Source organism: Limnospira indica PCC 8005 (genome assembly GCF_000973065.1).
GTDB lineage: Bacteria > Cyanobacteriota > Cyanobacteriia > Cyanobacteriales > Microcoleaceae > Limnospira > Limnospira fusiformis.
Map to the genome: position 1 here is coordinate 1,437,952 of NZ_FO818640.1, position 57,671 is coordinate 1,495,622.

At 45.2% G+C, this 57,671-nt stretch carries 34 protein-coding genes and 12 pseudogenes (2 of these 46 only partly in view); 19 read left to right on the plus strand and 27 right to left on the minus strand.

The window, feature by feature from the left end; translation table 11 throughout:
* Positions 1 to 2,511: the 3' portion of a glycosyltransferase gene (locus XZ46_RS06450; RefSeq protein ID WP_008049198.1), read on the plus strand. It extends 963 nt beyond the left edge of the window; 2,511 of the gene's 3,474 nt are visible here — the last part of the coding sequence; its start codon lies off the left edge, out of view; its stop codon occupies positions 2,509 to 2,511.
* Between the two features lie 821 nt (positions 2,512 to 3,332).
* On the opposite strand, the gene XZ46_RS06455 is transcribed toward XZ46_RS06450, so the two are convergent.
* On the minus strand, positions 3,333 to 4,235 hold the full coding sequence (locus XZ46_RS06455) for an IS630 family transposase (RefSeq protein WP_228116564.1): 903 nt from the start codon (positions 4,233 to 4,235) through the stop codon (positions 3,333 to 3,335).
* A 40-nt stretch (positions 4,236 to 4,275) separates the two neighbouring features.
* Here XZ46_RS06455 and XZ46_RS06460 point away from each other — a divergent pair.
* Positions 4,276 to 5,349: pseudogene (locus XZ46_RS06460) on the plus strand (group II intron reverse transcriptase); the annotation flags it as partial.
* A gap of 1,087 nt (positions 5,350 to 6,436) precedes the next feature.
* On the opposite strand, the gene XZ46_RS35265 reads toward XZ46_RS06460, so the two are convergent.
* Both XZ46_RS35265 and XZ46_RS33950 read right to left on the minus strand, forming a co-directional pair.
* A complete protein-coding gene (locus XZ46_RS35265; RefSeq protein WP_006620936.1) occupies positions 6,437 to 6,610 on the minus strand; it encodes a hypothetical protein in 174 nt (57 codons plus the stop codon).
* A gap of 238 nt (positions 6,611 to 6,848) precedes the next feature.
* The gene (locus XZ46_RS33950) at positions 6,849 to 7,091 is read right to left on the minus strand and encodes a hypothetical protein (RefSeq protein WP_157234526.1); all 243 of its coding nucleotides are present in this window, start codon (positions 7,089 to 7,091) and stop codon (positions 6,849 to 6,851) included.
* Positions 7,092 to 7,224: 133 nt separating this feature from the next.
* Between XZ46_RS33950 and XZ46_RS06470 the strand changes: the two genes are divergently transcribed.
* Positions 7,225 to 9,591 carry a phosphodiester glycosidase family protein gene (locus XZ46_RS06470; protein ID WP_228116498.1) on the plus strand — a complete coding sequence of 789 codons (2,367 nt, stop codon included), beginning with the start codon at positions 7,225 to 7,227 and terminating at the stop codon, positions 9,589 to 9,591.
* 102 nt (positions 9,592 to 9,693) lie between these two features.
* Here the strand turns inward: XZ46_RS06470 and rph are convergent, their stop codons facing one another.
* Positions 9,694 to 10,419 (minus strand): ribonuclease PH, encoded by a 726-nt coding sequence (gene rph / locus XZ46_RS06475; protein WP_008054590.1) that lies wholly within the window; start codon positions 10,417 to 10,419, stop codon positions 9,694 to 9,696.
* 416 nt (positions 10,420 to 10,835) lie between these two features.
* On the opposite strand from rph, the gene XZ46_RS06480 reads away from it, so the two are divergent.
* The 4 genes from XZ46_RS06480 (at position 10,836) to XZ46_RS06495 (ending at position 15,815) form a co-directional block, all read left to right on the plus strand.
* Complete coding sequence (locus XZ46_RS06480; protein WP_006620931.1) at positions 10,836 to 11,597, plus strand: Uma2 family endonuclease; 762 nt, start codon at positions 10,836 to 10,838, stop codon at positions 11,595 to 11,597.
* A gap of 41 nt (positions 11,598 to 11,638) precedes the next feature.
* Positions 11,639 to 14,065, plus strand: a complete 2,427-nt coding sequence (locus XZ46_RS06485) for a zinc metalloprotease HtpX (RefSeq protein WP_048894964.1) — start codon at positions 11,639 to 11,641, stop codon at positions 14,063 to 14,065.
* A 641-nt stretch (positions 14,066 to 14,706) separates the two neighbouring features.
* Positions 14,707 to 15,231 carry an RNA recognition motif domain-containing protein gene (locus tag XZ46_RS06490; protein WP_006620927.1) on the plus strand — a complete coding sequence of 175 codons (525 nt, stop codon included), beginning with the start codon at positions 14,707 to 14,709 and terminating at the stop codon, positions 15,229 to 15,231.
* A gap of 182 nt (positions 15,232 to 15,413) precedes the next feature.
* On the plus strand, positions 15,414 to 15,815 hold the full coding sequence (locus tag XZ46_RS06495) for a hypothetical protein (protein ID WP_008049203.1): 402 nt from the start codon (positions 15,414 to 15,416) through the stop codon (positions 15,813 to 15,815).
* Positions 15,816 to 15,820: 5 nt separating this feature from the next.
* Here the strand turns inward: XZ46_RS06495 and XZ46_RS06500 are convergent, their stop codons facing one another.
* A complete protein-coding gene (locus XZ46_RS06500) occupies positions 15,821 to 16,519 on the minus strand; it encodes a potassium channel family protein (RefSeq protein ID WP_006668113.1) in 699 nt (232 codons plus the stop codon).
* A gap of 81 nt (positions 16,520 to 16,600) precedes the next feature.
* Positions 16,601 to 17,935 (minus strand): TrkH family potassium uptake protein, encoded by a 1,335-nt coding sequence (locus tag XZ46_RS06505; RefSeq protein WP_006668112.1) that lies wholly within the window; start codon positions 17,933 to 17,935, stop codon positions 16,601 to 16,603.
* 335 nt (positions 17,936 to 18,270) lie between these two features.
* Between XZ46_RS06505 and XZ46_RS06510 the strand changes: the two genes are divergently transcribed.
* The 3 genes from XZ46_RS06510 to XZ46_RS06520 all read left to right on the plus strand — a co-directional run bounded on the left by XZ46_RS06510 (position 18,271) and on the right by XZ46_RS06520 (position 23,679).
* Positions 18,271 to 22,254, plus strand: a complete 3,984-nt coding sequence (locus XZ46_RS06510) for a magnesium chelatase subunit H (RefSeq protein ID WP_008049206.1) — start codon at positions 18,271 to 18,273, stop codon at positions 22,252 to 22,254.
* Positions 22,255 to 22,499: 245 nt separating this feature from the next.
* Positions 22,500 to 22,796 carry an HU family DNA-binding protein gene (locus XZ46_RS06515; RefSeq protein ID WP_006620921.1) on the plus strand — a complete coding sequence of 99 codons (297 nt, stop codon included), beginning with the start codon at positions 22,500 to 22,502 and terminating at the stop codon, positions 22,794 to 22,796.
* A gap of 199 nt (positions 22,797 to 22,995) precedes the next feature.
* A complete protein-coding gene (locus tag XZ46_RS06520) occupies positions 22,996 to 23,679 on the plus strand; it encodes a class I SAM-dependent methyltransferase (RefSeq protein ID WP_006620919.1) in 684 nt (227 codons plus the stop codon).
* Between the two features lie 248 nt (positions 23,680 to 23,927).
* Here the strand turns inward: XZ46_RS06520 and XZ46_RS06525 are convergent, their stop codons facing one another.
* On the minus strand, positions 23,928 to 26,219 hold the full coding sequence (locus XZ46_RS06525) for a ribonuclease R family protein (protein WP_048894965.1): 2,292 nt from the start codon (positions 26,217 to 26,219) through the stop codon (positions 23,928 to 23,930).
* Positions 26,220 to 26,509: 290 nt separating this feature from the next.
* Between XZ46_RS06525 and XZ46_RS06530 the strand changes: the two genes are divergently transcribed.
* The gene (locus XZ46_RS06530; protein WP_228116499.1) at positions 26,510 to 27,256 is read left to right on the plus strand and encodes a slr1353 family protein; all 747 of its coding nucleotides are present in this window, start codon (positions 26,510 to 26,512) and stop codon (positions 27,254 to 27,256) included.
* Positions 27,257 to 27,570: 314 nt separating this feature from the next.
* On the opposite strand, the gene clpP is transcribed toward XZ46_RS06530, so the two are convergent.
* The 9 genes and pseudogenes from clpP to XZ46_RS28505 all read right to left on the minus strand — a co-directional run.
* Positions 27,571 to 28,173, minus strand: a complete 603-nt coding sequence (gene clpP, locus XZ46_RS06535) for an ATP-dependent Clp endopeptidase proteolytic subunit ClpP (protein WP_006668109.1) — start codon at positions 28,171 to 28,173, stop codon at positions 27,571 to 27,573.
* 58 nt (positions 28,174 to 28,231) lie between these two features.
* Entirely contained in the window at positions 28,232 to 29,368 is a 1,137-nt protein-coding gene (locus tag XZ46_RS06540; protein ID WP_006620914.1) for an acyltransferase family protein, read from the minus strand.
* Positions 29,369 to 29,391: 23 nt separating this feature from the next.
* Positions 29,392 to 32,388 (minus strand): FAD-binding and (Fe-S)-binding domain-containing protein, encoded by a 2,997-nt coding sequence (locus XZ46_RS06545; protein WP_008049209.1) that lies wholly within the window; start codon positions 32,386 to 32,388, stop codon positions 29,392 to 29,394.
* 15 nt (positions 32,389 to 32,403) lie between these two features.
* On the minus strand, positions 32,404 to 33,765 hold the full coding sequence (locus XZ46_RS06550) for a hypothetical protein (protein WP_048894966.1): 1,362 nt from the start codon (positions 33,763 to 33,765) through the stop codon (positions 32,404 to 32,406).
* A 78-nt stretch (positions 33,766 to 33,843) separates the two neighbouring features.
* Positions 33,844 to 35,247, minus strand: coding sequence for a hypothetical protein (locus XZ46_RS06555; RefSeq protein ID WP_008049211.1), 1,404 nt, complete (start codon positions 35,245 to 35,247; stop codon positions 33,844 to 33,846).
* Positions 35,248 to 35,335: 88 nt separating this feature from the next.
* On the minus strand, positions 35,336 to 35,500 hold the full coding sequence (locus tag XZ46_RS35270; RefSeq protein WP_006617091.1) for a DUF5989 family protein: 165 nt from the start codon (positions 35,498 to 35,500) through the stop codon (positions 35,336 to 35,338).
* Positions 35,500 to 35,994, minus strand: a complete 495-nt coding sequence (locus tag XZ46_RS06560) for an SxtJ family membrane protein (protein ID WP_006620909.1) — start codon at positions 35,992 to 35,994, stop codon at positions 35,500 to 35,502. Before XZ46_RS06560 ends, XZ46_RS35270 begins: the two co-directional genes overlap by 1 nt.
* Before the next feature lie 16 nt (positions 35,995 to 36,010).
* On the minus strand, positions 36,011 to 37,948 hold the full coding sequence (locus tag XZ46_RS06565; protein ID WP_006620908.1) for a carbamoyltransferase family protein: 1,938 nt from the start codon (positions 37,946 to 37,948) through the stop codon (positions 36,011 to 36,013).
* 321 nt (positions 37,949 to 38,269) lie between these two features.
* Positions 38,270 to 38,576: pseudogene (locus tag XZ46_RS28505) on the minus strand (RNA-guided endonuclease IscB); the annotation flags it as partial.
* Between the two features lie 58 nt (positions 38,577 to 38,634).
* On the opposite strand from XZ46_RS28505, the pseudogene XZ46_RS28510 reads away from it, so the two are divergent.
* A pseudogene (locus XZ46_RS28510) lies at positions 38,635 to 38,868 on the plus strand (IS630 transposase-related protein); the annotation flags it as partial.
* Here XZ46_RS28510 and XZ46_RS36340 read toward each other — a convergent pair.
* The 3 genes and pseudogenes from XZ46_RS36340 to XZ46_RS31920 all read right to left on the minus strand — a co-directional run.
* Positions 38,869 to 39,238 (minus strand): annotated as a pseudogene (locus XZ46_RS36340) (HNH endonuclease); the annotation flags it as partial.
* Between the two features lie 19 nt (positions 39,239 to 39,257).
* Positions 39,258 to 40,151 carry an IS630 family transposase gene (locus XZ46_RS06575; RefSeq protein ID WP_048894967.1) on the minus strand — a complete coding sequence of 298 codons (894 nt, stop codon included), beginning with the start codon at positions 40,149 to 40,151 and terminating at the stop codon, positions 39,258 to 39,260.
* Between the two features lie 764 nt (positions 40,152 to 40,915).
* A protein-coding gene (locus XZ46_RS31920; protein ID WP_048895136.1) for an IS630-like element ISAtsp1 family transposase occupies positions 40,916 to 41,792 on the minus strand; the annotation gives its coding sequence in 2 pieces (ribosomal slippage) (positions 40,916 to 41,461 and positions 41,463 to 41,792; 876 coding nt in all).
* A 1,612-nt stretch (positions 41,793 to 43,404) separates the two neighbouring features.
* On the opposite strand from XZ46_RS31920, the gene XZ46_RS31930 reads away from it, so the two are divergent.
* From XZ46_RS31930 to XZ46_RS06605, 3 genes and pseudogenes are all read left to right on the plus strand, one after another.
* A protein-coding gene (locus XZ46_RS31930; protein WP_157883429.1) for an IS630 family transposase occupies positions 43,405 to 44,281 on the plus strand; the annotation gives its coding sequence in 2 pieces (ribosomal slippage) (positions 43,405 to 43,734 and positions 43,736 to 44,281; 876 coding nt in all).
* Positions 44,282 to 44,363: 82 nt separating this feature from the next.
* Positions 44,364 to 45,240, plus strand: a protein-coding gene (locus tag XZ46_RS06600) for an IS630-like element ISAtsp1 family transposase (RefSeq protein ID WP_249432976.1) whose coding sequence is annotated in 2 segments (ribosomal slippage) — positions 44,364 to 45,176 and positions 45,178 to 45,240 — 876 coding nt in all. Because the reading frame shifts where the segments join, the coding sequence is not laid out codon by codon here.
* Positions 45,241 to 45,359: 119 nt separating this feature from the next.
* Positions 45,360 to 45,605 (plus strand): annotated as a pseudogene (locus tag XZ46_RS06605) (zinc ribbon domain-containing protein); the annotation flags it as partial.
* 204 nt (positions 45,606 to 45,809) lie between these two features.
* Here XZ46_RS06605 and hpf read toward each other — a convergent pair.
* The 4 genes and pseudogenes from hpf to XZ46_RS06625 all read right to left on the minus strand — a co-directional run.
* Complete coding sequence (gene hpf / locus XZ46_RS06610) at positions 45,810 to 46,448, minus strand: ribosome hibernation-promoting factor, HPF/YfiA family (RefSeq protein WP_006620899.1); 639 nt, start codon at positions 46,446 to 46,448, stop codon at positions 45,810 to 45,812.
* A 346-nt stretch (positions 46,449 to 46,794) separates the two neighbouring features.
* Positions 46,795 to 46,866 (minus strand): annotated as a pseudogene (locus XZ46_RS38230) (HNH endonuclease); the annotation flags it as partial.
* Positions 46,867 to 47,138: 272 nt separating this feature from the next.
* A pseudogene (ltrA, locus tag XZ46_RS37790) lies at positions 47,139 to 48,949 on the minus strand (group II intron reverse transcriptase/maturase).
* 1,014 nt (positions 48,950 to 49,963) lie between these two features.
* Positions 49,964 to 50,827: pseudogene (locus tag XZ46_RS06625) on the minus strand (IS630 family transposase); the annotation flags it as partial.
* 376 nt (positions 50,828 to 51,203) lie between these two features.
* On the opposite strand from XZ46_RS06625, the gene XZ46_RS35810 reads away from it, so the two are divergent.
* On the plus strand, positions 51,204 to 51,383 hold the full coding sequence (locus tag XZ46_RS35810; protein WP_006668098.1) for a hypothetical protein: 180 nt from the start codon (positions 51,204 to 51,206) through the stop codon (positions 51,381 to 51,383).
* A gap of 425 nt (positions 51,384 to 51,808) precedes the next feature.
* Here XZ46_RS35810 and XZ46_RS31945 read toward each other — a convergent pair.
* Positions 51,809 to 52,685, minus strand: a protein-coding gene (locus XZ46_RS31945; RefSeq protein WP_157883430.1) for an IS630-like element ISAtsp1 family transposase whose coding sequence is annotated in 2 segments (ribosomal slippage) — positions 51,809 to 52,354 and positions 52,356 to 52,685 — 876 coding nt in all. Because the reading frame shifts where the segments join, the coding sequence is not laid out codon by codon here.
* Between the two features lie 395 nt (positions 52,686 to 53,080).
* Positions 53,081 to 53,272 (minus strand): annotated as a pseudogene (locus tag XZ46_RS33980) (IS4 family transposase); the annotation flags it as partial.
* A gap of 55 nt (positions 53,273 to 53,327) precedes the next feature.
* On the opposite strand from XZ46_RS33980, the gene XZ46_RS31950 reads away from it, so the two are divergent.
* A protein-coding gene (locus XZ46_RS31950; RefSeq protein WP_108614679.1) for an IS630-like element ISAtsp1 family transposase occupies positions 53,328 to 54,204 on the plus strand; the annotation gives its coding sequence in 2 pieces (ribosomal slippage) (positions 53,328 to 53,657 and positions 53,659 to 54,204; 876 coding nt in all).
* Position 54,205: 1 nt separating this feature from the next.
* Here the strand turns inward: XZ46_RS31950 and XZ46_RS06655 are convergent.
* Positions 54,206 to 54,640 (minus strand): annotated as a pseudogene (locus XZ46_RS06655) (transposase); the annotation flags it as partial.
* A 55-nt stretch (positions 54,641 to 54,695) separates the two neighbouring features.
* Here XZ46_RS06655 and XZ46_RS31955 point away from each other — a divergent pair.
* A pseudogene (locus XZ46_RS31955) lies at positions 54,696 to 55,707 on the plus strand (IS630-like element ISAtsp4 family transposase).
* 76 nt (positions 55,708 to 55,783) lie between these two features.
* Here the strand turns inward: XZ46_RS31955 and XZ46_RS06670 are convergent.
* Positions 55,784 to 56,257 (minus strand): annotated as a pseudogene (locus XZ46_RS06670) (IS4-like element ISAtsp3 family transposase); the annotation flags it as partial.
* A gap of 1,103 nt (positions 56,258 to 57,360) precedes the next feature.
* Here XZ46_RS06670 and lipB point away from each other — a divergent pair.
* Positions 57,361 to 57,671: the 5' end (the start) of a lipoyl(octanoyl) transferase LipB gene (lipB, locus tag XZ46_RS06675; protein ID WP_008049224.1), read on the plus strand. The gene runs 406 nt beyond the window's last position; the window shows 311 of its 717 coding nt (coding positions 1–311); its start codon is at positions 57,361 to 57,363; its stop codon lies off the right edge, out of view.

A 57,671-nucleotide genomic window follows, 5' to 3' on the forward strand; every position in this document is an offset into this window, starting at 1 on the left:
CTCTTAGAAACCCTCCCCAAAACCACCCCTAAAGTTAGTGTAATTATTCCCGCTTATAATTGCGATCGCTATATTGAACTGTGTGTCCGAAGCGCCCTAGAACAAACCTATACAGACTATGAAATCATCGTAATTGATGACGGTTCCACCGACAACACCCGGCAGGTTCTCGAACCATATTTAGACGTAATTTCCTATCACTATCAACCCAACCAGGGGGCTGCCAAAGCCAGAAATTATGGTTGTAGTTTAGCGCGGGGAGAATTTCTCGCTTTTTTAGATGGCGATGACTTTTTTGTTCCCGAAAAACTCGCCGAACAAGTTGCCCATTTCCAGAAAAATCCCTCCATTGATTTAATCCAAAGTGGCTGGATGGTGGTTGACCAAAATTCGCAAATATTAGCCAAAGTTACACCCTGGGAAAATGCCCCAGTCTTGAACTTAGAAACCTGGGTTTTATATAAATGTGTCCGTCCTAGCGCCTTAATTATGCGGCGTGAATGGTGGGAAAAAGTGGGAGGATTTGATCATCGCCATCCCCCCACAGAAGACCTAGATTTTGTCCTGCGGTTATCTTTAATGGGGTGTCGCACCGTTTGGCTGAAAAAAATGCACGCCTGCTACCGCCAACATGATTCTAATTTGATGTCTGGAGGGGAAAAAGTAATCCGCAATACGGAAGCCTTAATGAATGAGTTTTTCCGCCGCCCGGAATTACCCATATCTATCCGGAAACTGGAAAGAAAAGAACGCTATGAGCGCTGGATATGGTTAGCATGGAGAATGTATCGAGATGGCTACCCTAAATTGATGGCAGAATGTTTACAAAATTCCTTAGAATATAGTGATGTTTCCCCGGTGGATACTTTACTACACTGGACAAATGCCTTTCAGAATATCTCACAAGAGTATGGAGAAAAGTTTTTAATTGAGCAACTGATTAAGATCCCAGAATGGCAAGAGATTTATACATTATTTATCGGCGGTTCAAGGTTCCGCAAAAAATCACAGTTAAATTTATCGAAATCGGCTTTAATGAATCAACACATTATTTTAATCAATACAGATGATCCGGGTATTGGCGGACTGGCACAATATGATCATCTAATTATGTGTGAATTGGCTAAAATTGGTTATCAAGTCACAGCAGTTAGACCAAAACATACTAGCCCTTTGGTGGAACAAGAGGGGAGTTTGGGAGTGCAACAGTTTTGGCTAGATTACAGTACGAGTTCAGATTTGGCTAGAGTGTTGAGAAATTGCCAAGATTACGAAAAATTGTATTCTCAACTGAAGCCGGATTTTATTATCTTTAGTGATGGCTGGCCCTATTCCCATTTTGCGGCTAAACAGGTGGCTATTGAACAAAAAATTCCCTATGCGATCGCCCTAGGTTTAGCCATGAGTGAACACGCCGATTTTTCCATGGGTGATGATATCCCATATCGAGAAGCTGTGCGCTATCAATATGGTTTGGCGCGGGTGGTAAATGTGGCGGCGCGGGAACATTTAAACATTCTCCATCAGGATTTTAAATTACCTGAAAATAAAGGCAATGTGGTTTATTATGGCCGATCGCCAAAATACTTTAACCCCCCCGACCCAGAAGCGCGAAAACGGTTGCGCCAGGAAATTAGCCTTCCCGAAGATGCAGTAATGTGCTTTACTTCAGCCCGACTCGCCCCAATTAAAGGTCACCGTCATCAACTAGAAGCGATCGCCCACTTGAAAAATTCCCCGATTTGGTCAAAACTATATCTGGTATGGGCGGGAACCGGAAAGGGTAGCGATCGTGATGTAGAACCCGAACTTAGGGAAATGGCACAACAGCTAGGGGTAGCCGAAAAGGTGATTTTCCTAGGTCAACGCTGGGATGTTCCCGACTGGCTAGATGCCTGTGACATCTTTGTGTTAACCTCCTATTCAGAAGCCGCCCCCTCCTTCGCCATTATGGAAGCTATGGCTAAGGGTTTACCTATTGTCGCTTCCGCCGCCGGTGGCATTCCTGAAGGTTTAGGCGGAACCGGGAAACTGTTACCTAACCCGAATGTTGACCCAGCAGCTACGGCGCGGGAACTCGCCCACACTCTCGAAGAATGGGCCGTTAATCCTCAACTCCGACAAGCTATGGGACAGGCGAGTAAACTGAGAGCCGAACAACTATTTCGGGAAGAACGGATGCTTAGGGAAACCATAAACATCCTTCATCCGGCTATATCAGCCCCCATAAGCGATGAATTTGCCCAGTGTGAGGAGGTGATAAAAGGGGTACAAAACCTCAGCCACAGGCTTCGCTATCGATCGCAAACGTGGCAAGCATGGCACGCCTACACCACCGGGGACACAGCCGCAGCGGTTGAACATCTCCAACGGTCTCTCAAATATTCTCCTTTCCAATTCACCACTCAAACTATCCTAGACTGGGTTAATGATTTCGTGCGCTTATACTCTCTAAAAGGCGATCGCTTAGATGCGCTTTCCTTTGCTAAATTGATAATGGATAATTATTAATTGTAGCGGCGGGTTTTGCCGTCAATTATCAATTCCCCACCCAGGTTTTGGTAAACCCGCCCCACCGTTTTCCCTGAGAAACCCGGTTTCTTGACTACGATATGGGTGGTGCGTCAGATGAACCAAATTGGCCGTTAACCCGATATGTTATCCCTCTGACGCACCCTACCAGGGTGATAATTATTAATTATTAATTATTAATTATTCATTGTAGGGGCGGGTTTTGCCGTCAATTATCAATTCCCCACCCAGGTTTTGATAAACCCGCCCCACCGTTTCCCCTGAGAAACCCGGTTTCTTGACTACGATATGGGTGGTGCGTCAGATGAACCAAATTGGCCGTTAACCCGATATGTTATCCCTCTGACGCACCCTACCAGGGTGATAATTATTAATTATTAATTATTAATTATTCATTGTAGGGGCGGGTTTTGCCGTCAATTATCAATTCCCCACCCAGGTTTTGATAAACCCGCCCCACCGTTTCCCCTGAGAAACCCGGTTTCTTGACTACGATATGGGTGGTGCGTCAGATGAACCAAATTGGCCGTTAACCCGATATGTTATCCCTCTGACGCACCCTACCAGGGTGATAATTATTAATTATTAATTATTAATTATTCATTGTAGGGGCGGGTTTTGCCGTCAATTATCAATTCCCCACCCAGGTTTTGGTAAACCCGCCCCACCGTTTTCCCTGAGAAACCCGGTTTCTTGACTACGATATGGGTGGTGCGTCAGATGAACCAAATTGGCCGTTAACCCGATATGTTATCCCTCTGACGCACCCTACCAGGGTGATATAGCACTAGTCAATACGGTTAGGACGCAGCCTTGAGAACAGAATCCATGGCATCATGGAGAGAATCAAACTGCTCAATACAATGGCGAATGCGGGCTTTCAACCACGACCAACATTTCTCTATCTTGTTGAGGTCTGGCGAATAAGGCGGAAGATAGAGTAAACGGCATTGAGCTGCCTCCACCAGTTCAGCAATCCGCCCCCCTTTATGAAACGTTGCATTGTCCAATACTAGAGTCTGACCTGGCTTCAATGTTGGAATTAAGATAAACTCCAACCACAACTCAAACACTGTCCGATTACAACAACCCTCAAAGGTAAAGAGAGCTAAGAGTTGTTGATGACACCATGCCGCCATATAGCTCACCCTGCCCTGCCTCTTCCCTGATTTGAGGGCATGGAAGCGTTGTCCTTCCTCGCAGTAACCATAAGGATAATCCGAGTCTTGACTATTCATGGCAGCTTCATCGAGGTAAACTAACCCTTCCGGCTCCATCTTTTCAATATGAGCAATAAACTCCTCTCGCTGTTGCTCATCACGTTCTTGGTAGCCGTAAGTTTTTTTTCTGGTGAAGCCAATTTTCTTCAAGGCTCTGGATATGGATGGTGCGAGGAGAGATGTCGTCATCCCAAAGTTGAGCCATCTGAGCGGAGGTTTGGTTTGATCGCCATGCTCTTGGGCAAAAGCCTTGAATTTGTGCCAGTCGGTAATTTGGTGGTTATGACCAGGTGGGCGATTAGGTTTAGGGAGGAAGTCTCCGGTGTGTTCTTTTCTTTGGAGCCAGAGATTGATAGTGTTCCGGCTGAGATGGAAAAATTGACTGGCTTTGGTTTTGGACATACCGTATAGTTCAATTGCATTGATAACTTTTTGTCTAAGGTCGTAACTGTAGGGGGCTGGCCTTTTGGGTCTTCTGTAGATATCCTTGCTATTATACGTCCTAACTACTCTGTCTTTTGCTATAAGTCCAATACTCGCCAACATTGCACTGTTGGGAATGGTTAGGTTAATTGAAACAATGTATCCCAAGAAAGCTAATGCTAATAGAGTGCAAGCCTCGTTAGTAAGATACGCCGATGATTTCGTAGTAATATCACCTTCACTCGATATCATTGAACCGTGTAAAAATGCTATTTTTGAATGGTTAAAACCTGTAGGATTGGAAATTAAACCTGAAAAGACTAGAGTGTGTCATACACTTAACCCCATACAATACGAGGGCAGAACAGAAGAAGCAGGTTTTGATTTATTAGGATTTAATATCAGGCAATACCCTGTAGGAAAATATAAATCGGGAAAAACAGGTGGGACAGCGAGCCGATTAATCGGTCACAAAACCCACATAAAACCCAGTAAGAAAGCAGTTCAAGCCCATACAGAAGTGATTAAGGGTGTGATAAAACAGCATAAGACCGCACCCCAGTCTGCCCTGATTAGCAGGCTAAACCCGATTATTCGGGGGTGGGAAAATTACTACTCAGGAGTAGTTTCATCCGAGACATTCAGCAAGCTAGATGACATAATTTGGCAAATGTTAAGGGCATGGAAAGTATCAAGATGCGGAAAGGCAAACATCGAAAAACTGAGGAATTATTTGAGACCGGGAACGGTCATACTCAGTAATGGGAAAGAAAGACATGAAACCTGGTTATTTAGAACTAAAGATGGACTTCAGTTATGGAAACATAACTGGACTCCAATTGTCAGACACACCCTGATCAAACCTGAAGCAACACCATACGACGGAAATTGGACTTACTGGTCAAACAGAAAAGGACAAGCAATCGGAACGCCAAATAGGGTAGCAAAACTACTCAAAAAGCAAAAAGGCAAGTGTACCTGGTGCGGGCAATATTTGACCCCATATGACTTAGTTGAAGTAGACCACATTGTACCTCGAAACCTCGGTGGAAAGGATGAATACAACAACCTTCAGCTATTACACCGCCACTGTCATGATGATAAAACGGCGTTAGATAACGTCAATGCTGTATCTTTAACAATGGAGGTGCGAAACGTTCAGGCACGCGCATAGGGTGGCAATACCCGAAATAACTGCCCGGTGGGACTTCCACCCCTTGGTGGAATATAGGGAGTCGCTTCCCTGACCATCCCATAACTGTTTATATGTCCCGACGCTTGGAGAAATCTAAGCAAGGCAGGGAACTCTGGGTCAAGACAGAACGTTAGAACGGAGGAAGTTGTGAGCCTCCTATTATAGCGCGAAGTTGAGAGTAACGGCGGTAGCCACCCCCAGTTTTAGGAATCATAACCCGTCAGATTGAAGCGGGGAATGGAAGGCGTGAAGTAGAACCTACTACCAGATGCGACCACTGCCAACCATCCATGACTAAGGAAATCTGAATGTTCCGACTTGAACCACCGTCATAAAGAGGTAGCGAAACAGGTTGACACGCTGCGCTCAAAAGAGCAAGGGGAAAAGTAGGGGTTTCTCTTTACTACCTACACAGACCTTTGAAATTACCCCGGTGGACAGGACAAGTCTAAAGATGGAATGCCCGTATAAACGGAACGTTTAAACCCCTTTTAGGCTCTCGGCAGGATGTACCTGTGGAGTAGTGAAAAGTGTAAGCGTATACCTTTAAGGGGAAAGGATGTGGCTGAAAGCTAATGCCTAACTGTAATGGTTAGGATATGCCCACTAGCCACGGTGTGGATATAGAGACCGCGACAATTAAGAGTTTGATGACGAGTGCGAGTTTAAAGACTACGAGGTTGTATATAGCTCCTAAAGTTGAGGTTACAAAGCGGGGGGTCGTAGCCCTGTTCCTACTGAAAAATAGGGTATCTACATCAGGAGCCGTGTGCTGGGAAACTCGCAAGCACGATTTGGAATTGGAGTTGGGGAAGGTGACTTCTCTTTCGACCATAACCAGTCTGCGCGTGCGTCACATCAGGAAGTTTTTCGTGTCTATGCCAATTATCTGGATGTGGAAGCACCACTAGAGCCGTATGAGGTGAGGTGAAAGTCTCAAGTACGGTTTTGAATGGGAGGGGGAGATGGTGACATCTCTCTCGACCCCTAATTACTACCATAACTGGAAGAATATTTCCGGAAATCTCCTGAAATTACTTGTTAATCCCCCTCTAATCAGAAACACTCATTCCCGAAACCACTGACAATAGAGTTTTCCTTGGTCATCAGTGCGCCAATGGCCAACGAGTTTGCCTTTTTCGGTGAGAGCTTTAGTGTGACTGCGTTCTGGTCTAATCTCGTTGAAAGTCCGGGACTGTTGAGGGATTTTAACTGGGGTTTTATGAAGAGTTTGTAACATGGTCTTTACCTCTGTTGATTATAGATTTTATTTACCTCTACTACCATTACATTATAACCGATGAAATTTAAACGACAAGTCTACGGCTGCACACCTTGGCAGGAAGGGACAGCAGATAATTTTCACAAGTAAAAATTCATAATTTTCTACCCGACCAACTACCATTGATAAAGCCAGCGTTACCCCAGGGTTAATCGGAGAAGTTTGGTTTCTTGATGGGACTGTGTTGAATAAAAAATCAAGCGTATAGCCATGGTGAATAAAATATATCATGATAGGCGATCGCCAGAAATTTGTCAAGGGGGTTGGGGCAAAAAGGCGGCGACGCGGCGTTGAATAAAAAATCAAGCGTATAGCCATGGTGAGTAAACAAGACAGTGATAGGCGATCGCCAGAAATTTGTCAAGGGGTTAGGGCAAAAAGGCGGCGACGCGGCGTTGAATAAAAAATCAATAATTGATGGTATAGGAGAAATTGGCAATTGTAAAGTTTTGTTAAGCTAGTGTAGGGTTTCACCCATCAGGGGTTATACTACATACCATAGTAGATGCACCCTGATTCAAGCGCCCATCACACTTTATGAGTGTGGGCGTTTTTTTTTGGGAGTGGGAGTGGTGAAGGAATTAAAATATGGGGTTAAGGTTTCACCTTTGCGATCGCAATATTTTATGAACAACACAGTCGCCTCATTTACCGATATCAGCCAACACTGTGCTTATCCGTTTATCCAAGGTCTGCAACGCCAAGGGGTTGTGAGTGGGTTTAAAGATAGAACCTTCCGCCCCGACCAAACGATGACCAGGGCTGAGTTTGCCTCCATTGTCCAAGCGGCCTTTTCCCTAGTACCCCAACGGGAGTATGTACCGTTTACAGATGTTCCCGCCGATTTTTGGGCGGCTGAAGCGATCCGCAATACGTTTAGATCCAGATTTATCAGTGGTTTTCCTGATGGTCGGTTTCTTGCTGGGGAGAACATTTCCCGGTTGCACGTTTTACTGGCTTTAGTGTCGGGCTTACAGATGCAGGCGGGAGCATCTGTGTCTTTAACTGCTATATATAAGGATGGGGGAAATATTCCCAACTACGCCCAACAGGCGATCGCCACAGCGACGCAAAACGGCTTAGTAGTAAACGCGCCTACCATTGATATTTTGAACCCTAACCGTCCCGCCACGAGGGGAGAGGTGGCGGCTTGCATTTACCAGGCGCGAGTATTTCTGAACCAAAGCCCTATAGTAGCTTCCCCGTATATTGTGGAACTTGCTAACCCCGGAGTAATTCGGCGGGGGACTCACCTATCAGTAAATGGTCGGACTTGGCGCGCGGCTTGGGGTCAGTGGAGTTCGGGAATTTGCACTTATACGGGAGTTAGCGACAAAGGGGCGATATTGGTTTTAGGTATGGAGTTACTGAATACTGATGATGTTAACGTTCAGCCTGTTAAGTGGTTTTCAACTATTGGCAAATCTTACCGCATGAAAACTCAACTAGACCGGGAATATCGCTATCTGAATTTGGACGATATCGCCCCGGTAGGGAATTGGGAAATGGTGATTGATAACCAAACTTTACGCATATTCTCTGTACCTACTAAAGTTGAGGATATTACCGTTAATGAAAACGATGATATTTGCCGGATTGAAATACAACTAAGTCAAGCTACCCCTTGGGAACTTTACGAACAAAGTCGAGAATGGGAAGTGGTGTTAGATGCGATCGCTGCTGCATCTCTAGCCAATCGGTTTCCGGAAACGGCAACCACACCCCCTAAATCTGGTAATCAAGAACAACAAAATGAGGGGGAAACTAGCGGCAGTTCTGAGAAACCATCACCCATTGTCGTTCGCATTTCAGCCACTCAAACCGTGATTAAGGGAACTTTACCTGATGGGTATAGAGTCCGCACCCAAACCCTTCATAATCGCGATAGATTGGTAATTGAACTGCGGCGAGATGCTTTAGTGGAACAGAGTATTTTGGTTTATCCAGGACTGCGATCGCGACAGCAATATTTAACTTTAGAAGGGGATAAATTTCCGGCAGTCTGGTTAACGATAACTCCTCGGTCGGGGTTGTCAATCGCCCCGATATGGACCGAAACCAATCAGATGCGGGGGACTAACTCTTTCTTAGCTATTACCAAAACTTGGTCAAGTTTGGGGGGGATTAATGGCGGATATTTTAACCGTAATAACTTATTACCTTTGGGGGTTATTCGTAAGGATAATAAGTGGTTTTCTGGGCCAATACTTAATCGGGGTGCTATGGCTTGGGATAATAATGGAAGAGTGAGAATGGGGCGATTAAAGTTAGTAGAAACTCTGGTGAGTTCTACGGGACAACGCTTTGAGGTAGACCTGCTAAATACTGGATATGTGAAGGCGGGAATTGCTCGTTATACTTCCGAATGGGGAGCAAATTATTTACCTCTAACTCTTAATGAAATTGTGGTGGTAGTTTCGGGAGACCAAGTAACTCGACAAATTGAACTACCTGATGATCAAACTCCCACAGCTATCCCCACTAATGGTTATCTGCTGGTTTTCCGTTCTTTTCGGAGTGCTGTTAGTGCTTTTGGGGTCGGTTCTCGGTTAACAATTACGGCGACAACTACTCCCTCTGAGTTTATAGATTTTCCTCATATTATGGGTGGCGGACCTCTGTTGGTGCAAAATCGCAATATTGTGGTTAATGCAGAGGCGGAAGGGTTTAATTATTGGTTTGGTCAACAGTTGGCTATCCGCAGCGCTGTGGGTGTGACAGCGACGGGAGAAGTGCTTATGATGACTGTTCATAACCGGGTGAATGGGGCGGGACCTAGTTTAACAGAAATGGCAAAATTGATGCAGCAATTAGGGGCGATCGATGCTATAAATTTGGATGGTGGCAGTTCTACCAGTTTGGTGCTGGGTGGGCATTTACTTAATCGCACCCCTGATACAGCCGCCAGGGTTCACAATGGTTTGGGAATATTTATTTAGATTCATCAGGTCAGTCGGGACGGGTTGATTAATGGGGCTGTGGGGATAATTAATTCACAGGATAACCCGCCCCTAAATCAGCTTTGATGATTAATCATTTAATTAATCAGTTAGCCCTAAAACCTGCCTTTGTAATTGACAGAGTTCTGTAATGCCTTTTTCGGCATAGTCTAAGATTTGGTTTAACTGATTTCGGTTCAAACTTTCTGCTTCTGCAGTTCCCTGAAGTTCAATAATTCCCAGGTCATCGCGCATGACCACATTAAAGTCGATATCGGCTGCTACGTCTTCCTGGTAATTGAGATCAAGTAAGGGTTCCCCGTGCATCATTCCCACAGAAATGGCGGCGATCTGATGAATAATAGGCGATCGCTTTAACTGTCCCTGTTTTACCATTTTATTAAAAGCATGAGCCAGGGCGACAAACCCCCCAGTAATCGAGGTGGTGCGGGTTCCTGCGTCCGCCTGTAACACATCAGCATCTACCGTAACAGTTATTTCCCCCATAGCCTGTAAATCTACCGCCGCGCGTAAGCTACGACCAATCAGGCGTTGAATTTCCTGGGTTCTACCTGAGAGTTTCATCAATTCCCGGGGTTGACGTTGGGGAGTCGCCCCCGGAAGCATCCGATATTCTGCGGTTAACCAACCTTTTCCGGTATCCTGCAAAAATCGGGGTACTCCCGGTTGAATTGTTACCGTACAAAGCACTTGGGTATTGCCGGATTTTGCTAGGACTGAGGCAGCCGCAAATTGAGTATAATCTAGCTCAAACTGTACAGGGCGCAGTTGGTGGGGCTGTCTACCGTCGGGACGTTGCCAAGACATCATTTATTTGATCAGTTTAATGTGGTTAACTGAGGTTATTTAAGGATATTTTCCGAAATTTGTCCGGGTGGTTGATCTCCGTTTATATCCGATAAACAACCCCTAGGCTGACAGTATTTTAATATGGGAGTGCCACATTAATACAAGATCTCATCAGCCTGAGTATAATTTCGGGTGTATCATCAATGAGCGATCGCCCAACGACTCGACTAAGCAGTAGTATCGCCCATCCCAGAGTATCACCTATATCTAACACTAGAATCCAATCCCTAGACTCTTTTCCGACCATCCCAATATTGATGTTACGTTTTTTACTGATAATTGACTACCCCGGTCATCCAGTTTGGGAAGATTGATTAATATCTCGAAAAATGCTACAATCTTAGGAAGTCGCGAATATATGGGAATAATCGATTATGGTACAACAAGTTATACCCGAAACCCAACCGACAGTTATTTATCCTGAAAGTGACGGTCAACCCATGTCTGATAACACGCAACAATTTCGCTGGATTGTGATTATCAAAGAAAACCTGGAAATATTGTTTTCCGGGGATGAAAATATCTTTGTGGCGGGTGATTTACTGTGGTATCCAGTGGAAGGAAATAATAAAATCCGTACTGCGCCAGATGTCATGGTAGCTTGTGGTCGTCCCAAGGGGGATAGAGGCTCATATCGACAATGGGAAGAGGATAATATCGCGCCGCAGGTAGTATTTGAAATTCTTTCGCCGGGAAATACATCGAAAAAAATGGCGGAAAAACTACTATTTTATCAACGCTATGGCGTAGACGAATATTATCTATATGACCCGCAGTCACAAGAGATAACTGGTTTTTTGCGGTCAGAAAATTGGCTAGAATCGATTGAAAACATGAAAGGTTGGGTTAGTCCTCGGTTACAAATTAGGTTTGAGTTAACAGAAACTGGGCTAGAAATTTATCGACCAGATGGGGAGAAATTTTTAACACCAGTGGAATTAGATAAGTTACGACAGCAGGAACGTGAAAGGGCTGAACAGGCTGAACTTGAGTTACAACAGGAACGTCAACGCTATGAACAGGAACGCATGAAAGCGCAACAGACGGAAATTGAGTTACAGGAGGAACGTCAACGCTATGAACGATTGATAGAGTTATTGAAGCAGCAGGGAATTGATCCACCACAGATGTTGTAAATTGGGATACTCTAAAGGGGAGGCTGATTGAGGATAGGCTGATGTCATCTACCGATCGCAGTAAGGAAGAACTAAACCCCGACTTAAATTCCCTAGAGTTGGGGTTAGCAGCGATTAAACAGAAACAATACCAACAGGCGATCGCACTTTTAGAACCCATCGCCGACTCTCAACCCCATACGAAAGTCGGATTCAAAGCCCAAATTGGCTTGGTGAAAGCATACGATCGCAGCGGACAAAGCGATCGCGCCATTTCTCTATGTCAAACACTCACACTAGAGACCCCAGAAAAAATCAGAACTTGGGCTAGTAATCAACTCCAGCAACTCCAAAGTCGCCAGCCTAACCCCTCAGTCCCCCCTACCGTAGCGACAGGATTTGTTCCCTTCGACCCCAACTTACAACCGCCCAAAGTTCAATCAACCACCCCTAAAGCCAAACCAAAACCAAAACCCATCCCCCCATTAAACAAACCGCCAATTGAGATCAAATCAGACCAACCGCAGAAACAACAGCCCCAAGTAATCAGCAATTCTCTCCCAGAGAGTCCCCCAGAGGAAGCGCAAACCTGGACCACCCCGACGGAAACTGAGACAGTTTCACATTCCCATCAATGGAAAGAAGCGGAAAGGGCGACCAAGTGGCGAAAAATAGGGAAACTGAAAGTCACCCGATTAAGGATCGAACAATTCCTAACCGTATTTATCCTGCTGTGGATAAGTCCTCGCATTGTGGAATTTCTGTTCAGAAACGCCAATAATATCCTGATATCCCTACCCGTGGTGCGACCCATTCAATGGCTATACCGCAATCCTAACCAATGGCTGTACTGGGTTTTAGGGTTATTATTTATAGTCTCCCCCTGGCTATGGGATGGATTGCTGAAATTATGTTACGGTCAAGAAACCCTCCCCCGGACGAAATTATTAGCATTATCTCCAGAAGCCAATCGCATCCTACAAAACTACTGTAAAGCGCGAAATTGGAAATTTCCGGCGCTGCGAGTGTTACCAACCGCTACCCCGATCGCCATGACATTAGGATGCTGGCCAAGATTTGTGCGAATTGTGGTTAGCCAGGGTTTACTCGATACCCTAACCCCTGACGAAATAGCTACCATTTACGCGCGAGAAATCGCGAGTGTGGGAAATTGGGATTTTCTGGTGATGTCGTTTATTACCCTATTAGTGCAAATTCCCTACTTGATTTATCAATACTCAGCTATCGGCGCGCAATGGTGTTTTGAGCGAGTTAGGTCTGAACCCCCATTAATTCCTGATGTAGCCCTATCTATATTAAAACCAGCGACCTACATTCTGCGGGTGATAGCTTTCCCGGTTTCGGTATTGGCTTATGGAGTTTATCAGATTCTCCGGTTTCCGGCTTTGTGGATTTCGAGGCGGCGGGTTTATTATAGCGATCGCATCTGTTGTAATTTAACCGGAAATCCCAATGGTTTGACCAGGGCGCTGCTAAAAATGGCTATTGGTATCTCACAGACCACACCCCAGTTAGACAATACTACCTTTTTATTAGAAGGGTTGGACTTATTAACCCCGATCGCTCCTACCCAGGGGATGACTCTGGGTAGTGTATTGGTTAGTTCCCCGCCAAGTCCACTGATCGGGTTGAACCAAGGCTGGGACATTGAATCCCTATTAACGTGGGATCTGAGAAATCCCCATCGCTACTGGTTACAGATTAGCAATTCTCATCCCCTATTAGGCGATCGCCTACTGATTCTCAACAGTTATGGCAAATTTTGGCAAATAGAAACTCAGTTAAACCTTGAAGTTAAGTCCCTGTCTGATTCGCGAGGCGATCGCGCTAAACTTTTAATGCAAGCCGCCCCTTATTTAGGATTACCCACGGGATTAGCGATCGGGTTGCTAATCTGGCTATTAGGGGCAATTTTCGGCAAGCTAGGGATTTGGCAACTAGAATGGTTATATGGGGATCGGGCGATTCTGTGGGGTTGTGTTCCCATTGGTGTCAGTTTAGGTATATTTTGGAGAAATAATCAATTTTTCCCCGACATCAAACCCGCGGCCATCATTCACAATCCTAATCTCCGCGATCTATATTGTAATCCCGACAGTATCCCCATTGACAGTAAACCCATTTGCATAGAAGGTCAGCTAATCGGACGGTCGGGAATTAGTAATATCATGGGTCAAGAACTGATCTTAAAAACCGCCAGCGGTATAGTTCCCCTCCACTATATCCCCCAGTGGACACCCCTGGCCAACTTCTGGCAAAAATCCATCCATCCCTCTGATTTGATTGGTAATTCGGTTAAAATAACTGGATGGTGGCGACGGGGGGCTACTCCCTGGATTGATATAGAAAAACTGGAAAATGTGGCAGATCGTAGCCGTATCTATGGCGGACATCCCTTGTGGTCAGTCATTCTAGCCGGATCACTGGCTTTTGGGGGAGCGAGTATCATTTCTAGCGGTAGACTTTAAATACACCTACCATTAGAATTTCTAATGTATCAAGTTTGCATTTTGTCCCAAACAATGTTACATTTGTTAACATCGTGAATATAGGCGATATCTGTGATATCTTGAAAGATGGTCTGTTGCTGCTGTGGTCTTAGCAATGGCAAAAGTCTATGTAGATCATCAGTGGTGGCAGTGATCTGACTGCAAAGATTGCCAAACAAGTTAGTCGTTCCATAAAATTTGTGATTTTGTTTCGCCAAAACATACTAAACTTAAAGAAGCATTTAACAGGTTTGAAGTTGAATTACTTTGACATTAGTTACTGCGATCGCAGCTATAGAAACCTTAAACTTAAAACATATTGACAAAAGTGATAGGAACAGCTATAGCAGATATTTTTGAAGCATGACTCAAATTTCACTCGACCGTTCAAATCAATCTCAATCTTTTGGATATTTGAGGCTGCTCATCTCAGCCAGCCAGGAAACTCATTTATATATTGAAGCCAATGATCATACTCAGTGAGTTCAGGCTGGAAGTAACACCAAGTGGTCTTTTTTGTCAAGTCAAGGCTGAGTTTAATTATGATTTATTAACGTGATCTGAACTCAACAAGATTTTTCAACTCAAATATCAAATTTTTCCTACTGGAGGTATCACTAATGTCCGTTAGATTGTATGTTGGAAACTTACCCAAAGAACTCGATCGCAAAGAATTGCAAGCTGTATTTGCAGAGGAAGGCGATACGATTTCAGCGAAAGTGATAACCGACCGCAAGACTGGAAAATGTCGCGGTTTCGGGTTTGTCACCGTCCAAAGCGATGATTTAGCCGATCAAATCGTTGAGAAGTACAACGGCTTTATGTTCGGGGAAAATGCGCTAAAAATTGAAAGGGCGCAACCTCGTAAGAAAAACAAGCCAGAGTCTGAAGAGGGTCGTAGTTCTGATGGTGGAGAGGCTACAGCTACGGCTACGCCTGGTGTTGTTGCTGCTAACCAGTCTCCCACTTCTAGCCCAAGTTCTGCACCTACAAAAAGTGGTGGTGGTAAGAAGAAAAAATCTAATCGGAATCAACAAGGTTCTGCTAACGCCAACTCTAGCAGCACTCCCGATTCCATTCAGCCAGATCCCCGCTGGGCGAATGAATTAGAAAAGCTAAAACAGATGCTATCTGCTCAAGCCTAAGTCTCCGGTTGAGGCTTCGGTTTTTGCATATTTGGTCAACCATCCCAGACTGTAAATTTCTCAATTATGATCAGTTCTGGGATGTTGGTTGGTGTGGCTGATCTGGTTGGTATCTTGATCGCCTATTGGGTAACAAATCAATTAGGATTGCTATATTCAGCAATTTTGATAGGATGATCATGATGTACGAGCCGCCATATTTTCTGTTAGCTGCTGGCTTATGGGTTGGTATTATCTGCTGTGTTCCCTTTGTGGCGACCCTCAAGCAACTGGTCAACGACTGGAAAATTAATAAATCTAGTCGTGCGATCGCCCAATTACGGGGATTTAGGATGCTCGCTCCCTATTTAGCTTGCGCGGTAGGGATCTGTGTTTTCCTCGCTTCCTGTTTGCAGATATTTGCCATTTCTAGCCGTGTAGCTTACGCCTTATCCGTTCCCGTCACCGTAATGATGGCGGGTTCGGTATGGTTTCAGTTCACCCGTGTATTAGATCAATTAGAGCAACGAGGATCTCAGGGAATTGATTTAGATGATCTGAGTTTAGGGAAAATCATTCCTCAGTCTAATCCTGGTAGGGAATAGTTACCCTAAATCGGAAGTCGGTTAATATCCTGGTTTGACCCCAAAACCACCATAATAGTCCCCTTCTTTAAACGTTTGTTAGGTAGGGGATTGATTTCTAGTGTTTGATTTTCCGTGCGTATAGCCAATAGGTTCAAACCGTATTTGCTACGGAGTTCTAATTGAGCGATAGTTTTAGTATCAAAATCATCAGGAACCACCATTTCGACGATACTATGATCAGGGTCTAGTTCAAACTGATCCACGAGTCTAGGCTTCGTGAGTAGTCGCGCCAACTCCTGTCCCATTTGTCTTTCGGGGAACACAACTAGATCCGCCCCCACTTTTTTTAACAATTTGACATGGGTTTCCGAGGAAGCCTTAGCCACGACATTCGCTACCCCGGCTTCTTTGAGGTTAAGGGTGGTGGTAATACTTTCGGCGAGGAAACTCCCCACGGCGACAATTACGGTGTCTAGTTCAAATATTCCCGCCTCTCGTAAAGCTGACATTTCGGTTGAGTCTAATTGTAAAGCATGGGTAGCAATGCGATCGGTTAAAGCCGCATTGACCCTTTTTTCGTCATTATCAACGGCGAGAACTTCATAGCCTGAAGCATTGAGAGTCGAACAAACAGCCTGTCCAAAGCGACCCAAGCCAATGACTGCAAATTGTTGTTTTTCGGCGCGTAAATTCCGAAAAAAGTTAAGAGATGAAAGATTCATGATGTCCTAACAATCCTATGAAATAGATAATAATCTGTTGATTTTACCATTGCTAGAGTTTACCTGGTAGATAATCAATAGTTAACCCACCAATAGGTTTTCTTCTGGATAATCAATTGATGAAGGTTGAGGATCACCCAAAACCGCAGACATTAGCAATAATACTCCCACCCGACCAATATACATGGTGGCAATAATAATTAATCTACTGAGCATCGAAAAATCTCCAGTGATGCCAGTAGACAGACCTACGGTTCCAAAGGCTGAGACAATTTCAAAAAAGATGCTACCAAATCCTAATTCTGGTTGCATAATCACAATTAATAATGTGGCTACACAAACCACAGTAATGGAACCGACCAAAACTCCGACGGCTTTTAAAATCAAAGGGGAGGGAATTTTGCGCTGATAACATAAGACTTCATCTCGACCTTGTAGGGCTGCCTTGGTGCAGTTTACCAATATTCTTGATGTAGTGGTTTTTAAGCCGCCTCCTGTACTTCCTGGACTAGCACCAATAAACATTAGGATCATAGTAATCAAAATTCCTGAATATGTCATATCTCCTATAGATATGGTGTTAAATCCAGCGGTTCTGCTGGTGACAGATTGAAACCAGGCGGCTTGCATTTTGCCGAATATGGTTAAACTCTGCAAGGTTTGAGGATTATTAAATTCGGTGATAAAAAAGAGGAAAAACCCGGAAAATAGCAGAATTATAGTGGTACTGGTGACAACTTTAAAGTGTAGAGAAAAATCCCGACGCATTGGTTCTTTATTTAATGTAGTTTTAATCCACAAAAAAAGTTCCATGATTACTTGATATCCTAAACCACCAAAAATAATTAAAATACTCATTGTTATATTGACGATGGGAGAGGATACATAATCAACTAAGCTCTCTTCCAATAAGCTAAATCCGGCATTATTAAAGCCATTTACACTATGAAATATAGCCAGCCACAGACTATTTTTTAAGCCATAATCCGGAAGAAAAACAATCATTAATAAGATAACTCCGGCAATTTGAAATAAGGCCATAGTCGCTATAATAGATCTGAGCAGTGGCATGACTCCAGCGATTCCGGCGGTATCCAAAGATTTTTGGAGTGCTAATTTATCTCGGAGCCCAAATTTTCTGCCAATTAATAGCAGAAGTATGGTGTTGGCGGTCATGTACCCCAAGGCTCCAATTTCCACTAAGCTAACTAAACAAAAATGCCCCCAAAATGAATAAAATTCGCTAACATCAACAACTGATAAACCCGTGACACAGACGGCAGAAGTGGCGAGAAATAGTGCGGTAATAGGATTGCCAAAACTACTGTGATAAATGGTATCATCCATCCATAAGAAGAATGTGCCGATCGCAATTACTGCTAAGAAGCCGAGACAAATAGTTCTTGGTACAGTCATAAGAGGTGTCAAACTTTATATAGAAAACTTTATCCTAGATCATAAAATTTAACACTTGTGTATATAATCAAGACTGTTAACTGGGCAATTTATAAATTTTTGTTGCAAATATTGGCCAAAATTTTGTCGAATTGTGTCAAAAAGTGGCTTCCACTAACCACTTTGGCTCATTTTATGGTAATAATACTCAATGGTGAAGTCATCAGGGTTGTCTCCTAGCGGGACGGCATCCCATGTAGGACGTTGCCAAATGTTGACCGGATCGATCGCTGATCCACAATAGTCTACCTATCCAGACAGCTTTAGAGCAGAACACCGAGGAACGAACACTAAATATGTTTACCTACGTCAAGCCTACCGTTAGACACATTAAACCGGATTCCCTCAACGGACGATCGCTTCTAAAAGTCGTCTATATTGTGCTAGAGGCCCAGTACCAGAGCGCTTTGTCAGCAGCAGTGCGGGCCATAAATGAAAAAAATCCGAACTTGGCGATCGAGATCAGTGGTTATCTGATCGAGGAACTGCGAGACCCGGAAAACTACGAAAACCTTAAAAAAGACCTAGCCGAGGCTAATGTTTTCATCGCCTCATTAATCTTTATCGAAGATTTGGCTGATAAAGTGGTGGAAGCCGTAGCCCCATACCGCGATCGCTTAGATGTGGCGGTGGTGTTTCCTTCCATGCCACAGGTAATGCGCCTTAATAAAATGGGCAGCTTCTCTATGGCACAACTGGGACAAAGCAAAAGCGCGATCGCCCAGTTCATGAAAAAACGGAAGGAAAAATCTGGCTCCTCCTTCCAGGACGGAATGCTGAAACTTCTGCAAACCCTCCCCAAAGTCCTGAAATATATGCCTATTGATAAGGCTCAGGACGCGCGGAACTTTATGCTGAGTTTCCAATATTGGCTGGGTGGTTCTCCAGAAAACCTGGAAAACTTCCTGCTTATGTTGGCAGAGAAATATGTTTTTAAGGGCCAAGAAAAACTGCACTTTGCGGAACCCGTGACGTATCCCGATATGGGAATTTGGCATCCCCTGGCCCCTAAAATGTTCGAGGATGTCAATGATTATCTGAGTTGGTATAACGGGCGCGAAGATATCCCAGAGGACACCAAGGACCCCCTAGCGCCCTGTGTGGGCTTGGTGCTGCAACGCACCCACCTAGTCACGGGAGACGATGCCCATTATGTGGCTATGGTGCAGGAACTGGAAGCTATGGGGGCGCGAGTGGTGGCAGTATTTGCGGGAGGTCTGGATTTTTCCAAACCTGTAGATACCTACTTCTGGGATACGCCACCGAAAGGCATTCCGGCTCAACCTCTGGTTGATATCGTGGTTTCCCTGACGGGGTTCGCATTGGTGGGAGGTCCGGCTCGCCAAGACCACCCGAAAGCGATCGACTCCCTAAAACGGCTCAACCGTCCCTATATGGTAGCCTTGCCCCTGGTATTCCAAACTACGGAAGAATGGGAAGAAAGTGAATTGGGATTGCATCCTATTCAAGTGGCGCTACAAATTGCTATCCCGGAATTGGATGGGGCTATTGAGCCGATTATTGTGTCAGGACGCGACGGAGCGACGGGAAAGGCGATCGCCCTCCAAGACCGCATCGAAGCTATCTGTCAGCGGGCGCTCAAATGGGCTAACCTGCGGAAAAAACCAAAACTTGATAAAAAAGTCGCGATTACTATTTTCAGTTTCCCGCCGGATAAAGGGAATGTCGGAACCGCCGCCTATTTGGACGTATTCGGTTCCATCTATGAGGTGATGAAAGCGTTAAAAAATAACGGTTATGATATCCCGGAAATCCCAGAGTCTCCGGGCGCTTTAATGCAGCAGGTTATCCATGATGCTACTGCTCAATATCAAAGCCCAGAACTGAATATCGCCTATAAAATGTCGGTAGAACAGTATGAACGACTCACCCCCTACTCGGAACGTCTCCACGAAAACTGGGGACCACCTCCGGGACACCTGAACACGGATGGGGAAAATCTGTTAGTTTACGGAAAATCCTTCGGAAATCTGTTTATCGGGGTACAACCGACCTTCGGCTATGAAGGCGACCCCATGCGTTTGCTGTTCTCCCGGTCGGCGAGTCCTCACCACGGCTTCGCGGCTTACTATACCTACCTAGAACAGGTTTGGGGCGCAGATGCTGTGCTGCACTTTGGGACCCATGGTTCCCTAGAATTTATGCCGGGAAAACAGATGGGAATGTCTGGGGAATGCTACCCGGATAACCTGATTGGGACTATTCCTAATCTGTACTATTACGCGGCTAATAACCCCAGTGAGGCGACTATTGCTAAACGCCGTAGCTATGCGGAAACTATCTCTTATCTGACTCCGGCGGCGGAAAATGCGGGACTCTATAAGGGTCTCCAAGAACTTAACGAATTGATTGGGTCTTACCAAACTCTGAAAGATAGTGGTCGCGGGGTGCAAATTGTTAGCACCATTATCGAAAAATCCCGTATGGTGAACTTGGATCAGGATATCGCCCTGCCGGAACAAGACCCAGCAGAACTTACCCAGGAAGAACGCGATCATGTGGTGGGACGGGTTTATCAGAAACTCATGGAAATTGAGTCTCGCCTGCTTCCCTGTGGGTTGCACGTTATTGGTAAGCCTCCGAGTGCGGAAGAGGCGATCGCTACTTTGGTTAATATTGCCAGCTTAGACCGGGAAGAAGAAGGGATACTCAGTCTGCCTCGGATTATCGCTAATAGCATTAATCGGGATATTGAGGAACTCTACCGCAACAGTAACCAAGGCATTCTCGCGGACGTTGACCAATTGCAGCACATCACAAATGCTACCCGTGCGGCGATCGCTGCTTTAGTTCAAGAACAAACCGACGCAGAAGGCCGTGTCTCCAAAATCTCGCAACTCAACTTCTTTAACATGGGGAAAAAAGAACCCTGGTTGCAAGCCTTACACGACTTGGGCTATACCCAGATTGACCCGGAACCCATGAAACCCCTGTTTGAGTATCTGGAATTTTGCTTGAAACAGGTTTGCGCCGATAACGAATTGGGAGCCTTGCTCCGTGCTTTGGAAGGAGAATATATCCTTCCCGGACCTGGCGGCGACCCCATTCGCAACCCCGACGTTCTCCCCACTGGGAAGAATATGCACGCCCTGGACCCTCAGTCTATCCCGACTGTCGCGGCAGTTAAATCGGCTCAAATCGTGGTAGACCGACTCCTAGAACGGCAAAAAATGGAAAATGGGGGTCAATACCCAGAAACTATCGCGGTTGTCCTGTGGGGAACTGATAATATCAAAACCTACGGGGAATCCTTGGCCCAGGTTATGTGGATGGTTGGAGCCAAACCCGTTCCTGATGCTTTGGGTCGGGTCAACAAGTTGGAGTTAATCCCCCTGGAAGAATTGGGCCGCCCTCGCATTGATGTGGTGATTAACTGTTCGGGAGTGTTCCGCGACCTGTTCATCAACCAAATGAATCTGCTCGACAAAGCGGTTAAAATGGCAGCGGAAGCGGATGAACCCCTGGAAATGAACTTTGTTCGCAAACACGCCCTACAACAAGCCGCAGAGCTAGGTATCAACATCCGACAGGCTGCTACCCGTGTTTTCTCCAATGCTTCTGGTTCTTATGCAGCTAACGTTAACTTAGCTGTGGAAAATAGCACCTGGGAAAGTGAGGCAGAATTGCAGGAAATGTATCTAAACCGCAAGTCTTTTGCCTTCAATTCGGATAATCCGGGGATGATGGATGATAACCGTCAGATTTTTGAGGCTTCCCTGAAAACTGCTGATGCTACATTCCAAAACTTGGATTCTTCGGAAATTAGCTTAACTGACGTTTCCCACTATTTCGACTCTGACCCGACCAAAACTATCGCCAGCTTGCGGAAAGACGGGAAAAAACCGGCTTCCTATATCGCGGATACCACGACGGCTAACGCTCAAGTTCGGACTCTCTCGGAAACTGTGCGCCTAGACGCACGGACGAAGATGCTCAACCCTAAATGGTACGAGGGGATGCTTTCTCATGGTTATGAGGGGGTGCGAGAGTTGTCTAAGCGTCTGGTTAATACCATGGGATGGAGTGCTACTGCTGGGGCTGTGGATAATTGGGTTTATGAGGAAACTAACGAAACCTTTATCAAGGACGAGGCTATGCAGCAACGTCTGATGAATCTTAACCCCCATTCTTTCCGTAAAATGGTCACAACTCTGCTGGAGGTGAATGGTCGCGGGTATTGGGAAACTAGCGAAGAAAATCTCGATCGCCTGCGGGAGTTATACCAGGAGGTTGAAGACCGCATTGAGGGGATTGAGTAATCTCGCCTTGGGTGATTGTCAAATTGCCCTGACTGCTGTTGTATGCTGTATCCTGAGCCTGTAAATCCTATTCTGTAGTATTTTCGGGCTCAGGCCCCCCTCAAAAAGGATTCCCAGGGTGCCGAAGGCGTGAAACTTAGCGCGAATTTTAAGGTTTATACTTGTCAATTTCTGATAAGTCTGAACTGCAAAGCGCGATCATCAGGGCAAAATCACCCACTGAAAATGATTCTGGAGGTATTTCGATGAATAAAGAGCAGTTGGTTCAGGAAACATCTATCAAGGCTGGCGTTACCAAAAAACAAGCGGATGCCATTATTTCGGCTATCTGTGAGTGCATTATGGATGCTGTGGCTGAGGGGGAAAAAGTCACTCTAGTGGGCTTTGGTTCTTTTGAGGCTCGCCACCGCAAGGCTCGTGAGGGTCGTAACCCTAGCACGGGACAACCCATGACCATTCCTGCTACTACTGTTCCAGCTTTCTCGGCTGGGAAAGCCTTTAAGGAACGGGTGGCTAACGAAAGTAACGAAAACGTGGCATAGACTTGCTGACAGGGGCGATCGGCAATTTTCAGCCTCACCCCTGTTTTTTTGTGGCATTTTCTCAACCGCGACGGCTACCCCCTATCAGTACAACACCATCACCTAACCGGGAGAGGCGATCGCATTTTTTACCACTAGCATATATGGCGATTCTCTATGGGTTGCCATGATTTAGGAGTTTTGGGAACTGGGCAAAATTATGGGATTTACCGTTAATCAAGTGATTCCTTGGGGACGCAGTTTTGATGAGTATTTGCAAATGTTTGCTCTGAGTGAGGATGATTTGCACTGCTCTTATTTGGACTGTGCTGGGGGTCCGGCGAGTTTTAATGCAGTGATGACCCGCCGAGGTTATTCTGTGGTTTCCTGTGACCCTCTTTATCGGTTTTCCACTGCCCAAATTAGCGATCGTATTCAATTCGTTTTGCCTATAGTAATCCAACAGGTAGAAGCTAACCGGGAAGACTACATCTGGCATCAAATAAAATCCCCAGAACACCTCGCACAGGTCCGTAAAGAGGCGATGAATGAGTTTTTGGCTGATTTTGACCAAGGACGACAAACCGGGCGTTATATCGACGCAGAACTGCCGCATTTGCCTTTTGCTGACCGTCAGTTTGACCGAGCTTTATCGGCTCATTTTCTATTTTCCTATAGCGATCGTCTTTCCGAAAAGTTCCACCGAGATGCTATCCTGGAATTATGCCGGGTAGCCAGTATTGTTCTTCTATTTCCCCTAGTTAGTATTGGGGGAGAGACTCCCGAATTTTTCCCAAGATTAATTGAGCAATTAACAGCTTTAAAATATTCCGTAGAAATTCAATCAGTCCCCTACCATTTCCAAAAAGGGGGTAATCTGATGATGAAAATAATTTCCCGTTGACATGATTCTATAGCAGCAATTCTGATGGTGTGTAGCCTCCATAATTATTGGGTGATTATCGAAATTTTCCCGTCCTACTCCCCTAGGAAAATAGTCAAAAAACCCGGTTTTTTAGCCTAATCAAAGCTCAATAAAAACCGGGTTCCACTGGGTAGAGTCTGATGGTGCGTAGGGCCGATAATTATCGGGTTATTATCGGAATTTTGCGGTTATACTCCCCCTAGGGAAATGGGGAAGCTACCAGATAGCTAAAAACTATCGTCATGGTCATCAATAGCTTCACTACCGCCACCAACAGCAACCAAATCAATCTGTTGACGGTAGTAGTCTACGCTCTTAACCTGAACTTCCACATTATCGCCAAGACGGTACTGATTGCGGTTTTTGCGACCGACTAAGGTTTGCTGACGGGAACGGTATTCGTACCAGTCATCTTTCAGAGAAGACACATGAACTAACCCTTCGACCCTGAGAGTTGAACCACCAGGAGACTCTAGTTCAATCTCGACAAAAAAGCCATAGGACTGAACCCCAGTAATTAAACCGATAAAAGTTTGACCGGTGCGTTCTTTCATAAACCCAGTTTTTTTGAGTCCCTCTAGGTCTTCCTCAGCATCAGCGGCGACGCTTTCCCTTTCGCTGAGATGAACGACGAGTTGAGCAAACTGGGTTTCGAGATCATGTTGTAACTCTGAAGGTAAGACATTCCAGGAAATTTTGCCCTCTGATGAGGAATGATGGAGGTTAACTGGTTCTTTGGAACGAGTGGAACGGCGATCGCGTCCCTCTTCAAATACCGCTTTGAGAACCCGACAAATTTGCAGGTCACAATAGCGAGAAATGGGTGAGGTACAGTGAGTATAGGCGGGTAATGCCAAGCCAAAATGCAGTTTAGGAACGGTACTATAAACAGTAGGTTTGAGACTATCTTCAAGTAGATAAGTTAATACCCGTTCGGCACGAGTATTTTTCAGAGCTTGGGTAAATACTTGAAAATCTTGGGGTTGAATTTCGGATTCATCATCAAGCTCTAGTTCAAGGCCATGATGAATAGACAACTTGATCAATTCAGCGACATCAGCGGGGTCTGGGGCGGCTTGAACGCGATAGATAGCAGGAACCCCAAGGGATTGCAGGTGGCAAGCAACTACCTGATTAGCTAAAATCATCAACTCAGATACCATAGCCTGAGAGACTAATTTAGTGCCAGAAATCATGGGTCCGAGTTCCCCTTCGTCATTAAAATGACAATGGGTATCAGGAAGATTGAGTTCAAAACCACCGCGCAACTCCCGCATTTGTCGAATGGCGCGACTGACTTCTAGGAGGTCTTCTATAATCTTATCTTCGGAAGATTCGCCATCAAGAATACTTTGGGCTTCCTGATAAGTTATTTGTCGGTCAACGCGGACGATACTGGGCTGAATTTCATATTCTAGGATTTTTCCGGTAGGACCTAGTTCAATCATGATGGACAAAGCCAGGCGATCTTCTCCTGGTATCAGAGAAATGCGATCGCAACTGAGGGGAGCGGGAACAATAGGAATATATTTATCGGCTAAGTAAATGCCGATACCCCGCCGCCTGGCTTCGCGATCTAAGGAGGTGTCTGGTTGAATATAATGGGAGCTATCTGCGATATGAACCGCTAATTTCCAGTTCCCCGATTCGGTTTCTTTCAAGCTGAGGGCGTGATCAATTGTATATTGACAGGGTTCGTCTTCTGGCTTGAAGACTGAAAATTCAGGATTTCCCAAATCGGGGCTAAAGGAAAGAGTCGGCTCGTCGCGCAGATCAAGTCGATTTTCCAAGTCGCTATTTTTGAGAGTAGCACTAGCTGCTAGGAGGATTTCGGTTTCCTGTAGTACACTTTTGGGAAAGGACCGGGGTAAATCATGTTTACAACAAACAATATCCAGGTCTTCTGCTTCCTCAGCATCAGAACCCAGAACTTGTACCACCCTACCCACAGGGCGATGAATACCCAGAGGATAGCGCACTACTTCGACATGAACCAGGTGATCGACAGCATCAACGAGTTCCTCTGGGGGGTTGACCAGATTCATTTCAAATAGCAATCGGTCATCTAGGGGGACGGCGCGATATCCTTTTTTGGTTTCTTTGACGCGAGCGAGTACGGAGGGGTTAGCTCGCTCTAGGATTAGATAAACTTCTCCTTCGGGGGAACGACGACGGGAGCCTTCTTTAATAATTCTCACCAGGACGCGATCGCCATTCCAGGCGGTACTCAAGTGACTTTCCCGGATGTAGACATCCTCGGCACTTTCCGCGTCTTGAATCGCAAAGCAGAAGCCTTTGCTGGAACATCGCAATTTGGCTTCTACAATACTCTCCTGTTCTATACGACGATAGCGGCCCTTATCTTTTTCCAAAAGGCCAATCCGCTCTAAAGCATCAATGGCGATCTGAAATTTTCGCAGACTCTCTTCATCAGAGGTCAGTTTTTTTTCGAGAGCCTTGGGGGCTACAGATTTATCCTCTGTAAAGTTGGCTAACAGTGTAGCGATTGAAAATTCCATGTAGCGATTTTCCTTCGTGATGTCGATGGGGATAGGTAGTTCTAACGCCACTTCTGCCTTTGTTAGTTTCAGCCACTTTTCCAGGACTCACTTTTTCCCACCATGCCAACCAATCACCCCTGAGAGACAGTGATACAATTTTAGTTGAGAGCGATCGGCAACCTTACAGAAAATGCTAAGGGTGGGATGTACAACGATGCCCCACAGGTGGAAAAGTGTTTTCTGGGGCAGAGGAGCTGCGTCGGAGACCACATTCTAACCAATTATATCCTATAAGTTTACTGAAGATTATGTTCACTCAATTTAGAAGCCGCTATCCCACAGGGGGACTTATCTCTGAGTTAATTGCTATTGAGAACAATCAATATATTGTTCGGGTATCGGTACAGGTGGCCGGGGTAACTCTGGCATCGGGACTAGGTATGGCTGAAACTGTGGAGTTGGCTGAGGATAGGGCCAGAGAGCGATCGCTACAGTGTTTGGGGTTACACAAAATCGGGGATAATTTACCCAAGGCTGATTTACCTAATATGGAAGACAGTTTACCGAGTCCCGTTGTTTATAATCTATCAAATCAGTCGGCTGTGGACTCACCCACCACTGGCGCGGAAACTCTGGGGCTTGACTCCATGGCTATGCCTTCTGATGAGTGGCTATCTGCTACCTATATGAAGCCTAAAACCGGGTCTCCATCTTTACCTGATGCCACAACTACCCAAAACCCAGCCCAAACCAAAGCCCGAGGCGCTTCTCTGCCCCATTTGCCCTCCGATGAACTAGAAACCCCCGAAAATACGATTATTCATGAGCCAGAACCGCCATCAGTGACACTTTCCCAAGGGACTCGTTATAATACTGCTTACCATGTTGATGATATGTCTGACGATATTGCCAAAACAGATATTGAGTTGCGAAGATTAGGTTGGACAGCGGAACAGGGTTCTACACATCTACTAAAAACCTACGGAAAGCGATCGCGTCGCCATTTAACTCCTGAAGAACTGCTAGACTTTTTACACTATTTACAATCTATTTAGCATTTTTGATAGTTCCCAACAACCCCCAACCCCAAAGGGGGGTTTATTAGTCTTCTTGTTAGCATAGGTAATTGACAGCGCCACCCCAAAGGGCGGGTTGATGACTCTTCTGCTGACCAGAGGTAATTGACAGCAGAACCCCAGAGGGCGGGTTGATGACTCTTTTGCTGACCAGAGGTAATTAACAGCAGAACCCGCCCCTACAATTATTAATTATCAATTATCAATTATTCATTATTAATTATTAATTGCCTAACCCGCCCCTACATTAAATCCCAGAGGGAGAGGGGCTTGGGACTGTGCGATCGCCTATGTTAACTATCAACGGGATTAGATGCAGAAGGACGGCGACTAATGACTTGATCGATGAGGCCGTAATTAACCGCATCTTCGGCGGACATAAAGAAATCCCTTTCTGTGTCTTCTTCGATACGGGACAGGGGTTGTTCTGTGTGTTTAGCGAGATTTTCGTTAAGTTGCCGTTTCAGATACAGAATTTCTCTGGCCTGAATTTCAATATCGGTAGCTTGTCCTTGTGCGCCTCCGAGGGGTTGGTGAATCATAATCCGGGAATGGGGGAGGCTGTAACGCTTTCCTTTAGCCCCGGCGCTGAGGAGAAATGCCCCCATACTGGCTGCTAGTCCCAGACAGACGGTGCAGACATCAGGACGAATATGGTTCATGGTGTCAAAGATGCCCAATCCCGCATTAACCCCGCCTCCTGGGGAGTTGATGTATAGATAAATGTCTTTTTCGGGGTCTTCTGCGTCTAAAAATAGCAGTTGGGCCACAATTAAGTTAGCAACATCTGAGTTAACTTGGGTTCCTAGAAACACGATGCGATCGCGCAGGAGTCGGGAGTAAATATCAAAGGCGCGTTCACCACGGCCTGATTGTTCGATGACGGTTGGAATCATAACGTGCTGCTAAGACTGTTAATAGATACTGTAGATATATTGTAGCGATTTTCTGTGCCTAGACTTTCAGAAACCACCGACGATTATACATAATATAGGCGATCGCCCACCAAAATATGACTGTGGCTACAGCATACATCAGCGATCCATTGAGTGGCCCCGCCCAGGATACAAATATATTTTCATAGATCCAGGTTTTCAGATTAGGGCTAACGGGTCCGCTACCTACCGGGATGCGTATTAAGATCCTGGCGAGTAAGCCGGAAGCCACAAATAGAAATATGGCGTTAACTCCCATAATTTCCAAAGGTTTCCCCCACCGTCGCCAGTTTTTTACTTCTATGACCCCATAACAGAAGGCTAATAATAGCAGTCCCCAGCCAGCGGTCACTAATACAAATGAACTGGTCCACAGTGCCTTATTAATGGGAAACCATACCCCCCACAAATAGCCGACCACCAGGCTACTGAGGGCAAACATTACTAGGTTAATGACGGTGAAACTGTTTCGGGGTTGGGATTTTAGCCATTCTCCGGTAAGATAGCCGAGGATTACGGTAACTGTAGCGGGTGCGGTGCTAAATAATCCTTCTGGGTCGTAGGGACCGCCTCGCCACAAGTGATGGGAACCTAAAATTGTTTGGTCTATGAATGCGCCTAAGTTGCCTTCTGGTGACAGGTTTCCTGGGCCATAGCTGGGGACGGGAATTATGGTCATGGCTACCCAGTAACCTATGAGGGTGAGAATGGAAATTAGCCACAATTGCCGTCGCGACAGGTTTAAAATGGCGATCGCAGTTAGTCCATAGGCGATCGCTATTCGTTGTAATACTCCCATGATTCGGATATTGGCTAGGTCATAGTGGGGAAAACCATTTAGGAATAAGCCTAACAGAAATAGTAGTAGACATCGCCGCCCTATTCGACTATAAACTGATGGGGGTACTTTCTCGCCCGGTAAACGATGTTCTCGGGCAAATTTGGACAGAGAAAAGGCGATCGCTACTCCCATAATTAATAGGAAACTGGGGAAAACTACATCGGTGGGGGTGCAGCCATCCCATTCGGCGTGTTGCAATACCGGATACATATAACCCCAGCTTCCGGGGTTATTCACCAGTATCATGGCGGCGATCGCTATACCTCTAAATACATCAAGGGATATTAAGCGCATTTTAGTATTTTTCCAGGTCATCAATTTCCACAATACCTCTGAGTTTACAGTAATTTTAGTAATGCTTGGATGGGATGATTGGGGGTAAAATGACTAAATCTGTGAATTTGCGATCGACAAGAATAACCTGTGACTAAGATTTGATTGGGATTATCTATGGTTGAGATAATTCGCCCCCAACTACTATTATAAATGTCCTGGGATTGCTGATAGTGTTCGGCTTCATGACCATATATTCCCGCCATTCCGCAACAGCTTGTATTGACGATATTTAATTCTAATCCCATAGTAGTAAATAGCTGCTGCCATTGTTTTTGAGAGGTTAAAACCGCAGTTTTTTCCTGGCAATGTCCGAACAGAAAATAAGGCTGACTGGCGCTGAGTTTCGGTAAGCGATCGCTATTTTGGCTCAGAAACTCTTGCAGTAAGTCAATGGTTGGTAAGGCTGGACTAAAATTGAGTATTTTCGGGTATTCATCCCGATAGGTTAAAACTATACTAGGTTCAATACCAATTAGGGGAATTTCTAGGGATTTTAATTGTTGCAACCATTCGCAGTTTTGGGAAGCGATCGCTTTAAACTCTCGTAAAAATCCTTTTACATGAGTGGGTTTACCACTGGGAAAAAAATCGGGTATATATACATTATATCCTAATTTGTGCAGAAAATCATAGATTGCTAATACCAGGGAAGATTCATAAAAACTGGTAAAAGCATCCTGTAGCAAAATCACACTACATTCCTTTTCAGACCCACTTAAATTTTGCAGCCTATCCAGATTAAATTTGGGGTGGTGGCGCGTCCGTAAACCTTCCTTGAGGGTGGGATGACTCACTACCGGAGGATCGACTATATTTAACAGAGTTTTAGTCGCCGCTTTTGATAGAGGATTTTGGCTTAATATATGAGCTATTATCGGATGCACAGATTGCCACTTTGACAGCGTTTCAATATGGGCGATTAGATAATCTCTAAATGGTCGCAAATATCGAGTATGATAAAGATACAAAAACTTAGATTTTATGTCCGGGATATTCACATGAATCGGACATTGACTAGCGCAGGCTTTACAGGATAAACAGCCATTCATAGCCCCATAAACTTCCTGGGAATAATCATAATCTCCCCGCCATTGTTTGAGGGTATTCCAGAGGCGCATGATTAAAGTTGTCGGGGTTTCCGTAATTTCATCACCATGATTTTCTAGGAGTCTTAGCCACTCCCGCAATAAACTCGATCGCCCTTTTGGGGAATGAATGCGATCGCGAGTTACCCGATAGGAAGGACACATCACATCATCAGGATCGAAGTTAAAACAAGCGCCATTACCATTACAATTAAACGCCCCTTCATATTCACTAATTTTACTAGGATTAACTTGGCGGTCAAATTCTCCCCGCATAGGTGAATCTAATTTAACTACTGTATCTAAACTATCTATCGGCGTGACAATTTTACCCGGATTTAGTCTATTTTGGGGGTCAAATAGAGTTTTCACTTCTCGGAAAACTTGATATAATTCATCACCCAAAAACTCCCGTGTATATTCACTCCTAAAACCTTTACCATGTTCTCCCCAAAATACTCCCCCATATTGACGCACTAAAGCTACAACGCGATCGGATAATTTGCGGACTAATTCTGCATCTGCGGGAATCTTCAAATCCAAAGCTGGACGCAAATGCAAACAACCAACATCTACATGACCATACATCCCATAAATCAGATGATATTCTGCTAATAAACCCCGCAATTCTCCAATATACTTAGCTAGATGCACTGGGGGAACCACAGTATCCTCTATAAAAGGTATCGGTTTACGATTTCCCCGTTGATTTCCCAGGAGTCCCGCCCCTTTACTACGCAGTTTCCAGAGATTGATAATTTCCTGATTATCTCTCGCCAAATAATAACCACTTATACCCTGATTACCCCCTTGAATTTTCGCAATAATTGAGTCTATTTTGGGTTGAATATCAGCCTCGCTTTCTCCCACAAATTCCACTAGATTGATAGTCCCAGAAGACGGGATAAAATCCTTAACTGCATCATAGATTTCATCCTGTTTAGCCAAATTAAGAATCGTCTCATCAATAGTTTCGATCGCCCCTGGTTCCGAGGCTAATAAATCCATAGCCCCTTCTAAAGCATAATTAAAACTTTCATAATGAATAACCAGTAATTTTTTAGCCTGGGGAATTGGCGTAAGTTTAAGTTTGGCTTCCGTGATAATTCCTAAAGTACCTTCCGCACCTGCTAATAAGTAATTAAGGTTAAAAGTTTGTTTGTCCTCAGAATAGACTTTAGCCAAGTTATAGCCAGTCATAAATCGGGTAAGTTGAGGAAATACCTGATTGATTTTATCTTGGTTATCCGTGAGAAGGTCATCCAGACAATTATAAATATTTCCTACTCTCCCCCCTTGCTTTTTAAGGCGGTTTAATGCTATAGTATCTATAGGGAAGGATAGGCTTTCCGTCCCATCTGGTAACACCCAGGTTAACTCTAAAATGTGTTGACTGGTTCGCCCATAAATTCGCGACCCCTTACCACAAGCATCAGTGTTAATCATTCCCCCAATAGTCGCCCGATTACTAGGCGCTACTGAGGGCGCAAAAAAGACACCATGAGGCTGTAAACATGAGTTAAGTTGGTCTAAAACTACTCCCGGCTGAACGCGGACCCATCCCTCCTCTAAATTGATTTCTAAGATGTTATTCATAAACTTAGAACAATCGATAATAATTCCCCTAGATAAGGATTGACCATTAGTTCCGGTTCCCCCTCCCCGTGGAGAAAAGGTGATATTTTGATAGGGAGTTTGACTAGCCAGTTTCAACAGAATCACTAAATCATGATGGTTTCTGGGGTAAACTACTCCCTGGGGAAGTATCTGATAAATACTATTATCAGTGGCGGTTACTAAACGAGTAGCAAAATCTCCCTTAACCTCTCCAGAAAAATCAGTTTTTTCTAACTGATTCAAGAATCCCCAATAATCGGAATTGATAGTATTTTCTGGCTGTAAATTAGGAATCATCAATCCTCCTTTATGCTAGTCAGTGAGAGGTTCATTAGCCAAGTTAAGATTTGGTGGATTTAGGCGTTGATTAAGTATATTTTTAATACTTTCCGCCACATAACTCGAAAGGATATGTTCACCAGCCGGGGTATAGTGACAACAGTTATCAATGTACATCATTTCTGGCGCAGCATCAAAAATATTCACCCCATTAAAAATAGTCACCCCCGCCGCCTCCAAGTCAGCAATTCGATTTAATAGCAGAGGATAACCTGCTACAATAGGCTGGCGGTAAGGGGTATTATCAGTAAATGCGATCGCTTTTTCTTCGCTGCTAAAAACCCTATTAGTGACATGATATTGGTTAGGTTGCAGAATATGGAAATAGGGAATATTTTTCGCAGATAAAATATGATTAATCACCGTAGAAGTTCTCACCCATGTATCAGTAATTTTAGCCAAGGCTTTCTCTTCCGGTAAAACTGACTCTTGAGTATAAAATAAAAATACGCTGCCTTCTCCCCCGTCATGATCAGGAATTTGTTGATATCTTTGAAATCGTTCAACCTCCTGGTAATAATCTTTAATTAATCCCTGGATAGCCAGATTATTGATAGTATAACAAGAAGCCATCCGACAATTTTTTAAGTTAGAAGCAACCTGATTAATTCGGGGTTTAGCTTGCTTAATTTTAAGTATACTTTCTAAGGCTTGGGTAGATAAACTATTATTGGCTAAATTAGTTAAAGGTTGTATGTGGGATGCACTTGGCATTGTTAATTCCAGTTTTTTTTCATTATTAACACTAGATAAAGCCAGTTCATTAAACCCATCAATATTAATCACCATATCAAACACCTGACCCACAGACAGCAGATAATTCAAAATCAAAAGCTGTTGTGGCTGTTTATAGCCTCCCGTAGCAAAGGATAAAATAATTAGTTCTTTATTTTCTAAACCGGGCACTTCTCGAATTTTGGTCTCTAAAATTCCATTTTGAATCTCATAGATAGAATAGTTAGAAGCTACTGACCCCCCAAATACTCCCACGATAAATTGATTTTCGTTAGTTTTGACAAAGGGATAATTATATGGAGAAATAAAGCCATAGTTATTATATTTGAACCCCGGACGAAAATCAGGACCTGGTTTAGGTGCATATCCGAAATAGGGATGTAGTCTTTCTACGATAGAAATTTCCATCCTCATACCTTCTAGGTTCAAACCCATTTCTTCAATGCTGCTTGGTCGTTGACGAGTATAAAATAACTGGTTATGGCGGACTAAATAAAAACCCAGGGAACCCAATTCTACAAAAAACCCTAACAACAATAGGTTAATTAAGATAATTTTGCCAACTTCTTTAATTTGCTTGCGATTAAATTTGTGTTTCATTATCATAGATTAATAGGAGGTGATAATCATCGAAACTGTCAAACATTAGCAACTCATATATAAGTTATAGCCGAATACTTAGGGGGTTATTGACTGGAGACGGTTAACAATGGAATTGCCAATATATTCAGTAAAGATTTCTTGACCTCTGGGTGTATAGTGACAACAACTGTCTCTATATACCGTTTCTGGTTTGGTGTCAAAAACTGTCACAGCATTGATAACATTAACACCAAAATTTGGCAAATCTTTCCCTCTAGCAAGTAACCGAGGATAGCCTTGTATAACTCCTTCTATATACGGGTTATCATCAAAAATGGCAATTTCTTCGGCGGTGAAAGTTCTTTGGGTGGGATGATACTGATTAGGCTGTATTACATGAAAATAAGGGATATTTTTATTTGCTAAAGTTTGATGAATCATTTGGGAAGAGTTAAACCAGATATCTACCATTTTATCAAAGGCTATGTCATCTGGTAAAACCTGGGGATTTTGGGGTATGGAAATTAAACTATTAGCTAAATCATCTTCATTTTGTCGTAACTCAATCTGCATTGTATCTAAGGCGGATACCTGGCTTTGATATCTTCTAGTTAGTTGATTAACTTGATAGGAATTCCAAGCATAACAGGAGGCGAGTTTACAGTTTTCTAAACGCTGAATTTGACGGACTAATTTTTCCCTGGTTTCGTTCATTTCCGCCAAAGCTAAAACCACGGGAATATTAGTATTAGCCAAGGCGGTTAGGGGTTGAATGTGTTGGAAACTCGGCATGGAAACTGGGACGGATGCTTGATTATTTAATGGTGGTAATGCGACTTCATTAAAACCATCAATATTAACCACTAGGTCTAATTCCTGACCAATGGATAAAAAGTAGTTGAGAATTAATAACTGTTGAGGTTGTTTATAACCCCCATGAGCAAAGTTTAAGATAATAAATTCTTTATTTGCTAGTTCGGGAACTGTTCTGAGTTGTTGAATTAAAGTATTTGATAATTCCTTGTGAGTGACTTCATAGTTGGCAAAATCAACGGCTACAGAACCGCCAAAGATACCAATAATAAACTGATTATCATTCAGTCTGATAAAGGGGTAATCGTGGAGAGAAAAAAATCCGTAGTTATTCACCCGCAAGCCAAAGGGATTATCCGCAAATAAGCCGGGTTTTAATACATAGCCAAAAAAGGGGTGAAAACGCTCGACTATAGCATTTTTATCATCATTGTTTCCGGTAGGTTGTTCCCTCACCCCTATCTGTTCTAGAAGTTGATTTGTGGCGGTTTTATCACGATTATGAGTATAAATAAACCGCTGTTCTGTGACTAGGTAAAACAGGAGAGGTACGACTTCTAAGATGAGTAAAATTAGGGCTAAATTAATGCCCACAATTCCGAGCAACTCTCGACTAACCACCCCCCGTTTAGCGGATTTTTCCTCAATGGGGGTTGATGGTCGTTTAAATAATGGCAGATTTTTCATATAATCCAGGTCAGGAAAATCAAGAAATTAGGGGGTTAGAAAATTATTCTTTCCCCCAATTGCCAACAATTTCGACGCTAATACAGTATCAAAATAAAGTATAAATGAAAGGTGCGATCGCTGACCCTTGACTAAGGACAATCAGAGCCCCCAATAACACCATAGTAATAATCAACGGTAGCAGCCAATATTTTTTGCGCTCCCGCAGAAAACCCCACAAATCTTTCAGAAAATCTAATGTTGCTTCAAACACTAGAAAGGACGCTCCATACTTACTCTTGAACGGACTTGACTGGGAACCCGGTAGGTTGATACGTTAGGATCTAGATCTCGTCTCATGGCATCAGAGCCAAATAAACGCTTAATCGCCCCCATCGGTGCAATCATAACGTAAAACACAGCCCCCAAAATAATTCGGGTATTAATCCCAGCCAAAACCAAACCTATCCGCATCCAAGTATAATAAATCGGATTGAGAGTTGACGGAGACAGGAAAGACCAAACCCAGAGAATAGTGGCTACGACCCAGGGCCAAGCTGGGGGCGGCCAGTGGCGGAAAATTAATGGTAGCAGTAAGCCGAACAAGCCAGCACAAATTGCACCTGTTGTCAAGCCAAATTCCCGCAAGCCTTTTCGATCAAGTTTGGGGATATCGTGATCAGTCATAGTGGATTTTTGCAACCAATTATATAACAGAGAACTGAGAACCGGGAAAAACAGCGATCCTGGGGGGAGAGAAGCCACCATAAGTGGCTCCTAGGGATTAATCTAACTCAAACTCATTTTTCCAGGAATCATCTTTTGACCAGGGAGTTTGTGCAGTTTTGGCGAGTAGATAATTTTCCAAAACGAGATAATCCATCTCGGTCCGCATAAAGCAGCGGTAGGCATCTTCGGGGGTGCAAACAATAGGTTCACCCCGCACATTAAAAGAGGTATTAACGAGTAGACCGCAGCCTGTAAGTTTTTCAAAATGACTAATTAGACTGTGATAGCGGGGGTTAGTTTCTGGGTGTACAGTTTGAATGCGTGCGGAATAATCGACATGGGTAATAGCGGGAATTTCGGACCGGGGAATATTGAGCTTTTCAATCCCAAAAAGTTTTTCTTGTTCGGGGGTCATAGGAATCCGGCGAGACTCCTTAACGGGAGCCACCATCAACATATAAGGACTGTGGGTATTGTGTTCAAAATAATCAGCGACACGCTCTGCTAACACGGAAGGCGCAAAGGGTCGGAAAGACTCCCTATATTTAATTTTCAGATTCATGACGGACTGCATTTTAGTGTTACGAGGGTCGCCAATAATTGACCTACCTCCCAAAGCACGCGGCCCAAATTCCATCCGACCTTGGAACCAGCCGACGACATGACCATTAGCTAAAATTTCGGCTAACCTAGGCATCAATTCAACATCTGCCAAATACATATATTTAGCATCAATGGAATTGAGATAATCCTGAATCTCGGAATTGCTAAAAGAGGGACCCAAATAGGAGCCTTTCATCATATCAGCGGGGGCGGTGCTAGGAATAACCCGAGGGGTTATCGTGGCGACTGCTGTTTCGGTGGCTCCGGCGGCTTCGAGTTCGATTTCGTTCTCTATAGCGGCTGACTGCCTCACCTGGCGGGGTTGTTCACAATATTGATACCAAACAGCCAAAGCTGCCCCTAATGCACCTCCTGCGTCTCCTGCTGCGGGCTGTATCCAAATATCCTTAAAGGGACCTTCTCGCAACAGGCGACCATTAGCTACACAGTTGAGGGCGACTCCCCCGGCTAAACACAGATAATCAACATTGAGTTCTTTTTGTACGGTCCGAGCTAGACGCAGCACTACTTCTTCTGTGACTACCTGAATGGAAGCGGCGATATCCATTTCCCGTTGGGTGAGTTGGCCTTCGGCTTTCCGAGGGGGTCCGTCAAACAACTGGTCAAACTTCTTGTTGGTCATGGTTAACCCGGTGGCATAGTTGAAATACTTCATATTCAACCGGAATGTGCCATCATCCTTGAGGTCGATTAAATGGGTTAAAATCCGATCAACATAGCGAGGTTGACCATAGGGCGCTAACCCCATGAGTTTATATTCGCCAGAGTTGACTTTAAAGCCGGTGTAGTAGGTGAAGGCTGAGTACAGTAAACCGAGAGAGTGGGGAAAGTCGATTTCCCACAGGGGGGTCAGGTTATTACCGTCGCCTAACCATACGGAAGTGGTGGCCCATTCCCCTACACCGTCTAAACACATGACGGCTGCTTTCTGGAAGGGACTGGGAAAAAAGGCTGAGGCGGCGTGGGATTGGTGATGTTCGGTAAACATGAGGGGGGGGAGTTTGGCTTTTTTGACCCCCATGATGGCTGAAAGTTCTTTTTTTAATACGGTTTTCAGATAAAGTTTTTCTTTTAACCAAATTGGCATGGCAGCCAGAAAAGACCGAAACCCACGGGGAGCATAGCTGATGTAGGTTTCTAGCAGGCGCTCGAATTTGACTAGGGGTTTATCATAGAAAATGATGCGATCGACATCGAATAGGGTGATATTTGCTTCCTGAAGACAGTAGCGAATGGCGTTGTGGGGAAATCTGGCATCGTGTTTTTTGCGCGAAAACCTCTCCTCTTGGGCGGCGGCGATAATTTCTCCATCCCGCACGAGAGCGGCTGCACTGTCATGATAGTAAGCCGAGATTCCAAGTATGTTCATTCATATTTCCTCACAGAATGGAATTAAGGTTTTTGGGGTTAGTTGTGGGTCAACGGTTAAAATATCCACAGATTATAGCGAATTCCTGGTCAAGGTTAACGCGAATGGGAAAATTTAATTGCATAAGGGCTGGTAGTCATTAGGGTAAGGGGGTTAGCCGAAACTGGCGATCGCCAACAGACTACCACTGATTCGGTTAAACTCGCACTTGTTCCTGTAGTTGTACCCGAATTTAACGTAGACCTCTCGGGAGCGTGGAAGCGCCGTGTCTTTAGACCGGGGAGGAAACGCGACACGGGGACTTTAGTCCCCGTCAGTCTTTCAAGCATAGGTGTAACCATCCTTTCTGTGAATTGGTTGGCAGTATTTATGGCTGATGCCTGCCACTCTGACCGAGGCAGTGGTAATATCGAAACTGCCGGAAGCACGGCAGAGAACCCGTCCTAACATAGGAGCCAATTTTCTTCCCTGCCGTGACAGTGGCAGTAACGATATCGCCAGTCTGAAAGCCTTTGTGAATTTGTCTCCTTGAGCGGTGACGAGTTGGGAATCCGTACTTATCCGTCCCGCACATCTGACGGGTTCCATGCCCCTTCGCTAAAATCAGCAACGGTTTGGAAGTATAGCACAAGACAGAAAACTTAGGACGTATAATGGAGAGGACGAGATGACTAAGAAGACCAAAAATGCCAGCCCCCTATAGTTACGACCTCAGACAAAAAGTTATTGATGCTATTGAACTAGACGGTATGCCCAAAACAGAAGCCAGTCAAGTTTTCCATGTCAGCAGGAACACCATTAATCTCTGGCTGCAAAGAAAAGCACAGACCGGAGACTTCCTCCCTAAACCTCATCACCGACCTGGCAATAACCACAAAATTACCGACTGGCAGAAATTCAAGGCTTTTGCCCAAGAGCATAAGAACTTCGAGTGATTCGACTTGTCCAACACAGGCAGCATCAATCCAATGAGCTTTAGGTAGGTTGAGCCGAATTCGATTGAACTTAGTTTGTCCGCCCGTTCCTGTGGTTACTGGGAGTCCTGTTGCTTTCAAAGCATTGAACAATGCCCATCGAGTTGAATTGACCGCTGCTGCATCTTTAAGGGGTGATTTTGCCTGCCTGAGAAGACGACTCAGTAAATCAGGCTGGCCCGATAAAAAATCTCGAATGTCCCCATTGCCTTTGGCTTGATTGCATGAGTGGCAAGCCATCGTCAGGTTAGAAACCCCGGTCAGAGCCAGCCTTAGACCGGGGCTGGATATGCTCAATTTCAAGCGCTACATTTTTATAGCATTAGTCAAGGTGGTTAGGACGCGGCTTGGAGAACGGAATCCATGGCATCATGGAGAGAATCAAACTGCTCAATACAATGGCGAATGCGGGCTTTCAACCACGACCAACATTTCTCTATCTTGTTGAGGTCTGGCGAATAAGGCGGAAGATAGAGTAAACGGCATTGAGCCGCCTCCACCAGTTCAGCAATCCGCCCCCCTTTATGAAACGTTGCATTGTCCAGTACTAGAGTTTGACCTGGCTTCAATGTTGGAATTAAGATGAACTCCAACCACAACTCAAACACTGTCCGATTACAACAACCCTCAAAGCTAAAGGGGGCTAAGAGTTGTTGATGACACCATGCCGCCATATAGCTCACCCTGCCCTGCCTCTTCCCGGATTTGAGGGCATGGAAGCGTTGTCCTTCCTCACAGTAACCATAAGGATAATCCGAGTCTTGACTATTGATGCCAGCTTCATCGAGGTAAACCAACTCTTCCGGCTCCATATGTTGAATCTGAGCAATAAACGCCTCTCGCTGTTGCTCATCACGTTCTTGGTAGCCGTAAGTTTTTTTTCTGGTGAAGCCAATTTTCTTCAAGGCTCTGGATATGGTGCGAGGAGAGATGTCGTCATCCCAAAGTTCAGCCATCTGAGCGGAGGTTTGATCGCCATGCTCTTGGGCAAAAGCCTTGAATTTGTGCCAGTCGGTAATTTGGTGGTTATGACCAGGTGGGCGATTAGGTTTAGGGAGGAAGTCTCCGGTGTGTTCTTTTCTTTGCAGCCAGAGATTGATAGTGTTCCGGCTGAGATGGAAAAATTGACTGGCTTTAGTTTTGGACATACCGTATAGTTCAATTGCATTGATAACTTTTTGTCTAAGGTCGTAACTGTAGGGGGCTGGCCTTTTGGGTCTTCTGTAGATATCCTTGCTATTATACGTCCTAACTTTTCTGTCTTTTCCTATAATTCTCCCGGATGTGTGAAACGTTCAGACGCAAATAGGCTGCAATGCTGAAATAACCGTCTGGTAGGGACTTCAACCCCCCGGCTGAATATAAGGATACTCTCCTGACCATCCCTATAACTTTTTATATGTCCCGACATTTTGTATAGGGTTATACAAAATAAGGCTGGGAACCCAAGGTCAAAACACTCTGTAACAATTATTAATATTTCTTAACAATTAGAGGGACGGGAAACCGAACCAAAAAAGAAACCGGGAAACCGAACAAGGAATAGACGGAATCAGAGATGAGGGTAACGGCGATAGCCACCCCCAACTTCAGGAATCACACCCCGTCAGATTGAAGCGGGGAACGGAAGGCGTGAGGGAAAACCTATTCCCAATAATACGACCACTGCCAACCATCCATGATTAAGGAGACTGAATGTCCGGCTTGAACCATCGTAAGAATTGAGTAGCGAAACAGGTTGATACGCTGCGCTCAAAAGAGCAAGGGAAAAAGTAGGTGGCTATTCTAACTACCTACACAGACCTTTAAAGTACCCCGGTGGACAGGACAAATCTAAAGATGAAATGCCCATATAAACGGAACGTTATAACCCCTTTCAGGCTCTGACAATCTGGTCGAGGTAGTCAGTAGTGATAAGTGTAAGCGCAAGGTGCGAGACGTTCGGGTATGAAATAGGGCTGAAATGCCCGAAATATAGCATTAGTCAAGGTGGTTAGGACGCAGCTTTGAGAACGGAATCCATGGCATCATGGAGAGAATCAAACTGCTCAATGCAGTGGCGAATACGGGCTTTCAGCCACGACCAACATTTCTCTATCTTGTTGAGGTCTGGCGAATAAGGTGGTAGATAGAGTAAACGGCATTGAGCTGCCTCCACCAGTTCAGCAATCCGTCCCCCTTTATGAAACGTTGCATTGTCCAATACTAGAGTCTGACCTGGCTTCAATGTTGGAATTAAGATGAACTCCAACCACAACTCAAACACTGTCCGATTACAACAACCCTCAAAGCTAAAGGGAGCTAAGAGTTGTTGATGACACCATGCGGCTATCATACTTACCCTGCCCTGCCTCTTCCCTGATTTGAGTGCATGGAAGCGTTTTCCTTCCTCGCAGTAACCATAAGGGTAATCCGAGTCCTGACTATTCATGCCGGCTTCATCGAGGTAGACCACTTCTTCCGGCTCCATCTGTTCAATCTGAGCCATAAACTCCTCTCGCTGTTGCTCATCACGTTCTTGGTAGCCGTAAGTTTTTTTTTCTGGTGAAGCCAATTTTCTTCAAGGCTCTGGATATGGTGCGAGGAGAGATGTCGTCATCCCAAAGTTCAGCCATTTGAGCTGCTGTTTTGTCGCCATGCTCTTGGGCAAAAGCCTTGAATTTTTCCCAGTCGGTAATTTTGTGGTTATTGCCAGGTCGGTGATGAGGTTTAGGGAGGAAGTCTCCGGTCTGTGCTTTTCTTTGCAGCCAGAGATTAATGGTGTTCCTGCTGACATGGAAAACTTGACTGGCTTCTGTTTTGGGCATACCGTCTAGTTCAATGGCATCAATAACTTTTTGTCTGAGGTCGTAACTATAGGGGGCTGGCATTTTTGGTCTTCTTAGTCATCTCGTCCTCTCCATTATACGTCCTAAGTGTTCTGTCTTGTGCTATAACTACCCGGTGAGGATTCCAGTCCAGCTCCGAATCTGGATATAAGGAGACCTCTCCTGACCATCCTCATAACTGGTTATATGTCCCGACGCTTAGGGAACTAAGCAAGGCAGGGAACTCAAGGTCATAAACGAACTGAGAAATCAGGGAGTAGAGAGTAACGGCGATAGCCACCCCCAGTTTTGGAAATCATAACTCCAGGATTGAAGCGGGGAACGGAAGGCGTGAGGTAGAACCTACTACCAAGACGCGACCACTGCCAACCATCTATGATTAGGAAGACCGAATGTCCGACTTGAACCATCGTAATACACTAGCAGCGAAATAGGTTGACACGCTGCGCTCAAAAGGGCAAGGGGAAAAGTAGGGGGTTCGTGCGACTACCTACACAGACCTTTAAAAGTACCCCGGCGGAGAGGACAAATCTAACGATGGAATGCCCATATAATCGGAACGTTGTAACCCCTCTAATGCTCTGCCTATAAACCAGTGAGTAATGCTATTCACAAGGCAGTAGTGAAAAATGTAAGCGCATGGTGCGAGACGTTCGGGTATGAAATAGGGCTGAAATGCCCGAAATAACTACCCGGTGAGGATTCCAGCTCCGAATCTGGATATAAGGAGACCTCTCCTGACCATCCTCATAACTGGTTATATGTCCCGACGCTTAGGGAACTAAGCAAGGCAGGGAACTCAAGGTCATAAACGAACTGAGAAATCAGGGAGTAGAGAGTAACGGCGATAGCCACCCCCAGTTTTGGAAATCATAACTCCAGGATTGAAGCGGGGAACGGAAGGCGTGAGGTAGAACCTACTACCAAGACGCGACCACTGCCAACCATCTATGATTAGGAAGACCGAATGTCCGACTTGAACCATCGTAATACACTAGCAGCGAAATAGGTTGACACGCTGCGCTCAAAAGGGCAAGGGGAAAAGTAGGGGGTTCGTGCGACTACCTATACAGACCTTTAAAAGTACCCCGGCGGAGAGGACAAATCTAACGATGGAATGCCCATATAATCGGAACGTTGTAACCCCTCTAATGCTCTGCCTATAAACCAGTGAGTAATGCTATTCACAAGGCAGTAGTGAAAAATGTAAGCGCATGCTTAGAGGGTGAAGGATGTGACCAGAAGCTAAAGCCCAATTGTCATGGTTGGGATATGCCCACAGGTCACGGTGGGGATATAGATACTGCGGTCAGTAAGAGTATAATGGCGAGGACGAGTTTAAAGACTACGTGGTGCATATAGCTCTGAACATCGAAGTAGAAAGCAGGTCTCTTGATTCTGCTCCTTTGACAAATAGGGTATCCACACCAGGAGCCGTGTGATGGGAAACTATCAAGCACGGTTCTGAATGGGAGTTCGGGAAGGTGACTTCACTCTCGACCCCTAACCCTTTAAGGGGAAGGGATGTGACTGAAAGCTAATGCCTAACTGTAATGGTTAGGATATGCCCACTAGTCACGGTGTGGATATATAGCACCAGACAGGAAAGTTAGGACGTATAATGGAGAGGACGAGATGACTAAGAAGACCAAAAATGCCAGCCCCCTATAGTTACGACCTCAGACAAAAAGTTATTGATGCAATTGAACTAGACGGTATGCCCAAAACAGAAGCCAGTCAAGTTTTCCATGTCAGCCGGAACACCATTAATCTCTGGCTCCAAAGAAAAGCACAGACCGGAGACTTCCTCCCTAAACCTAATCACCCACCTGGCAATAACCACAAAATTACCGACTGGCATAAATTCAAGGCTTTTGCCCAAGAGCATGGCCACAAAACCTCCGCTCAAATGGCTGAACTTTGGGATGACGACATCTCTCCTCGCACCATATCCAGAGTCTTGAAGAAAATTGGCTTCACCAGAAAAAAAAACTTACGGCTACCAAGAACGTGATGAGCAACAGCGAGAGGAGTTTATGGCTCAGATTGAACAGATGGAGCCACAAGAAGTGGTCTACCTCGATGAAGCCGGCATGAATAGTCAGGACTCGGATTACCCTTATGGTTACTGCGAGGAAGGAAAACGCTTCCATGCCCTCAAATCAGGGAAGAGGCAGGGCAGGGTGAGCTATATAGCCGCATGGTGTCATCAACAACTCTTAGCCCCCTTTAGCTTTGAGGGTTGTTGTAATCGGACAGTGTTTGAGTTGTGGTTGGAGTTCATCTTAATTCCAACACTGAAGCCAGGTCAGACTCTAGTGCTAGACAATGCAACGTTTCATAAAGGGGGACGGATTTCTGAGCTAGTGGAGGCGGCTCAATGCCGTTTGCTCTATCTACCACCTTATTCGCCAGACCTCAACAAGATAGAGAAATGTTGGTCGTGGTTGAAAGCCCGCATTCGCCATTGTATTGAGCAGTTTGATTCTCTCCATGATGCCATGGATTCCGTTCTCAAAACTGCGTCCTAACTACCTTGACTAATGCTAATAGCACAAGACAGAATACTTAGGACGTATAATGGAGAGGACGAGATGACTAAGAAGACCAAAAATGCCAGCCCCCTATAGTTACGACCTCAGACAAAAAGTTATTGATGCCATTGAACTAGACGGTATGCCCAAAACAGAAGCCAGTCAAGTTTTCCATGTCAGCCGGAACACCATTAATCTCTGGCTGCAAAGAAAAGCACAGACCGGAGACTTCCTCCCTAAACCTCATCACCGACCTGGCAATAACCACAAAATTACCGACTGGCAAAAATTCAAGGCTTTTGCCCAAGAGCATGGCGACAAAACCTCCGCTCAAATGGCTGAACTTTGGGATGACGACATCTCTCCTCGCACCATATCCAGAGCCTTGAAGAAAATTGGCTTCACCAGAAAAAAAACTTACGGCTACCAAGAACGTGATGAGCAACAGCGAGAGGAGTTTATGGCTCAGATTGAACAGATGGAGCCGGAAGAAGTGGTCTACCTCGATGAAGCCGGCATGAATAGTCAGGACTCGGATTACCCTTATGGTTACTGCGAGGAAGGAAAACGCTTCCATGCACTCAAATCAGGGAAGAGGCAGGGCAGGGTAAGTATGATAGCCGCATGGTGTCATCAACAACTCTTAGCTCCCTTTAGCTTTGAGGGTTATTGTCATCGGACAGTGTTTGAGTTGTGGTTGGAGTTCATCTTAATTCCAACATTGAAGCCAGGTCAGACTCTAGTATTGGACAATGCAACGTTTCATAAAGGGGGACGGATTGCTGAACTGGTGGAGGCAGCTCAATGCCGTTTACTCTATCTTCCGCCTTATTCGCCAGACCTCAACAAGATAGAGAAATGTTGGTCGTGGCTGAAAGCCCGTATTCGCCACTGCACGTGAGCAGTTTGATTCTCTCCATGATGCCATGGATTCCGTTCTCAAAGCTGCGTCCTAACCACCTTGACTAATACTATATCTGGATGTGACGCACCCTACGAGCCGTGTGAGGTGAAAGTCTCAAGCACGGTTTTGCATGGGAGGGGGAGATGGTGACATCTCTCTCGACCCCTACTATGGGTGTGCTGGAAGCGTGGCGTGTATTTTGCCAAGGTTGAAGCAGCAGGCACCAGTCAAGAGTGCCCTCAATGCTCAACAGCGGTCAAGAAAGACCTCAGTATCCGGGTTCATAAATGTCCTGAGTGCGGCTACATCACCAATCGCGACGTGGCCGCCGCCCAAGTCATTCGGAACCGAGGGATTGCAGCGGCAGGGCTTACCGTCAAGAAGCTCGGTGAGGGTAAAGTCGTTGGACTCCCGTAGAACTGCGAATCCCCGCGCCTTTAGGCCGGGGAGTGTCAATCTTTTATCCAAGGGTGGGTTGATTAATCCCAACTAACTAAGGGCCTGATTCCTCAAACCAAGCCCTCGCGCCGCCTAACTCCCCGGTGACAGGCGCGACAGGCGAAACCCGCCACTAACCCTAATGGGAGTGTCAACTATATTATGTGGCTTCACCTACCTACTTTAAGGAGAGGTCGAAGCCCGTTCTGTCAATTCCGCACCAGTTTGACCATTACTGGTCGGAACGCTACCATTGCGGGGTTGGATGACTCCATAACCACCATGATGCGATCGCTGATAGATTACATTAATCTCATCAGTTTCAGCATTACGGAACATATAAAAATCATGATCAATAAGCTGCAACTGTTCTAATGCTTCTTGAATGCTCATTGGAGGCATGGCAAAATATTTCGTCCGCACCACTTCTTCTGGAAGTTTCACAGTGCGATCGCCAATTAAATCATCAACAATGGGCTTCTGTGCAACCACTTCACCAGTCTTAGGAAGCTGATATTGTTTCGCCATGCGTTTTTCTTTGTACTTACGCAATTGACGAGCAATTTTATCTGCTACTAGGTCAATACTGGCATAGAGATTTTCACTGCTTTCTTGAGCACGAATAACTGTGCCATTGGCATAAATCGTGACTTCAGCAGTTTGTCTTGGATTTATCCGAGGGTTCCGAGCCACAGATAAATGGACATCCACTTCGTTTGTCAATTGCTGAAAGTGACTAACAGCTTTGGCAATTTTCTGTTGTACATACTCGTGAATAGCATCGGTAATTTCAAGATTTTTACCCTGGATAACAAGCTTCATACAGCTCCCTCCCGATCATAGTGTGGGCTTAACTTCACCTTAACATTTTGCATTTCAGAAATGTAATTTCTTTAAAATCCTTTGCATCTCTTGACAATTCTTGATGGGTCAATTCACAGATCATCCTATTCAATCATCCATGATTGTCCAGAATATAACTGGCCGACCTATCACCTGGTTTTTCAGTCGTTCCACAGCGGTAGACTCCGGTTAAGAATTACTTTGATGATGCCCTTTGGTTCCCCCAAAATAAGGAAATTGTCGCAACTTAGTAGTGTCGAGAGAGAAGTCACCTTCTCCCCCTCCCATACAAAACCGTACGTGATAGTTTCCCATCATACGGCTCCTAGTCTGATTGCTCCATTGTTAGGGATACAGCGTTGGCATTGTCAAGTGCCGTCTTATCATCGTGACAGTAAAATCCTTTGCATCTCTTGACAATTCTTGATGGGTCAATTCACAGATCATCCTATTCAATCATCCATGATTGTCCAGAATATAACTGGCCGACCTATCACCTGGTTTTTCAGTCGTTCCACAGCGGTAGACTCCGGTTAAGAATTACTTTGATGATGCCCTTTGGTTCCCCCAAAATAAGGAAATTGTCGCAACTTAGTAGTGTCGAGAGAGAAGTCACCTTCTCCCCCTCCCATACAAAACCGTACGTGATAGTTTCCCATCATACGGCTCCTAGTCTGATTGCTCCATTGTTAGGGATACAGCGTTGGCATTGTCAAGTGCCGTCTTATCATCGTGACAGTGGCGGTGTAGTAGTTGAAGATTTTTGTATTCGTCCTTTCCGCCGAGACTTCGAGGTACAATGTGGTCTATTTCAACTATGTCTGATGGGGTAAAGTATTGCCCACACCAGGTACACTTGCCTTTTTGCTTCTTGAGTAGTTTTGCTACCCTTGTTGGCGTGTCGATTGCTTGTCCTTTTCTGGTTGCCCAATAAGTCCAATTTCCGTCGTATGGTGTTGCTTCAGGGCGTATTGTGGTATGTCTGGCAATCGGAGTGTAGCTATGTTTCCATAGTGTGTGTCCATCCTTGGTCTGGAATAACCAAGATTCATGCCTTTCTACCTCATTGCTAAGTTTAACTGTTCCATGTCTGAAATAGTTTCCTAGCTTCTCGTAAACTTGCCTTTCCGCATCTTGATACTGTCCATGCCCGTAACATCTGCCAGATTATATTGTCTAGCTTACCGAAGGTCTCTGATGAGACGACTCCTGAATAATAGTTTGACCATCCCCGAATAATCGGGTTTAGTTTGTTTATCAGGGCTGATTGAGGTGCTGTTTTATGTTGTTTGATTACACCTTTAATCACTTCTGTATGGGCTTTAACTGCTTTATTGCTGGGTTTAATGTGGGTTTTGAATCCCAACATTTTGTGAGGGGTTTTATTAAGTAGAAAACTACCTTTCCTTCGTTCCCCTAATTTCCCAGACTTGTATTTTCCTACCGGGTATTGCCTGATATTGAATCCGAGAAAATCAAACCCGGGTTCTTCTGTTTTGCCATTATACTCAATAGGTTTGAGTGTGTGACAAATTCGAGTCTTTTCAGGTTTAATCTCTAGTCCTACAGGTTTGAGCCATTCAGAAATAGCAGTCTTGCACTGTTCAATAATTTCGAGTGATGGTGATATTACTACGAAATCATCGGCGTATCTTATTGTAGTGGCTTGAGCCCTATTATTTTTCTTAGGATACATTGTTTCAATTAACCTAGCTATTCCATCCAGTGCGATGTTGGCTAGGAGTGGACTTATTACCCCTCCTTGGGGTGTCCCTGTTTCTGTATCATCGAAAACGCCGTTATCTAGCACTCCTGCTTTAAGCCATTGTTTCAGGTCTTTCTTTAGGTTGCTTGGACAATGAATTGTGTTCAGTAGATAATCATGGTTCACGGTAAGAGCATTTGGCTATATCTGCATCCAGTATGTAATAACCTCCTTTGTTTATACTTTGAAAGATTCTGGATATTGCATCATGGGCTGACCGTCCGGGTCGGAACCCATAGCTGTTGCTTTCAAACCTCGATTCCCATTCAGGTTCGAGTGCCGACTTTACCAAGGCTTGCCTTGCTCTATCTTGGATAGTGGGTATTCCCAGAGGACGTTTTTCATCCCTTCCGGGTTTTTGAATCCACACCCTACGCAGTGGTTTTGCTTTGAGATTTCCTTTGATACTCTTAGCTAGTTCCAGTCTTTGTCTTGGGGAGATTGCTCTCATTCCATCGACACCTGCTGTCTTTTTGCCTTGATTATCTTGAGTCACTCGCCGCACTGCTAAGAGTCGGGCATAATATGATTTCACCAGTAGACGTTGCCACCTTCTTGCTTTTGCGTCCTGTCCCGATTTAGCTGCTTGAAATATCCTCTTTTGGAGCTTGAAAACTTGACGTTGAACTTTCGCCCATGGTATAGCTTTCCATACACTCGTAGTCTTGATTGGCTTTGATTTCTCAAACCCTTTCTTTAAACTCGCTTTCGTCATAATGACTCCTACTAGACTCTATTCTTTACAATCAAACCGTGACTTGTCAGCATATCCCTGCCATTACAGCAAGGCATTGGCTTCTGGCTACATCTCACATCCTCTAATAGGCTGGCGCTTACACTTTCACTACTGTTTATCTCGACCAGATAATCAGAGCCTAAGAGGGGTTAAAACGTTCCGTTTATATGGGCATTCCGTCTTTAGACTTGTCCTATCCACCGGAGTACTTTAAAGGTCTGTGTAGGTGTTATATAAAGAACCCTACTTTTCCCCTTACCCTTTTGGGCGCAGCGTGTCAACCTATTTCGCTGCCTGCTAATGACGATGGTTCAAGTCGGAACATTCAGATTTCCTTAGTCATGGATGGTTGGCAGTGGTCGGATTATTGGGAATAGGTTTTCCCTCACGCCTTCCGTTCCCCGCTTCAATCCTAGGGTTGTGATTCCTAAAACTGGGGGTGGCTATCGCCGTTACTCTTTCCCACAATCGCCTAAGTGGTTTTAATACTCCTCCTTATGGTGTAATTGAGCATTACGATTTTCTTTGTGGGATTGACCTTGAGTTCCCTGCCTTGCTTTTCGCTTCGGGACATATAAACAGTTATGGGGATGGTCAGAAGCGAGGTTCTTATATTCAACCGATGGGCTGAAATCCCCACCAGGCGGTTATTTCGGGTATTACAACCCTATTTCATGCCTGAACGTCTCGCACTTTTAGGTGTAGCCTAGCTTTTTACAGTGTTATCGCTACTACTTTGGCTTACTTTTTTAAGTCCATCAAGATCCGCCATGTTTTAGCATATCTTTTCTGAACCCAAGGTCTTGCAACCTGAGCGGATATCCTATTATGTTACCACAATCTGCTCACCTGATCACCGACAGCCAGACTGACATAAATCTATGTAAAGTTTTGTCAAAAACCTCTTGCTTTTTGGGGTAATTTGTTGTATAAGTGCGGAAGTTGACCGTATCCTAATTGCTGTCGTGGATGTTATAGCATTAGTCAAGGTGGTTAGGACGCAGCTTGGAGAACGGAATCCATGGCATCATGGAGAGAATCAAACTGCTCAATACAATGGCGAATGCGGGCTTTCAACCACGAACAACATTTCTCTATCTTGTTGAGGTCTGGCGAATAAGGTGGTAGATAGAGCAAACGGCATTGAGCCGCCTCCACTAGCTCAGGAATCCGTCCCCCTTTATGAAACGTTGCATTGTCTAGCACTAGAGTCTGACCTGGCTTCAGTGTTGGAATTAAGATGAACTCCAACCACAACTCAAACACTGTCCGATTACAACAACCCTCAAAGCTAAAGGGGGCTAAGAGTTGTTGATGACACCATGGGGCCATATAGCTCACCCTGCCCTGCCTCTTCCCTGATTTGAGGGCATGGAAGCGTTTTCCTTCCTCGCAGTAACCATAAGGGTAATCCGAGTCCTGACTATTCATGCCGGCTTCATCGAGGTAGACCACTTCTTGTGGCTCCATCTGTTCAATCTGAGCCATAAACTCCTCTCGCTGTTGCTCATCACGTTCTTGGTAGCCGTAAGTTTTTTTTCTGGTGAAGCCAATTTTCTTCAAGGCTCTGGATATGGTGCGAGGAGAGATGTCGTCATCCCAAAGTTCAGCCATTTGAGCGGAGGTTTGATCGCCATGCTCTTGGGCAAAAGCCTTGAATTTATGCCAGTCGGTAATTTTGTGGTTATTGCCAGGTCGGTGATGAGGTTTAGGGAGGAAGTCTCCGGTCTGTGCTTTTCTTTGCAGCCAGAGATTAATGGTGTTCCGGCTGACATGGAAAACTTGACTGGCTTCTGTTTTGGGCATACCGTCTAGTTCAATGGCATCAATAACTTTTTGTCTGAGGTCGTAACTATACTATAGGGGGCTGGCATTTTTGGTCTTCTTAGTCATCTCGTCCTCTCGATTATACGTCCTAACTTTCCTGTCTTGTGCTATAGGTTGATACGCTGCGCTCAAAAGGGCAAGGGGAAAAGTAGGAGGCTGTTATAACTACCTACACAGACCTTTAAAAGTACCCCGGTGGATAGGACAAATCTAAAGATGGAATGCCCGCATAGATGGAACGTTTAAACCCCTCATTGGCTCTGCTAATAAATAAGTGAGTGTGCGAGATGTTTAGGAATGAAATAGGGCTGAGATGCTCGAAATAACCTCCTAGTGGGGACTTCAACCCCTTGGTTGAATACAAGAAACTCGTATCTCGTTTCTGACCATCCCCATAACTGTTTATATGTCCCGACGTTTGGAGGAATCCAAACAAGGCAGGGAACTCAAGGTCAAGACTGAACGCTGGTTTTATGTACAGCAGGAAGTTGAGAGTAAAGGCGATAGCCACCCCCAGTTTCAGGACTCACAACCCGTCAGATTGAAGCGGGGAACGGAAGGCGTGAGGGAAACCTGTTCCCAATAACCCGACCACTGCCAATCATCTATGATTAGGGAAACCGAATGTCCGGCTTGAACCATCGTCAATTTATAGTAGCGAAACAGGTTGAAACGCTGCGCTCAAAAGAGCAAGGGGAAAAGTAGGAGTTTACTTACACTACCTACACAGACCTTGAAAATACCCCGGTGGATAGGACCAATCTAAAGATGGAATGCCCATATAAACGGAACGTTTAAACCCCTCTTAGGCTCTGCTAATAAACAAGTGAGCAATATTACTCGCAAGCAGAGCGTGAAAAGTGTAAGCGTATGGTGCGAGACGTTCGGGTATGAAATAGGGCTGAAATGCCCGAAATAACTACCCGGTGAGGATTCCAGCTCCGAATCTGGATATAAGGAGACCTCTCCTGACCATCCTCATAACTGGTTATATAGCATTAGTTAAGGTGGTTAGGACGCAGCTTTGAGAACGGAATCCATGGCATCATGGAGAGAATCAAACTGCTCAATGCAGTGGCGAATACGGGCTTTCAGCCACGACCAACATTTCTCTATCTTGTTGAGGTCTGGCGAATAAGGTGGTAGATAGAGTAAACGGCATTGAGCTGCCTCCACCAGTTCAGCAATCCGCCCCCCTTTATGAAACGTTGCATTGTCCAATACTAGAGTCTGACCTGGCTTCAATGTTGGAATTAAGATGAACTCCAACCACAACTCAAACACTGTCCGATTACAACAACCCTCAAAGCTAAAGGGAGCTAAGAGTTGTTGATGACACCATGCGGCTATATAGCTTACCCTGCCCTGCCTCTTCCCTGATTTGAGTGCATGGAAGCGTTTTCCTTCCTCGCAGTAACCATAAGGGTAATCCGAGTCCTGACTATTCATGCCGGCTTCATCGAGGTAGACCACTTCTTCCGGCTCCATCTGTTCAATCTGAGCCATAAACTCCTCTCGCTGTTGCTCATCACGTTCTTGGTAGCCGTAAGTTTTTTTTTCTGGTGAAGCCAATTTTCTTCAAGGCTCTGGATATGGTGCGAGGAGAGATGTCGTGATCCCAAAGTTCAGCCATTTGAGCGGAGGTTTTGTGGCCATGCTCTTGGGCAAAAGCCTTGAATTTCTGCCAGTCGGTAATTTTGTGGTTATTGCCAGGTCGGTGATGAGGTTTAGGGAGGAAGTCTCCGGTCTGTGCTTTTCTTTGCAGCCAGAGATTAATGGTGTTCCTGCTGACATGGAAAACTTGACTGGCTTCTGTTTTGGGCATACCGTCTAGTTCAATGGCATCAATAACTTTTTGTCTGAGGTCGTAACTATAGGGGGCTGGCATTTTTGGTCTTCTTAGTCATCTCGTCCTCTCCATTATACGTCCTAAGTGTTCTGTCTTGTGCTATATGTCCCGACGCTTAGGGAACTAAGCAAGGCAGGGAACTCAAGGTCATAAACGAACTGAGAAATCAGGGAGTAGAGAATAACGGCGATAGCCACCCCCAGTTTTGGAAATCATAACTCCAGGATTGAAGCGGGGAACGGAAGGCGTGAGGTAGAACCTACTACCAAGACGCGACCACTGCTAACCATCTATGATTAGGAAGACCGAATGTCCGACTTGAACCATCGTAATACACTAGCAGCGAAATAGGTTGACACGCTGCGCTCAAAAGGGCAAGGGGAAAAGTAGGGGGTTCGTCCGACTACCTACACAGACCTTGAAAAGTACCCCGGCTAAGTACAGGACAAAAGTTGTAGAGCCTGGTGAAACCGCCCTGAAAACAAAGGCAGATTAGAGAAAGTGCGGCGTAGAAAATCGAAGCCAGTGCGGAAAAGACTCTGGGAGCGTCGTCCGTGAGCCTTCAAAGGAATGGGTGAACCTTGGTGAATCCACAAACCCACCTTCATAGCCCAAGTATAGCACAAGACAGAACACTTAGGACGTATAATGGAGAGGACGAGATGACTAAGAAGACCAAAAATGCCAGCCCCCTATAGTTACGACCTCAGACAAAAAGTTATTGATGCCATTGAACTAGACGGTATGCCCAAAACAGAAGCCAGTCAAGTTTTCCATGTCAGCAGGAACACCATTAATCTCTGGCTGCAAAGAAAAGCACAGACCGGAGACTTCCTCCCTAAACCTCATCACCGACCTGGCAATAACCACAAAATTACCGACTGGCAAAAATTCAAGGCTTTTGCCCAAGAGCATGGCGACAAAACAGCAGCTCAAATGGCTGAACTTTGGGATGACGACATCTCTCCTCGCACCATATCCAGAGCCTTGAAGAAAATTGGCTTCACCAGAAAAAAAAACTTACGGCTACCAAGAACGTGATGAGCAACAGCGAGAGGAGTTTATGGCTCAGATTGAACAGATGGAGCCGGAAGAAGTGGTCTACCTCGATGAAGCCGGCATGAATAGTCAGGACTCGGATTACCCTTATGGTTACTGCGAGGAAGGAAAACGCTTCCATGCACTCAAATCAGGGAAGAGGCAGGGCAGGGTAAGTATGATAGCCGCATGGTGTCATCAACAACTCTTAGCTCCCTTTAGCTTTGAGGGTTGTTGTAATCGGACAGTGTTTGAGTTGTGGTTGGAGTTCATCTTAATTCCAACATTGAAGCCAGGTCAGACTCTAGTATTGGACAATGCAACGTTTCATAAAGGGGGACGGATTGCTGAACTGGTGGAGGCAGCTCAATGCCGTTTACTCTATCTACCACCTTATTCGCCAGACCTCAACAAGATAGAGAAATGTTGGTCGTGGCTGAAAGCCCGTATTCGCCACTGCATTGAGCAGTTTGATTCTCTCCATGATGCCATGGATTCCGTTCTCAAAGCTGCGTCCTAACCACCTTGACTAATGCTATAAAAGCCAGGCTAAGCAAAGCCAATAAACGGCTCAAGCGCTCAGGGTCCTTAAAGTGAGTCGATTCGAGACAGAAGCCCCGAGTCTTCAAGGCTCCGAAGAGGTTTTCAATACCCCAACGCCGAGCATAGTCGGGGAGGGCCGTTTCGGGGCAAGCGTTAGTGATGAGAATCAACAACTCCCCCGAATCAGCCAGACGAGAGCCAATGACGTAAACCTGCCGTCCCCAAACCCAACGGCGACCCGAAAGCTGGCGAAATTCTCCGGGTCGCAGAGAATCAAACATTCGTTCGCCGCTACGCCGAGTTCCTCCTAACTTAGGACTAATCAGCTCGCTGTGGCGGATGCGTAGGCGGAAAGGAACCTCGGGGTCGATGAGAAGATACGAGAGCCAATCTCGCCCCACAAATTCCCGGTCATATCAAGTTCGCTTAATCGGTTATAATATCAGTGACCAATGCCAAACTTGCGTTATGCCCAGACGAATTAGTATAGCTCCCCACTTAAGTACCGAAGAACTTGGCCGGGCTGATCACCAAGCCCAAGAGGGCTTGGAAAGTCGCCAATATCAAATTATTTGGTTGTTGGCTAAGGGGAAGACCACGGAGGAAGTCCAAGAAATTACGGGCTACAGTCGCATCTGGATTTATGAATTGGTAAAGAGATACAACTACAATTGGGATTAAAAGGGCTGGGTGCGCGCCGAAAAGGAAATCCCGGACATCCACCGTTAATTGATGATGTGACTCAAGCTCAGTTATGGCAAGCCCTGCAAGGAACAGCGCCGGATGGGGGACTGTGGAACGGTCGCCAGGTGGCAGACTGGTTGACAGGAGTAACTGGACGAAAAATTAGCCGACAAAGGGGATGGGAGATTCTGCGACAAATGACATTTCGGCTTCGTGTACCGAGACCGGCTCACATCGAAAGTGACGAAGACGAGCAGCAAGCCTGGAAAAAAAACTGGTAACGGAGTTAGAGGGACTTCGCCGGAGATACCCTGATGCACAGGTGCAATTGTGGAGCGAAGATGAACACCGTCTGGGACTCAAACCGGTGATGCGACGTATTTATGTAGCGGAAGATTGTCAACCACTCGCCCATATTAATTGGAAATTCGAGTGGTTATGGCTATATGGTTTTGTGAGACCGGAAACGGGAGAGACTTATTGGTGGATTATACCTTACGTCAATACAACTCTATTTAGTCGAGTGTTACAGGAGTTTGCTGCCGAATTTAAATTAGGTCCAAATCAACACATTATGTTAGTGGTTGATCAAGCCGGATGGCATATCAGTAAGAATCTGAAAGTACCCGAAGGACTGCATTTAATGTTTCTACCGTCCCATTCCCCGGAACTACAACCAGCAGAAAGACTGTGGCCTCTGGTAGATGAACCCATTGCCAATCGTTCATTTGAGAATCTTGATCAGCTAGAGGAACTCTTGTGTGCTCGCTGCCGAAGTTTGTGGAAACAGCGCTAATTAATTCGAGGCTTGACCAGTTTTCATTGGTGGCCTCAAACCGAGACTTTACTATAATTGATTATCCGGACTTGATATCAGCGGTCAGACAAGCCACCTCCACGTCAGGAAATAGTGCCTCGAAGCGGTCGAATAAGTCCATGCGTTCGCCACTGTTGCTATTGCCCTTTTTGTCAAGCATCGTCCACAGCAGGGGAAAGGCAATCCCCTCGTGGACGACTGCCAACATCAAGATGTTGAAATGGGTTTGACCGAAAGACCAACAGGTGCGGTCGAGACTAAGAGTCCAAGGTTGGGGAATGTCAATGAGGCTAACGACGAAACGGGCAATCTCTGCCCGGTCAAATTTGAATTGCCGAAAAAAACGTTGTAATCGCTGGTAATTTGAGGAAATTTGCACAGGATTTGCGAATACAGTCGCTATTTCCATCAGATTAACCGTCTTTGTTTGGAATAGCGCCATCAGGAACAGGCAGACAAAGTTTAATCTCGCCCCGTGCCAGGGCAAGTGAGGGCGCAAAGTGTCTCGTAATCGGTTAAGCTCGTTCATGAGAGGGAAGTTTGGTTTGTGGTAATTCCGATCTAACCCTCTCACCCCAACTTGGCGCTACCCCCCCACCCCTCGACTTTCACCTCAGCCCGGAGCGCCCCCTTCAGAATTTTCGGCTAGATTCCCTTTTGGCTAAGACTTTCAGCTTTTTTGTCCTGTACTGAGGTACCCCGGTTCTGAGGACAAATCTAACGATGGAATGCCCATATAATCGGAACGTTGTAACCCCTCTAATGCTCTGCCTATAAACAAGTGAGTAATGCAATTCACAAGGCAGTAGTGAAACATTTAAGCGCATGCTTAGAGGGTTAAGGATGTGACCAGAAGCTAAAGCCCAATTGTAATGGTTGGGATATGCCCACAGGTCACGGTGGGGATATAGATACTGCGGTCAGTAAGAGTATAATGGCGAGGACGAGTGTAAAGACTACGTGGTGCATATAGCTCTGAACATCGAAGTAGAAAGCAGGTCTCTTGATTCTGCTCCTTTGACAAATAGGGTATCCACACCAGGAGCCGTGTGATGGGAAACTATCAAGCACGGTTCTGAATGGGAGTTCGGGAAGGTGACTTCACTCTCGACCCCTAACCCTCCTAGGGGAAAGGATGTGACTGAAAGCTAATGCCTAACTGTAATGGTTAGGATATGCCCACTAGTCACGGTGTGGATATAGAGACCGCGACAACTAAGAGTGTTTATGACGAGAGCGAGTTAATGACTACGTGGTTGTATATAGCTCCGAAAGTTGAGGTCATAAAGCAGGGGGTTGTAGCCCTGTTCCTACTGACAATAGGGTATCTACATTAGGAGCCGTGTGATGTGAAAGTATCAAGCACGGTTTGGAATTGGAGTTGGGGAAGGCGACTTCCCTTTCGACCATAACTACTTCTACGTTTAACAGCAGCAGTCCGTATATTGACCTTGAGATTCCCTTCCTTGCCTGGAGGTGAGTCCAAGCGTCGGGACATACAAACAGTTATGGGGTGTTCATGTCACCTTCATTTATCCAGACTCGGGGCTGGAACCCCACCAGGAGTTGATTTCAGGCATTGCAGCCTTATTTCTTCTCCTGAACGTTTCGCTCATATAAGAATATTTTACCATGCCCGACGACACTCCTGTTGCTATTGTCGATACTAATGAGGTTTATTGCCAATTTTATAATTTGGGACTAATTTCTTATCAACAGGCTTGGAGATGGCAGCAAGACTTAGTGGCCGATCGCATTAATTGTCCAAATTTAGAGGATATTTTGATTTTATTAGAACACCCGCCCGTTTATACCCTGGGACAGGGGGCTAGTTCTGAATTTCTCAAGTTTGACCCCCATAAGTCTGAATATGAACTGTACAGAGTCGAACGAGGGGGGGAAGTCACCTATCACTGTCCTGGCCAATTGGTAGGATATCCGAT

Coding starts and splice junctions, on each gene's coding strand:
- XZ46_RS35265 (WP_006620936.1), bottom strand. CDS start 6,610: ATGTTACAAACTCTTCATAAAACCCCAGTTAAAATCCCTCAACAGTCC.
- rph (WP_008054590.1), bottom strand. CDS start 10,419: ATGTCTTGGCAACGTCCCGACGGTAGACAGCCCCACCAACTGCGCCCT.
- XZ46_RS06480 (WP_006620931.1), top strand. CDS start 10,836: ATGGTACAACAAGTTATACCCGAAACCCAACCGACAGTTATTTATCCT.
- XZ46_RS06485 (WP_048894964.1), top strand. CDS start 11,639: ATGTCATCTACCGATCGCAGTAAGGAAGAACTAAACCCCGACTTAAAT.
- XZ46_RS06490 (WP_006620927.1), top strand. CDS start 14,707: ATGTCCGTTAGATTGTATGTTGGAAACTTACCCAAAGAACTCGATCGC.
- XZ46_RS06495 (WP_008049203.1), top strand. CDS start 15,414: ATGTACGAGCCGCCATATTTTCTGTTAGCTGCTGGCTTATGGGTTGGT.
- XZ46_RS06500 (WP_006668113.1), bottom strand. CDS start 16,519: ATGAATCTTTCATCTCTTAACTTTTTTCGGAATTTACGCGCCGAAAAA.
- XZ46_RS06505 (WP_006668112.1), bottom strand. CDS start 17,935: ATGACTGTACCAAGAACTATTTGTCTCGGCTTCTTAGCAGTAATTGCG.
- XZ46_RS06510 (WP_008049206.1), top strand. CDS start 18,271: ATGTTTACCTACGTCAAGCCTACCGTTAGACACATTAAACCGGATTCC.
- XZ46_RS06515 (WP_006620921.1), top strand. CDS start 22,500: ATGAATAAAGAGCAGTTGGTTCAGGAAACATCTATCAAGGCTGGCGTT.
- XZ46_RS06520 (WP_006620919.1), top strand. CDS start 22,996: ATGGGATTTACCGTTAATCAAGTGATTCCTTGGGGACGCAGTTTTGAT.
- XZ46_RS06525 (WP_048894965.1), bottom strand. CDS start 26,219: ATGGAATTTTCAATCGCTACACTGTTAGCCAACTTTACAGAGGATAAA.
- XZ46_RS06530 (WP_228116499.1), top strand. CDS start 26,510: ATGTTCACTCAATTTAGAAGCCGCTATCCCACAGGGGGACTTATCTCT.
- clpP (WP_006668109.1), bottom strand. CDS start 28,173: ATGATTCCAACCGTCATCGAACAATCAGGCCGTGGTGAACGCGCCTTT.
- XZ46_RS06540 (WP_006620914.1), bottom strand. CDS start 29,368: ATGACCTGGAAAAATACTAAAATGCGCTTAATATCCCTTGATGTATTT.
- XZ46_RS06545 (WP_008049209.1), bottom strand. CDS start 32,388: ATGATTCCTAATTTACAGCCAGAAAATACTATCAATTCCGATTATTGG.
- XZ46_RS06550 (WP_048894966.1), bottom strand. CDS start 33,765: ATGAAACACAAATTTAATCGCAAGCAAATTAAAGAAGTTGGCAAAATT.
- XZ46_RS06555 (WP_008049211.1), bottom strand. CDS start 35,247: ATGAAAAATCTGCCATTATTTAAACGACCATCAACCCCCATTGAGGAA.
- XZ46_RS06560 (WP_006620909.1), bottom strand. CDS start 35,994: ATGGTGGCTTCTCTCCCCCCAGGATCGCTGTTTTTCCCGGTTCTCAGT.
- XZ46_RS06565 (WP_006620908.1), bottom strand. CDS start 37,948: ATGAACATACTTGGAATCTCGGCTTACTATCATGACAGTGCAGCCGCT.
- hpf (WP_006620899.1), bottom strand. CDS start 46,448: ATGAAGCTTGTTATCCAGGGTAAAAATCTTGAAATTACCGATGCTATT.
- XZ46_RS35810 (WP_006668098.1), top strand. CDS start 51,204: ATGTCCCGACGTTTGGAGGAATCCAAACAAGGCAGGGAACTCAAGGTC.